A 56,425-nucleotide genomic window follows, 5' to 3' on the forward strand; every position below is an offset into this window, starting at 1 on the left:
TCGTTCGTCATGCTCACCTCTACTAACAGTATAAAGTCTGCTTCTAGAAGTGGCCGGGTTCATTAAACCATTTCACATCGATGCGAATGAAGGATTGAAATATTTGAAAGAGAAATATGCCGAATATACCAAGGGTGTGCTTGATCACATATCTTGAAAAGCTCTTGGGACTCGTGAATTTACTTGGTTGAAGTGATCACATCTGAAATTGTAGCAATTGCTGGCGCGCTTGCAGGGGTTTTACTCGGTGGTTTGATAAATTACTTTGCAAGCCGAAGTGTAAAAAATCACGAGTGGAAGCTCGCAATTGCGAAGGAACAAAGTGTGGTTCGACAAAAGCTATATTCCGAATTTCTTGTTGAGGCGCAAAGATTGGTTATCCAATCTCACGACGAAAAGGCTTCCACACTAAATGAATTAAATGTATTGGGAAATTTGCAGAAATAGCCGACCCAGGTCACCCAGTCAAAGAAAAAAAACATGAAACATACCAAGCAGACACTAAAACTGTTTTAGAAAACATCCAATGTGCATCTAAAGCTTCTGCTAATTTATAGCCCTAACACCACGGCATTTTGGAAACGCCGAACAGCCCCAGAAAGCGTTACCAGCATTGGCGCCTTGTTTGGCTATTCGCTTTACCATAGCACCACCGCATTTGGGACAAGAAGGATTAGTTGCAATGGCTTCGGGCTTAACGGTATCAAGAATCCTAGATGATATATCTGCTTGGGGTTGCATTGATCGAGCTGTTTTGGCTTTTTCAATCATTCGACTAAGCCCTGAACCATCAATCAATTCGATATTTCGTCCTTTGGCAAAGGACTTTGCATCTTCTGTAAAGGTGCCAGAAGTTACTACAAATCCTCCTGTTGCGCCTTGCGCCGCCATCACACCATAAAGTTCGCGCACAATGTTCACCGATACTTTAAATGCTCTCCATTGCTTGCATTGAACCAAAAAAATTTCGCCGCCCTTCTTTAACATCAAGTCGATGCCGCCGTCCGCACCTCCACCGCCTGTTTCACTCACTGAATAGCCTTTCATTCGGAATGCTTCACCAACTAGCAACTCAAACTCTTGCCAGCTCAGACTCCGCAGCGTGTTTCCAGAGCTATCGCGGCCCGTAACCAAAACCAATTCTTCCCGCTTACGCCGCCCCAAAAACGATGTAATTGCTCCAGCGATAAACACCAGTGGGAGAATATATTGCCCATATGCCGCCAGCATTTTTGTCATTTGGCCAACAACCATCTGGCCAATTTGCCCAGGCACTGCCGTCGTCTGTGCCTCAGCAATCGCATAACGATGCAAGATCACGTATGCAATGATGGCAAGTAGTGCTCCTACCCACCAAGGTAATACTGCTGTAATTTCGTACAAATCTTCAATTACACTACTTTTCTTTCTTCTTGCCATGATTCCCTTTATGCTAATGGAAACTACTTAAATATCGACTTTATCGAAGTCTGGAAATTTGACCTTCAAGCGTTCAATAGTTGAACGCTGTTTTGGTGTCGTAGGCTTGCAGACAGTATTTTGGTTTCCGACATTTAATCGGTACGAAGTAATCGCAACGTTCCGGATCAAAGACATACTCCTTGTGATAGTTACCACGCTTTGCAACACCAAGAATAGGGACTTCACCATTGGCAGTGGTTATCGTGAAAGTTACGGTGGGTTGCGAACGACCAGTTACGCGCCCGACACCACCGAAACCGGCTCCGGGTATTTTGACCCGTACGTTGGTTTTTCGAATTGTGTACGCCATAAGAAATCCCCAAATTTAGGGTTACAAAAACGGCATGGTGTACGTTTTGGTTTGCCCGTCGCGTTTTCTTCTAGCGTGTTAACCGATGGCATTTGAAAATAATCCTTTATTTTCAATAAACTGCGCTGGTCGGAGTGAGAGGATTCGAACCTCCGGCCCCTGCCTCCCGAAGGCAGTGCTCTACCAGGCTGAGCTACACTCCGAATTGGGTTTGCGAATTTTACAGGTTTTTTGGATCTTGCTCACTAATCTTATGGCGATAGAGAGAGTCTTCTCCCAGGCGCATGCATCCGTGCCGGCAATGAATCGAGGGGGCTACGTGTTCACGGGCACTTTCGATCGCGGAACAGTATAAACGAAATCAAAGCGTTTATTCCGATTCAGCTTCCTTGTCGTCATCCTGAGTCATTTCGGAAATTTCTTTTAAACGGGCGACGGCTTTGAAATTGATGCTATGTTCCGGATAATTTCCGTCGGCGTTGAGCGCGCCCGCTTCCTGTCCCATTAGCAATGTCAGGGTTTCGTCGACGTTCGATACGGTGTATATCGAGAACAGACCGCGTTCGACGGCGTCGATGACTTCCCGTTTTAGCATCAGATTGGGCTTGTTCGATGCCGGGATGATGACGCCCTGCCGGCCGGTAAGATCGCGCGCGGCACAGAGTGCGAAAAAGCCTTCGATTTTTTCGTTGACGCCGCCGATGGCTTGCACTTCGCCGTATTGGTTGATCGAGCCGGTCAGGGCAAAACCTTGTTTGATCGGAATCCGGGTTAAGGCGGAAATCAAGCAGCACAGTTCGGCCAACGCGGCGCTGTCGCCGTCGATGTGGCCGTAGGATTGCTCCATCGCGATGCTGGCGGAAATCGCCAGCGGAAATTGCTGGGCATAGCAGTGGCCGAGATAGCCGGTCAAGATCATCACGCCTTTGGAATGGATGGCCTGGCCCAGTTCGACCTCGCGCTCGATGTCGACGATGCCGCGCGAACCGGGATGCACGGTGGTGGTGATCCTGGCCGGAGCCCCGAAACTACTGCCGCCGATGTCCATGACGGTCAGGCCGTTGACCTTGCCAACGGCTTCCCCGTCGGTGTCGATCAAGATCGTGCCTTCCAGCATTTCTTCCAGCACCGCTTCGGCGATGCGGCCGTTCCGCTGCTCCCTGGCCGCTAGCGCCAATTCGATTTCGGCTTGATCGATTTGGGCGGCGCCGGTTTGATCGGCCAGCAAATTGGCTTCGGCAATAATTTCCAAACAATTGTTGACATGCGCCGAGAGCCGGCTTTGATGCTCGGCCAGTCTGCAACTGTGTTCGATCAAGCGCAGCAAGGCGGCATCGGTTAACGGTTTGGTGCCGGCGTCTTTGGCCTGCGAAATCATCAAATGGCTAAACTGGGCGATGTTTTCCGGCGTGCGTCTGATGTGATCGTCGAAATCCGCCAGCACGCGAAACATCTCGTTGAATTCGCTATCGAGCTCTTCCAGTAGATAATAGATGTCGCGGGAACCGACCAGGATGACTTTGACGTTTAACGGAATCACCTCGGGCTTCAGCGTAATCGTATTGATGCCGAGTTCCGAATACGGCGATTCGATTTCGATTTTACCGGCCTTCAGCGCCCGTTTTAGACCTTCCCATACGAAGGGATAGGTCAATATTTTTTCCGCATCCAGTATCAGGTAGCCGCCGTTGGCCCGGTGTAGGGAGCCCGGACAGATACGCCGGTAATTGGTGACCAGGGTGCCTTGGTCGCTGATGTATTCGATGCGTCCGAACAAGTTTTGAAAAGTCGGATGCGGTTCGTAAATGACCGGCGCGCCGTTGCTGTCGTGTTTGCAATCGACCAGAATATTGGGCAAATACTGTTCGATCAGTAACTGGCGCTTGACGGTGCTTTCGCGGGCTTCCTGGCTACGGCTAGGCATCAGGAAGTCGCTGATGGTATTGCTTAAATTTTTCTCGATTTCCGCCAAATAGGTGATCACGTCGTCGACGTTCTGATATTTGGCGTTGAGTTCGGCAAATAAGGGTTCCAGCGCCTGTTTGATCGTGTCGTTATCCAGTTGGCGCAACTCTTCCACCAAGGAGCGCCGCCATTGCGGTAACTCCAATAACACGGTGCCAAGGTACTCTTCCAGTTCTTCGGTGTGCTGATGAAACTGTTCGCGATCTTGTTGCGGGAGCAGGGTGAATTGCTCTTCGTCCAGGGCCTTGTTATCGCGAATCGGTAAAAACGTGATGGTTTCGCTATCGCGGTATAAGGCTACGTTCATGGCCCTGGCCTTGTTGTCCACCAAGTCGATCGCGGCGTTATAGCGCTGGTTGAAACGGCGCTCGATGACGCTTTTCTTTTGCTGGTAGCTGGGGCTTTCGAAGGCGGCCGGAAAAGTGGCCAGGATGTTGTCGATTAACTTTTCGATGTCCTTGGCGAATTCGTGGCCTTCACCGGAGGGTAGTTCTATGGAAACCGGTTCGCGCGGATTTTCGAAATTGTCGACATAGGCATACGATAACGGGGATTCTTGCTTTTCCGCATAGCTTGCCAAATATTGGCTGACCATGGACAGCCGCCCCGTGCCGGGCTCGCCCATCACGAAGATGTTGTAACCCGGCGACTTCATCGCCACGCCGAAAGTCAGCGCCGATTGCGCGCGGGATTGTCCGACGATGCTTTGTTGCCGTGGCGTTTGGCCAAGGCCGATCTGATTTAGATCGATAGTGACTTTTAATGCCGCTGGGGGCAGTTTCAAATGTTCTAGCATTGCGACAATTATTTCTTATCCGGCACCTTTAGCAGATGGCGCATGCGCTCCATTTTGGTTTTCAAATAACTGAGGTTGTCGTGATGAACATGGGTCTCGATTGGAATCCTGTCGTTGACCAGTATGCCGAGCTTGGTTAGTTCGTCGATTTTTTGCGGATTGTTGGTGATCAGCGAAATCGAGTGGACTTGAAGGCTATTCAGAATCAGCGCGGCGATGTCGTATTGGCGCTCGTCGGCCAGATGGCCCAACTTGATGTTGGCGTCGACGGTATCCAAGCCTTGGTCTTGCAGGTTATAGGCCTGGAGCTTTTTCAATAAGCCGATGCCCCGGCCTTCTTGACGCAGGTAAATCAGGATGCCGAAGCCGGCGTTATTGATGATATCCAGCGCCATGTCCAGTTGTTCGCCGCAGTCGCAGCGGCGCGAACCCAGCACGTCGCCGGTGAAACACTCCGAATGGATGCGGACCGGCACGTCGTCTTTGCCGCTTACCTCGCCTTTGACGAAGGCCACGTGTTCTTTATCGTCCAGGCTGTTGGTGTAGTAATGGAGAATGAATTCGCCGTATTTGGTTGGAATCCGGGTTTGTACTTTATCTTCTATCGTTGCTTTCACAGAGGCTGAAATCCTTAAAATCCGGCATGAACGGCATTGCCCGCGTCGAAGCCTTGCTCAAGCGCCTTGCCGAAAGCGGTTGAGAAAGGCTCCCGCGCGGGGTGCTTGGCCTTGCGTTGGTATTTACGTTTGTCGGAAAAAACTTGGCTTTTATTGTAGTGGTGGGCGAATTTAGCGACCGGGTTTTTAATCGGGATTTCGCGCAAGCCTTTGGCTTTATTTCGTTTTCTCATGCTTTTTTCTCCATAAGCTATTAAAATAGCGATTTCATTCGAACCGTTTATTTGAACATAGATTGCCTGTGAAATTCCAGAAAGACTTTGATGTGATCGTGGTGGGTGGTGGTCATGCCGGAACGGAAGCGGCATTGGCGGCGGCGCGCAGCGGGGTGCAAACGCTGTTGTTGACGCAAAACATCGAAACCTTGGGGCAAATGAGCTGCAATCCGGCGATCGGCGGCATAGGCAAAGGCCACTTGGTCAAGGAAGTCGACGCGCTAGGAGGCATCATGGCGCAGGCCATCGATAAAGGCGGTATCCAGTTTAGGATTCTGAACGCCAGCAAAGGTCCTGCCGTGCGAGCCACCCGGGCCCAAGCCGACCGGCAACTTTATAAACAAGCGGTGCGCAGCGCGTTGGAAAATCAGCCGAATCTGGCTTTGTTTCAGCAAACGGTGTCCGATTTGATCGTGCAAGGCGAACGGGTCGTCGGCGTCAAAACTCAAATGGGTTTGGAATTCAAAGCCAAAGCCGTGGTGTTGACCGCCGGCACGTTTTTGGCCGGGCGCATTCATATCGGTTTGGAAAATTATAGCGGAGGCCGCGCCGGCGACGCGGCTTCGGTGGCGCTGGCGGAGCGTTTGCGCGAGCTGCCGTTTCGTGTCGGCCGCTTGAAAACCGGCACGCCGCCGCGTATCGACGGCCGCACCATCGACTACGCCAAATTACAGGAACAACACGGCGATACGCCCTTGCCGGTGTTTTCGTTCATGGGTAGCCGCGATCAGCATCCTCGGCAGGTGTGCTGCCATATCACCCGCACCAATGCCGAAACTCACGACATCATACGCTCCGGCCTGGACCGGTCGCCGATGTATTCCGGCATCATCGAAGGCGTAGGCCCGCGTTATTGCCCGTCGATCGAAGATAAAGTCGTGCGCTTCGCCGAGCGCGATTCTCATCAGATTTTCGTCGAGCCGGAAGGCTTGAATACCAACGAAGTCTATCCCAACGGCATATCGACCAGTCTACCGTTCGACGTGCAATACCGTTTCATCCGGACGATGCCGGGCTTCGAAAATGCCGAAATCGTCAGGCCGGGTTACGCGATCGAATACGACTTCTTCGACCCGCGCGACTTGAAAACCTCGTTGGAAACCAAACACATGAACGCCCTCTTCTTCGCCGGTCAAATCAACGGCACCACCGGCTACGAGGAAGCGGCCGCGCAAGGCTTGATCGCCGGCCTGAATGCGGCGCGCTTGGCACAGGGTTTGGAAAGCTGGTGTCCGGGCCGGGAAGAAGCCTATATCGGCGTGATGATAGACGACCTGATCACGCGCGGTACTTCGGAGCCGTACCGGATGTTTACCAGCCGGGCCGAATACCGCTTGCAATTGCGCGAAGACAACGCCGATCTGCGCTTGACCGAAAAAGGCCGGGAATTGGGTTTGGTGGACGACGAACGTTGGCGCCGTTTCGAACAAAAACGCGAAGCGATTGCCAACTTACAGGGTAAGTTGGCCAAGAAGTGGATCAGAACCGAAACCGAGGAAGCGGATTTGGCCGAACAATTGTGGGGCAAAAAGCTGTTGAAAGAAGTCAGCTTGACCGATATGTTGCGGCGTCCGGAAGTGGATATCGATAATTTGTTGAGGCTTGCCGGGGAATCCGATGTCGATGAACAAGTGGCGGAACAGGTGGCCATTCAAGCCAAATACGCCGGCTACATTGACCGCCAGCAAACCGAAATCAGCCGCACTCAGCGTTACGAGCATTTGAAACTGCCGGACAATGTCGATTACAGTCTGGTGTCCGGCTTGTCGAACGAAGTCAGCGAAAAGCTGAAAAAACAGCGTCCGGAAACCTTGGGACAAGCCTCGCGGATTCCCGGCGTCACGCCGGCGGCGATTTCCTTGCTGCTAGTGCATCTGAAAAAGAAAAGCGCTTGATGCAGGATTGCCACGATAAACTGGTCCGGGGTCTTGCAGCCTTGGGTCTAGCTATTCCCGAACTTCAACAGGATCAGCTGCTGAGTTTTATCCAGCTCATCGTAAAATGGAACAAGGCTTATAATCTGACCGCAGTGCGCGACCCGTTGGAGATGGTCAGTTTGCATTTATTGGATAGCCTGGCCATATTGCCGCATGTCAAGCCGCCGCGTATCGCCGACATCGGCACCGGCGCCGGTTTGCCGGGTATTCCGTTGGCGGTTTGCATGCCGGACTGCCATTTTAGCTTGGTGGATTCCAATTCCAAGAAAACCCGTTTTGTACGGCAGGCGGTACTGGAATTGAAACTAAACAACGTCGAGGTGCTGCATAGTCGAGTAGAATTGCTGGAACCGGAAAAACTGTATTCGACGGTGATCAGTCGGGCATTCGCCGGTATGAGCGACATTGTGCAGTTGAGCCGGCATTTATTGGCCGATGGCGGTTTGCTGCTGGCCATGAAAGGGCAGGTTCCCGAGCAAGAATTAACGCAATTGGATTCGAATTATTTTGTCATTCCGTTAAAAGTGCCCGGTGTCGATGCCGAGCGCTGTTTAATTTGTCTGGAGAATCAAAAGCATGGCTAAGATTATCGCGGTGACCAATCAAAAAGGCGGAGTGGGTAAAACCACAACCAGCGTTAATCTGGCGGCCGCCTTTGCCGCAACCAAACGTAAAGTGTTGTTGATCGATCTGGATCCGCAAGGCAATGCCGCGATGGGTTGCGGCGTGAATAAAGACGAGCTTGAATATTCCAGCTGTGAATTGTTATTGGAAGAAGTGCCAGTCAGCGAAATCGTCATCAAGAATCAAGAGTTAGGCTTTGACCTGATTCCGGGCAATGCCGATCTGACCGCGGCGGAAGTGCAATTGATGAGCGCCCAGCATCGCGAACGCCGATTGGCCGATGCCTTGTTGCCGATCAAGGACGGATACGATTATATCCTGATCGATTGCCCGCCCTCGCTGAATATGTTGACCTTGAACGCGATGGTGGCCGCCAATAGTGTGCTGATTCCCATGCAGTGTGAGTATTATGCCTTGGAAGGGCTGTCGTCCTTGATGTCGACCTTGCGTAATATTCGTGATTCCGTGAATCCGGGATTAGTGCTCGAAGGCATTCTACGAACCATGGTCGACAACAGAAGTCGGCTGGGCAAGGATGTTTCCGATCAATTGGTGGAATATTTTGCGGACAAAGTGTTCCGGACCACGATTCCCAGAAACATCCGCTTGGCCGAGGCGCCCAGTCACGGCGTGCCCGTCTTGGCTTATGACAAATCCTCGCGAGGCGCGCTAGCCTATATTGCCTTGGCGGGCGAAATGATCAGAAAAGAGAAAGCAAGCAAACGATGATGCAGAAAAAACGTGGACTAGGACGAGGTTTAAGTGAATTACTCGGCGACGTCGCGCCTGCCTCGGCGGCCAAGGATAAGTCTCATGACGTGCTGAAGGTGCCGATCGAGTTCTTGCAGCGCGGCAGATATCAGCCGCGTAAGGATATCGACCCTGAAAAGCTTAAGGAATTGTCGGATTCGATTGCCGCGCAGGGCATTATTCAGCCGATCGTGGTTCGGAAAATCGGTGATAATCAATATGAAATCATTGCCGGCGAGCGGCGTTGGCGGGCTGCGCAACTGGCCGAACTTTCCGAAGTGCCGGTCGTGGTCAAGGACATTGACGATAGATCGGTGATGGCGGTGGCGTTGATCGAAAATATTCAGCGCGAAGACTTGAACGCGCTGGAAGAGGCCGAAGCTCTACATCGTTTATTGGATGAGTTCGAGTTGACCCACCAGCAAATCGCCGAGTCGATCGGCAAATCGCGTGCGACGGTGACCAATCTGTTGCGTTTATTGGATTTGGCGGGCGACGTAAAAAACATGCTGAGCCGCGGTCAGCTGGAAATGGGTCATGCACGTGCCCTAATCGGTTTGGATGAGTCCAAACAGATCGAAATAGCCAACAAGGCGGTCAAGCAAGGCTTGACCGTGCGTGTCGTCGAAAAGTTGGTGCGAGAGCTGCACCAGGACAAACCGGTCCAGGCGCCGAAGAAGATCGATCCTGATACTATGCGCTTGCAGCGTGAGCTTAGTGAAAGAATCGGGGCTAGGGTAGAGATTAATCATCAAAACGGCGGTAAGGGTAAATTGATTTTCTCTTATGCCAGTTTGGAAGAATTGGAAGGCATCATTAAAAGAATCAATTGACATAAAAACGACAATTATTAAAAGGTTTTAGTTGTTCTATGCCCTTTTGTCGCTTTTGCTACAAATAGTATGGTTTTTTATTTACCATAAAATCAGTAAGTTATGTTTTGGCATGGGTATTGCCTATTGTTGCGGAGGCTGCCGAGGGGGATTCGCTGAGGTGATTTTGGGCAGTCTTGATGAAGCGGGAAACAATCATCGAGCTTCTTTGCTTTAAGTCCGTGGATTGGTATAATCGGCGAGCTTAACGGTCGAGAGGATGGATATGGCAGTCGAAAATCATTTTTCTACTGTCGGTAAAATATTATATATGCAAGTCCTGATGGCCTTATTGGTAGCCTCGGGGTTTTTATTGCTAGGCGGATGGGGTAAGGCGGTTTCTCCGCTTATCGGAAGCGCTATCGCTTTGCTGCCGAACTTTTACTTTGCATATAAGGTTTACCTTGCCAGACATCAGTCAGCTCAAGGTGTCGTCAACGCGTTTTATGCCGGCGAAACCGTAAAGCTGGTCCTCACCGCGGCTCTTTTTACGATTGTTTTACAGATCCCGTCTGTTGATTTTTTAACGCTGCTGGTTGGTTATATCGCAGTGTTGTCAGTTTTTTGGTTCGCGCTCTTTTATTGGCGCGATTATTGATATTGCGAGGCAAAATGGCTAGTGAAGGTGGCGCTACAGGTTATATTGTCCATCACTTGACACCGTTATCGGCGGGTGAGGGATTTTGGACATTGCATCTGGATACCCTGTTTTTTTCTTGGGTATTGGGCGGATTGTTTATCTGGTTCTTTAAGACGGTTGCTGAGCGGGCGACTTCCGGCGTGCCGGGCCTAGCTCAGAATATTGCCGAGTCGATAGTCGAATTCGTCGACGCCCAAGTCAAAGACACTTTTCACGGCCGTAGCGAGCTGATTGCACCATTGGCATTGACTATTTTCTGCTGGGTGTTTCTATGGAACTCGATGGATTTGCTACCCGTGGATTTGTTGCCGCTGGTTGGTAGCTTGATGGGTATGGAATACATGCGCGTCGTACCGAGTACCGATTTGAATGGGACCTTTGCGCTATCTATTAGCGTATTCATCCTGATTTTCTTTTACAGCATTAAAGTCAAAGGTCTTTGGGGCTTTGCCAAAGAAATGACTTGTACGCCGTTCGGGCCGAAAATGTTGCCGTTCAACTTGTTGTTGAAAACCGTTGAAGAATTGGCCAAACCGATTTCATTAGGTCTGCGGTTATTTGGTAACCTATACGCGGGTGAGCTGGTATTCATCCTGATTGCTTTGTTGCCGCCAATTGTTCAGCCGTTGCTGGGTTTCCCTTGGGCCGTATTTCATATTCTGGTCATTACGCTACAAGCCTTCATATTCATGGTGTTGACCATCGTTTATTTGAGCTTGGCCTGTGAAGACCATTAATAGTTTTATTTTTTACATTCATATCAATACTTAGGAGACACTATGGAACTCGCATCATTAATTGCCAACGTTCAAGGCTTCACTGTAATTGCCGTAGGCATCATCTTGGGCCTGGGCGCAATCGGTACCGCTATCGGTTTCGGTTTGCTGGGTGGCAAATTCCTGGAAGGCGCGGCGCGTCAACCAGAGTTGGTTCCTATGTTGCAAGTCAAAATGTTCATCATCGCCGGTTTGCTTGACGCGGTAACCATGATCGGTGTTGGTTTGGCGCTGATGCTGACCTTCGCAAACCCATTCCTTTCAGCTGTTCAATCTGTTGCCGGTTAACCGAAAAGATTAATCTGTTCGGAGAAGACATCCGTCTTTATCTAACTACTGTCCGCCTAGTCGGCCGTAGTAGACAGATACACATGAAAACAGCATAACGAGGAAACCATCAATGAGTATCAATGTTACTCTGATCGGGCAGATGATTACCTTCACGCTTCTGGTATGGTTTACCATGAAGTATGTCTGGCCACCCATCATTGCCGCGTTGGAAGAGCGCAAAGCCAAGATCGCCGACGGTTTGGCCGCCGCCGAAAAGGGCCGGGAAGAGGTTAAACTGGCTGAAAAGAAAGCTGTTAGCGTCTTAAAAGAGGCTAAGGAGCAATCGGCGGAAATTATTGCATCCGCCCAAAAGCGCGCGAATGAATTGGTAGAGGAAGCCAAATTGCAAGCCCGGAAAGAAGGCGAACGCCTGCTGGAGGCGGCGAAAGCTCAAATCGAGCAGGAATCGCTGCAAGCCAGGGAAAATTTACGCAAAGAAGTTTCGGCCTTGGCTTTACGTGCTGCTGAACAGATTTTGAAAGAAGAAATCGACAAAGCCAAGCATCAGGATCTTCTGAACAAAGCGGCGGAACAATTGGGTTAAGCGATGACTGAATTAGTGACATTAGCACGACCCTATGCCGAGGCCGCGTTCAAACGTGCGAAAGAATCCGGCACTACGGGAACATGGGCGGAGGCTTTGCAATTCTTATCAACGGTTCTCCAGGATGCCGACATGACGGCCATCGTCAATAATCCGAAAGTCAGTAGCGACAGACTCTTGCAACTGCTGTTGGATATTAGTCAGGATCAAATCGATGATGAAGTTAAAAATCTTCTGAAATTGCTGGTGCAAAACGGCAAATTGAAATTGCTGCCTCACATCTCTGTCTTGTACGAAGAATACAAGGCCAATGACGAAGGCTATGTTAATGTCGATCTTTACAGTGCCTATGCATTAACCAAAGCCGAACAATCCAAATACGTCGCGATGCTGGAAAGGTACCTGAACAAAAAGGTCAATGCCAGCGTTTCGGTCGACAAATCGTTGATCGGCGGAATACGTGCCAAAGCAGGCGACAAAGTGATAGACGGTTCTGTCAGCGGCCAGCTTCATCAATTAGCAAAACGGCTCTAAGAGCGAGATCGGGAAAATAAAATGCAATTAAATCCATCTGAAATAAGTGATCTGATCAAGAAGAAGATCGAGAATTTCGACGCCCAAATCGAGGCGCACTCGGAAGGTACTGTTGTCTCGGTAACCGACGGTATCGTTCGTGTACATGGTTTGTCGGACGCGATGCAAGGCGAAATGCTGGAATTTCCTGGCGGCTCTTACGGTATGGCATTGAACCTGGAAAGGGATTCCGTCGGTGCGGTCGTTCTAGGTAATTATAAGCACATCTCCGAAGGCGACACCGTCAAATGTACCGGCAAGATTCTGGAGGTACCGGTCGGTGATGCGATGTTGGGCCGCGTAGTCGATGCCTTGGGCAATCCTATCGACGGGAAAGGCGCCATTGATACGGCTTTGACCTCGCCTATCGAAAAAATCGCTCCGGGCGTTATCGCACGGCAATCGGTCGACCAGCCGGTACAAACCGGTCTGAAATCCATCGATTCGATGATTCCGATCGGCCGCGGCCAACGCGAGCTGATCATCGGCGATCGCCAAACCGGTAAAACCGCGATTGCGATCGACGCCATCATCAATCAAAAAGGCACCGGCATCAAATGTATCTATGTCGCGATCGGCCAAAAACGTTCGTCGATAGCCAACGTGGTGCGCAAGCTGGAAGAACACGGTGCGATGGATCACACTATCGTCGTCTCCGCGTCGGCTTCCGAATCGGCCGCGCTGCAATTCATCGCGCCTTATGCCGGTTGCGCGATGGGCGAATACTTCCGCGACAAAGGCGAAGATGCGCTGATCATCTACGACGACTTGACCAAACAAGCTTGGGCCTATCGCCAAATTTCCTTGTTGTTGCGCCGTCCGCCGGGCCGCGAAGCGTATCCGGGCGATGTGTTCTACATCCATTCGCGTCTGTTGGAACGCGCCGCGCGTATCAACGCGGCCGAAGTCGAAAAACTGACCGGCGGCAAAGTCAAAGGTCAAACCGGTTCCTTGACCGCATTGCCTATCATCGAAACCCAAGGCGGCGACGTTTCCGCGTTCGTACCGACCAACGTGATTTCGATCACCGACGGCCAGATCTTTCTGGAAACCGGCTTGTTCAACTCGGGTATTCGTCCTGCGGTCAACGCCGGTTTGTCTGTATCCCGCGTGGGCGGCGCCGCGCAAACCAAGATCATTAAAAAGCTGGGCGGCGGTATTCGTCTGGACTTGGCCCAATATCGCGAGTTGGCGGCCTTTGCTCAGTTCGCATCCGACCTGGACGAAGCGACCCGCAAACAAATCGAACGCGGTCAACGTGTCACCGAGTTGATGAAACAAAATCAGTACGCGCCGATGCCGGTCGCCGATATGGCGGTTTCATTGTACGCGGCCAATGCCGGTTTCCTGGACCCGATCGACGTCAAAAAAGTACGCGATTTCGAAGCCGCTCTTTTGTCTTTCATGAAAGCCGAAGAGTCCGAGTTGATGGCGAAAATCAACGAAAAAGGCGACTATAACGACGACATTCAAAACGGCGTGCACGCTGCCATCGAACGTTTCGTCAAAACCCATAGCTGGTAAAGGATAGTCTCATGGCTGTTGGCAAAGAGGTACGCGGAAAGATCGCGAGCATCAAGAACACTCAGAAGATCACTCGCGCCATGGAAATGGTGGCCGCGAGCAAAATGCGTAAAACCAGAGATCGCATGCAGGCGACACGCCCCTACTCCAAAAAGATCAGTCAGATCATCAACCATCTGTCGCATGCCAATCCGGAGTATATACATCCGTTTATGGTCGAGCGTGAAGTCAAGCGAGTAGGGATCATCATTATCAGTTCCGATAGAGGTTTGTGCGGCGGATTGAACGCCAACTTGTTCAGAACGATTTTGACCGCGATGCAGAAATGGAACGGGCAGAACATCGAAATCGATCTGGCGACTATCGGCGGTAAAGCGGCTGCGTTTTTCAGCAATATTAATGCGCATATCATCGGCCAGGTCTCAAAGCTCGGAGACACCCCGCATCAAATGGACATCATCGGCGTGATCAAAATCATGCTGGATGCGTTCTTGGGCGGGAAGATCGACCAGTTGTACGTGTTCAATAACGAGTTCGTCAACACGATGACGCAAAAACCGGTCATGACCCAATTATTGCCGGTCATGGCCAGCAGTCTGGAAGAGGATTTGTCGGGGCATTGGGATTATATCTATGAACCCGGTGCGCAAGAAGTTCTGGATCAATTGCTGCAACGCTATGTCGAGTCCATCGTTTACCAGGGGCTGGTCGAGAACAATGCCTGCGAACAGGCGGCGCGTATGGTTGCGATGAAAAGCGCATCCGATAACGCCGGCAACATCATCAAAGAATTGCAACTTGTGTACAACAAGGCCAGACAAGCGGCAATCACGCAGGAAATCTCGGAAATTGTCGGCGGTGCCGCGGCGGTTTAACGCATTCACAAGTTTAGATAGATTTTAAAAGAGGACGACACAATGAGTTTGGGTAAAATCGTTCAGATTATCGGGGCGGTCGTAGACGTGGAATTTCCGCGGGAACAGATGCCGAAAGTATATGACGCGCTGAATGTCGAAGGCGGATTGGTACTGGAAGTTCAACAACAACTGGGCGACGGCGTGGTTCGTACCATCGCGATGGGTTCCACCGACGGCTTGAAACGCGGTGTCGACGTGACCAACACCGGCGAAGGCATCAAAGTGCCGGTCGGTCAGGAAACGCTGGGTCGTATCATGAACGTGTTGGGCGACGCCATCGACGAAAAAGGTCCGATCGGCGAAAAAGAAAAATGGGTCATCCATCGCGATGCGCCGGCTTACGACGAACAAGCGCCCGCCAATGAATTGCTGGAAACCGGCATCAAGGTGATCGACTTGGTTTGCCCGTTCGCGAAAGGCGGTAAAGTCGGCCTGTTCGGCGGCGCCGGTGTCGGTAAAACCGTCAACATGATGGAGCTGATCCGTAATATCGCGATCGAGCATAGCGGTTACTCGGTATTCGCCGGTGTAGGCGAACGTACCCGCGAAGGTAACGACTTCTACCACGAAATGACCGAATCCAACGTATTGGATAAAGTATCTCTGGTTTACGGCCAAATGAACGAGCCGCCCGGAAACCGTTTGCGCGTCGCGTTGACCGGTTTGACCATGGCGGAATTCTTCCGCGACGAAGGCCGCGACGTGTTGTTCTTCGTCGACAACATCTACCGTTACACTCTCGCCGGTACCGAAGTATCGGCGCTGTTGGGCCGTATGCCTTCCGCGGTAGGTTACCAACCGACGCTGGCCGAAGAGATGGGTGTATTGCAAGAGCGTATTACCTCGACCAAAACGGGATCCATTACCTCTATCCAAGCGGTTTACGTACCGGCCGACGACTTGACCGACCCGTCGCCTGCTACCACTTTCGCGCACTTGGATGCGACCGTAGTACTGTCCCGTCAGATCGCCGAGTTGGGTATCTATCCTGCGATCGATCCTTTGGATTCCACCAGCCGTCAGCTGGACCCTCTGGTCATCGGCCAAGAACATTACGACACCGCGCGAGCGGTACAAGGCGTGTTGCAACGCTACAAAGAATTGCGCGACATCATCGCCATCTTGGGTATGGACGAACTGTCGGAAGAAGACAAGCTGATCGTGTCTCGTGCTCGTAAGATTCAACGTTTCTTGTCGCAACCGTTCTTCGTGGCCGAAGTCTTTACCGGTTCGCCCGGCAAATACGTATCGTTGAAAGACACCATTGCCGGCTTTAAAGGCATTATTGCCGGGGATTACGACGATTTGCCGGAACAAGCGTTTTACATGGTGGGCAGCATCGAAGAAGCCGTCGAAAAAGCCAAAAGCAGCAAAAAATAATTTGGCTCACTAGAGGAGATTTGAATGGTCATGACCATACATGTAGACATCGTCAGTGCAGAGCAGGAGGTTTACTCCGGTCTGGCCGAGATGCTGTTCGCGCCGGCCGAAATGGGCGAAGTGGGCATAGCTCCTCGCCATGCGCCGCTGATCACCCGTTTGAAACCGGGTGAGGTTCGGGTCAAAATCTCGGATAAGGAAAGTCAGGAATATTACATTTCCGGCGGCTTGCTCGAAGTGCAGCCGCACGTCGTGACCGTGCTGGCCGATACCGCGATTCGGGCGAAAGATATCGACGAAGCGAAAGCACTCGAAGCAAAAGCCCGCGCAGAAGAAATGCTCCGAGACAAATCCGGCAAGATTGACTATGCTATTGCACAGGCACAGCTGGCTGAAGCCGTCATGCAGCTAAGAACGCTGGAACGATTGAGAAAACGCGGTCACTGATCCGTTAGCTTCGTATAAATAGATAAGCCCGATAACGCCTGCGTCATCGGGCTTTTTTAGTTTAAAGGATAAGACATGTCGATAAAAACCATCATTTTGGCAGCCGGACAGGGCACACGCATGCGTTCCGCTCTGCCGAAGGTTCTGCACGAACTCGCGAACAAGCCTTTGTTACAACACGTCTATGAAACCAGCTTATCCTTGCCTGATAACCGGGTATTCATAATCTATGGGCACGGCGGCGAAATCGTCAAACAAAGACTCCATGAATTCGATGTAACCTGGATAGAGCAACGCCGGCAGCTTGGAACCGGTCACGCGGTGCAGCAGGCGATAGACTATGTAGACGATAGCGATACGGTGTTGGTGCTGTACGGCGACGTGCCGCTGATCAAGGCCAAGACGCTCGAGACCCTGCTCAAGAAAGTCAGTCTCACCTCGTTGGCACTCTTGACGGTAGCGCTTGACGACCCGACCGGCTATGGCCGTATCGTCAGAGACAAGGATCATGCCGTGATCAAAATCGTCGAACAAAAAGATGCCAACGAAAGCGAGTTGCGAATCAACGAGGGCAATACCGGTATTCTGGCTTGTAAGGGTAGTCAGCTGAAAGGCTGGTTATCTCGCTTGAGCAATAACAATGCGCAAAACGAATATTATCTGACCGATATCATCGAAATGGCGGTGGACGACGGCTTAAGCATAGAAACCAGTCAAGCCGAAAGCCAGGATGAGGTGTTGGGAGTCAACAACCGCATCCAACTCGCACATTTGGAACGCGTTTATCAAGCCGAGCAGGCGCAGAATTTGATGGAGCGCGGGGTCACTTTACGCGATCCGGCCAGGCTCGACGTCCGCGGCGAATTTGCGGAACTGGGCCAGGACATCGACATCGATATCAACGTCATATTCGAAGGGGTCAACCGAATCGGCTCCAACGTCAAAATCGGACCGAATTGCTTGATCAAAAATTCCAGCATTGCGGAAGGCGTCGAGGTATTAGCGAACAGCGTCATCGAAGATGCGGTCGTCGGCGCGAACAGTCGGATAGGGCCGTTCGCTCGCTTAAGGCCTCAAGCCGAACTCGCCGACCACGTGCATATCGGCAATTTTGTCGAGATCAAAAAATCCAGCGTCGCCAGCGGCAGCAAAATCAATCACCTCAGCTATATCGGCGATAGCGAAATCGGCAGCAAGGTCAATATCGGCGCCGGGACGATCACCTGTAATTACGACGGCGTCAACAAGTTCAAAACCGTCATCGAAGACGGCGCATTCATCGGTTCGGACACCCAGTTGGTTGCGCCAGTCACTGTCGGCAAGAACGCTACCATCGGAGCGGGTTCGACCATCACCCGTGATACGCCGGAGGAGCAACTGACCTTGAGCCGCGTCAAGCAGATCAGTATTCCCGGATGGACGCGTCCGACCAAGCAGGCAGAGATCGTTCCTGACAATCGCCTGTACTCGGCATCTGCTCCCGGCGATGCCCTAACTTCTGCATCCTTGCAGTCGTCCCAACCTCTTTGTAAGTCGGCAGAAACTGTTACAGACAGTTCCCTGCACTCCTTACATCCCAGTAAGTCGGAGAATTAATATGTGTGGCATAGTCGCAGGCATCGCCCAACGCAATGTGGTGCCGATTTTAATCGAAGGCTTGAAACGGCTGGAATACCGCGGCTACGATTCAGCCGGATTGGCGGTGATAAGCGATGGCGAGATTTACCGTAAGCGCGAACTGGGTAAGGTGAAGGGTCTGGAAACATTGATCCAAAGCGACCCGATCAGCGGACACATAGGTATTGCACATACACGCTGGGCGACTCACGGCAAGCCGAGTACGCTTAACGCGCATCCGCATGTCAGCCGCGAAAAGGTAGCGGTAGTGCATAACGGCATCATCGAAAATCACGACCATCTTAGAAATACCCTACAACAGAACGGTTATCAATTTACTTCGGAAACCGATACCGAAGTGATCGTCCACAAAATAGACGAAGAATTGGTAAAGACGACCGATTTACTGGCCGCGGTAAAGTCGACTTTGTCGCATCTGGAAGGCGCCTATGCCTTGGGTGTGATCAGCAGTGATCAACCCGACACCTTGGTGGCCTGCCGCAAGGGCAGCCCGTTGGTGATCGGTATCGGTATCGGCGAATACTTCATCGCATCGGACATGGCCGCCCTGCTGCCGGTTACGCAACGCTTCATATTTCTGGAAGACGGTGACGTCGCCGAACTGAAAACCGATAGTCTGAAAATTTACGATAAAAACAATGCGCCGGTCGAACGGCCGATCATCGAAAGCCAGCTCAGACCCGACTCGGTGGACAAAGGCAAATATCGTCATTACATGCTCAAGGAAATTTACGAGCAAGCCTGGGCGGTTTCGGAAACCTTGGAAGGCCGCTTCGTCGGAAATCGCTTGCAAGACTCCGCCTTCGGGCACCAAGCGGCCGAAATTTTCAATCAAATCAAATCGGTACAAATCATTGCTTGCGGTACCAGTTATCACGCAGGCCTGGTTGCGCGCTATTGGTTCGAGAAACTGGCCCGGGTGCCTTGCGCGGTCGAAGTCGCCAGCGAATTCAGGTACCGCAATCCGGTGATTTCGCCGGATACCTTGGTCGTCACGATATCCCAATCCGGCGAAACCGCCGATACCCTGGCGGCGTTGCAGGAGGCGAAAAAACTGGGGGTCAAACATTCGCTGGTCATCTGCAACGCGCCGGAAAGTTCCTTGGTACGGGAATCCGAACTGGTCATGATGACGCGCGCGGGTCCGGAAATCGGCGTGGCATCGACCAAAGCCTTTACCACCCAATTGGTGGCTCTCCTGATGCTGGTCGTTGCGGTTGGACGGCGTTTTGCCTTGACCAAGGAATGGGAAGAGCTAATCGTTTCCGAGTTGTTTGCCCTGCCCGGCAATATCGAAAAAGTATTGCAGCTGGACGAGACGGTCGAGGAATTGTCCAAGCAATTTGCGGATAAAGAAAACGCCTTATTTTTGGGCCGCGGATCGCATTATCCGATCGCGATGGAAGGCGCGTTGAAATTGAAGGAAATTTCCTATATTCACGCCGAAGCCTATCCGGCCGGCGAGTTGAAGCATGGGCCTTTGGCCTTGATCGACGCCGAAATGCCGGTCGTTACCGTGGCCCCTAACAACACTCTGTTGGAAAAGCTGAAATCCAACATTCAGGAAGTCAGCGCCCGCGGCGGCCAATTGATCGTGTTCATGGACGAAACCTTGGGCGAAAGCGACGACGAAAACGTGCAAATCATCAAGATGCCGAGCGTAGCCAACATCGTCTCGCCGCTGATTTATACGATCCCGTTACAACTGCTGTCCTACCATGTCGCGGTATTGAAAGGCACGGATGTCGACCAGCCGCGCAACTTGGCTAAGTCTGTGACGGTGGAATAAGAAAATAGAACCCGGATTGGCCGCTTGTAGGAAGGCGATAAAGTATCATACTAGGTAATAAAGTTGCATACTGACGCCGTTAAGTCTAGACTCGTACCAAGAGCGAAGACTTAGCGGCTTTTTGTTTATGGCGAAAAAATGTTACCAAAATTCGGACTTAAAGCATCAGAAATGGATAAAAGAGGGGCGTGGCTCCGGTTATGGGCAAGACTATAAACCCTGGCTAACGATAAAGAACGTCCCCTCGGAAGGCCGTTCTCACCGGATATTTGGGCATAAGTGTCAACGTACCCGCCATTTATTATCCGATCTTGAATTGGCGGTATTTTTTATACTTGAATGGCATAAAGATACGATCGACATTCGAGAGCAATTCCCATTGCACATAGACGACACGCGCACGATCGCTGACGAGGCGCAAATTAAGTACCCAGGCATTCGCGGCATGTTGCATATCATGAGTTGCGATTTTTTAGTCGATACTCATGATTTCCAAAGGCCCGGATTTGCCCTATGTTGACGCCGGGCGAAAATTGGCCGAACTTCCGGATTTAACGCTAGAAGATATTCTGTTGTTGGATAGGGTGCAAAAGCGTAAACCTCTAACAAACGAACAGGCAAAGTATCTTAAAGGTCAATGCCTTATCGAAGGGCGAAAACCAAACTACCACATTTTAGCCCGAGTTGCCGATCACAGTGGCGATCGGGCTCAATATATCCGTCATCGCGCCTTTGATGACCAACATTATAAGCAGCTTATAGTCGAATATTTGGAGAAGTTTGGAATCGCCAAACGTGCAGACATTAATCGGCTGTTATTAGACAAGTTACCGGACGTTTTGGATGCCACCCAAAAAGACAATAAAATAAAAAACTTGCTACAGGCCTTGAAACAAGAGGGATTGATCGAGCCGGAGGGGAAATCCTGGCGAATGTCTAGACGGCAATGATTTAGACATTTCTAGATATTTTTAGATATTTTTATAACGCTTAGCTTCGGTATTTAGGGCTTTTATAACATCCGTCGAATGTTTGAAAATGCGATCATGGCCATCTCCTTCTAGGCGCCTGCTTTGAAGCGGAATAAATCTATTGACAAAATATATGACCAGTCGTATATTTCGTAACCACTATGAGCAACAAGCTATCTAAACGTACAAAATTACTAGACCAAGGCGTTTGTCTGCTGATGAACCAGGGTTATCATGCGACCGGCATTAACGAAATTGTAAATGCGGTACAGGTGCCCAAGGGGTCGTTTTATAGCTATTTTGGTAGCAAGGAAGAGTTTGCTGCCGAAAGCATCAAACACTATATAGAGCCCTTTATTAAACTATTAACCATACACCTGCAACACTCACAAGTCGGCGCGCTCACCGCCTTAAAAAATTACTATGCGGAACTCATCGGTGAAGTGGAAAAGAACGGTTACAAAGGTGGATGTTTATTGGGTAACTTGATGGGTGAAATCGGCGATACCAGCGAGTTGTGCAACAAGGCGCTAAAGTCTGCGGTTGAACGCTATAAATCGCTGCAATATAAGGCATTGCTGCAAGCCCAAAAGGAAGGTACTGTGCGTAGCGATAGAAGCGCCGAAGTCATGGCGAATTTGTTGGTAAATAACTGGCAAGGCGCATTGTTGCGGATGAAAATCGAGCAGTCCGTGCAACCTTTGCATGAGTTTTGCGATACCTTATTGAATGATTATTTTGTTGCCTAGTCGATTTTAGATCGGAAACAAGGCAAGTCGACACAACCGCCGGTTGTTTGGGTTTTTTTGCCCTGCTTCAAGACGACCGGTCAATTATTATTCATGGGATTTTGATATGAGCGAAGAAAAAACCTTAATGGCTTTTGTGAAACAAGCAAAATCGCAAATACAAGAGGTCGAGGTATCGAACGTTAAACCGCTATTGGATGCAGGCTATCAGGTACTGGACGTGCGCGAACCGGGCGAATTCATGGCGGGCACTATCGACGGCGCGTTGAATATTCCGCGCGGAATACTGGAAGCGGCGGCGGACCGTCAATATGCGGATCGACGTGAAGAGTTAATGGACCGCGAGAAAAAATGGCTGCTACTGTGCGCCAGTTCGGGACGCTCCGCGATGGCCGCAGCCGTCATGCAGCAGATGGGTTTCAAAAATATTAGGAATATCAATGGCGGCATCGCCGCCTGGAAAGCGGCCGGATTAGCCGTAACGATTCCGCCGCAGTGTTAATCATCCACTTGTTACAAACCGTTTAAACAATATTGTTCAAAACGATAAGGCCATCGCGGCTATTGTCGGTTTTTTTAGTCGTCAGATAAAGACGACTGGTCATATAAAAGCATGGGAGGCCATATGCCTAAATATATTATTGAACGAGAAACCCCTAACGCCGGCCAATTAAGCGCAGATCAGCTGCAGCAGATATCGCAAAAATCCTGCTGCATTTTGCACGATATGGCCCGCAAATTCAGTGGCTGGAAAGCTATGTGACAGACGACAAAATCTATTGCGTGTACATCGCGCCCGATAAGCAAAGCATTAAAACCCACGCGGAATCCGGTGAATTTCCAACCAATTCGATCGCCGAGGTAAAAACCGTGATCGATCCAACAACAGCCGAACAAAGAAGAGGTTAAGCGTCATGAAAATAGAATGGGATCAACAAAAATGTACTCACTCCGGCAACTGCGTTAAATCGCTGCCCGAAGTATTCAAAGTAGTCGACGGACAATTTGTGATCGAACCGGACAAAGCCAGCGACGATGAACTCGCCAAGGTAGTCGATCAGTGTCCTTCCGGCGCGCTCAAACGCGCCGACTGACTTAACAAATGGGTTTGCTTGTACTTGGCGTAATCTTTTGAATATCGATGCGCCCGACAAGTTGGCCTCTCACCGAACAATCAATTGAAGGAGTCATTATGACTAGCTCGACAAAACGCATCATCGTCGTTGGCGGCGGAATCGGCGGCACCATGACCGCCAACAACTTAGTCGCTAAGTTTTATCCGGAAATCCTAAAAGGCGAAATTGAGATCATGATGCTCTCAAATTCCCCCGACCATGTTTACAAGCCGGCCAATATGTATGTGGCTTTCAACGCTTTTCATCCGCACGAATTAGTCCGCAAGCAACGCTCGCTATTGCGCCCCGAGATAATCTTTCATGTCGATGGCGTGGAAAGCTTCGAATTTGAGCAAAATCGCGTCCTCTGTGAAAGCGGGAAGCGCTACCAATACGAGTATCTGGTGATTTCCACCGGCTGTGTTCCGGCGCCGGAACGAATTGAAGGCTTGAAGGAGGCGGGGGATCATTTTTATCAGACTAAAGCAGCGCAGCAACTCGCCCAAAAATTACGCACCATCGAAGAAGGGCGCATATTCATCACGGTCAATTTTCCCAAGACCCCGAACGTACCTCACCAATGCGGCATCGCTCCTGTCGAAACCACATTGATGCTTGACGAATACTTACGTAAACGCGGCGTGCGCGACCGGGTGGAAATCATCTACAGCTACCCGACCGTTTCGCAATTGTTGCGTAACTGTTTATTTCTGCAAAAACCGACCTGCGAAGTGTTGCCGAGCATATTCGACAGTAAAAACATCAAATATCAACGCGGTTTTACCTTAGATAAGGTGGATCCGGAAGCCAAAATAGCCTATTCCGAGGAAGGTAAATCTCAAGAATTCGATATTTTGATGGCGACGCCGCCGATCAGGGCGGTTGACGCCGTCATTAATTCCGGCAAGTCGCAAGCGCAAAACAATGAAGGCTGGTTACCGACCGACTTCGAAACCTTAAAGATGTACGGCACCGACAACGTCTATGTGATGGGCGACACCGTCGATCTGCCCGTCAGCAAAGCGGGCGGGACCTGTCACAACCAGTCGCCGGTCATCGTGGAAAACATCGCTTCGGAAATTCGCCGCGGTTACACCGCCGCGATCTATGACGGAAAAGTCCAAGCGATCGCGCAAATGGGGTTGGAAGCCGGGATGCCGCTCTGGTACGACTATAAACATGATGTACAGGTCGCCCCACCTACCAAACTCGGAGGTCTGATGCGCAAGACCTTTAATCGCGGCATTTATTGGGCCGTTGCGCGTGGCATCGTTTGATCAAAGAGGAATTATTTATGTCTGAACAAATGCAGTTAAATACGAATGTAAAAAAACTGGTGGCGGATACGGCTCTGAGCGATCCAGCCACCATCGATGGCATTAAGAACATAATCGATAAAACCGCCCCGTTGGTGCAAGCCGGACGCTTGAATAACATTATCGATTTATTATCGTTAATATCCGACAATATCGAGTTTCTTGACGAGGCGGCGCTGGAAAAAACCACGAAAGTCGGTGAGGAAATTTTAGTCCTGGGCTGGACGGTCGGTAACGCCGTTCGTATGGCGAATGCTCGAACTGCGGCATTGGAAAAACCACCCGGCTTGTTTCAATTGCTTAGCTCGCTAAACGACCCGGATGTCCGCCGTTCATTGCATTTTTTGATCGGCACCCTACGCATTATCGGTCGGCAGATGAAAAACGATTAATCGTTAATTCGGATAGCCGATTTAAAAAGCGACCGCTACCAACCTAGTCATTCGGACTAAAGACTCTCGCGCCACAACTTATTCCGGCACCTAAGTCTTTAGCCTGTTGACATTGTGTTCCCTCTCTTTGAATAGCTAACTTTTCGATAGGTCCGATACTGTTAGCAACGCGTAATCCTACGAAAATTGAGGCCTATCATGCCCCCGATTACGCTTCGCTAATCGGGGCTACGAGGTAGCGTTGAGTATTGACGCTATTAAAGCCCGAGCAAATTGAACAATGGAACGCGTTGCCCAAGCCGCGGTTTTATACCGAACTGTCGTTCGGCAATTTCGTGCTGGTGTCGGTGTTTCTAACATTCGTTTTTCAGCTGGATATGGTCGGGATTCACCGGTGTCCGCGAATTGGTCCCCGATTTGCCGGCCCGCCTCGCTTCCGGCATGTACCGCGAATCATTAGGGTCTGCCAAGCCTGCTCAGCGACGCTTGGCGATGGTTGCGCCGGCTGGAGATATTGCTCGGCGCATCAATTTATGCCGGTATTTGATTTGGTCTCAGCCCATGCCAATCGTGGTCGCCGTCGACCACCGGAGCCACGCCTAAATGAAATCGGCAAGTTCGGCGCATTTTTGCTTGGCCGTTGCGGGCGCATGGATAAAGCGCTTGAGTTCGTGTTCTTGACCGCTTGAACGGAGCTTTTCTTTTTCCATTTCCCAACGCTTCTTAAAGTAATCGAGAAATAGGCCGGGCATGTTCCAGTAGTCGGATTCGAAGGGTTCCTGGCTCCCGGGTTTTAACTCGCTTTCCCAATGCAGATAAGGCATTTTCCCTACCGGTTCCGCCAGGTAAAAGCTGTTAAACACTTCGATCTTTCTCGATTCCTTCCGAATGACGATAAACAGCGGCAGGCCGGGCAAGCCGTCGTAAATAAACACGCCCAACGAACCGGACTCGGCATCGTCGATGCGGGCGATCACGTCTTCCAGCGAGACTTTGAATAACTTGGAATATTCATTGAATTCTTGCGGGTTAAAGCCATTGGTTTCCTGCGCGCGCAATTCTCCGATTGTGCAATCGGATTTTAAAATCAGCATTCTAAAATTGACGCCGGTTTTTATCGCTTTTTCCAATTCTCGCGATTTGTTTTTGAATCGAGGATCGAAGGTGATTAGCCAGTAGACGTAATCGCCAGGTTTCAGCCCTTGCATGATTTGGCTAAAATCGAATTCTTTGTTGGTGATTCCCAAGAATCCCCTTTTAGCGGAATTCAATAATATGCCGTCGACATAATGCCCCAAGGTATGCTGTAAACGTTCTTCCGCCTCTTTATTTTCTTCGGCCGAGATAAACCAATGATGAAAATAACCGGCTGAAATGATCACCGATACGAACAAACCGAATTCCGAAACGACTTTGAACAGCCATTCATGTTCGTGGTTCGCCGGATTATGGCTGAAACCCTCGAATAATTTGTAAAGGGTGAAGCCGCCAAAAACCAGCACCAGGGCCAACAGCCATTTGAGTTTTCTTGTCGTGGTCATGGCCGCTCCCGATGCTGAAAAGAATTGCCAAGTATCCTACTCTGTTGAAGTTTTGCAATAAAATGATAGGCTCTCGTCAGATCGGCCGATCCGGCTCGAAAACGCCGATCAATGCCCTAGCTTCTAATCTTGTACCCCGACTTGAATACCCACCACACAAAAATCAGGCAGACGATCAGAAATCCGAAGGTCATCCCGATACTGAGGCCGACGTGTACGTCGGCGATGTCGAAGAAGCTCCAGCGGAAGCCGCTGATCAAATAAACCACGGGATTGAAAAGCGTGAGCTTTTGCCACAAAGGCGGCAGCATGTTGATGGAATAAAACGCGCCGCCCAGAAAGGTCAGCGGCGTGACGACCAGCATCGGCACGACTTGCAGTTTTTGGAAACTGTCGGCCCACAAACCGATAATGAAGCCGAACAGACTGAAGGTAACGGCGGTGAGCAACAGAAAAGCGATCATCCAAAAGGGATGCGAGATCTCGTAAGGTACGAATACACGCGCGGTACCCAGAATGAGCAGGCCCAGCAGGACCGACTTGGTCGCCGCCGCGCCGACATAACCGATCAGCACTTCGAGCCACGACACCGGCGCCGAAAGCAGCTCGTATATGGTGCCGGCCCATTTGGGCATGTAAATGCCGAAGGAGGCGTTGGAGATGCTTTCGTTCAGTAAATTCAACATGATCAGGCCCGGAATGATGAAGGCGCCGTAACTGACGTTGTCGATATCGCCCATCCGCGAACCGATGGCGTTGCCGAATACGATGAAATAGAGCGACGTGGTGAGTACCGGAGCCGCGACACTTTCCGCCAAGGTTCGAAAGGTGCGGGCCATTTCAAAGTGGTAAATCGCGCGTATGCCATAAATGTTCATTTCGGTGTCCTTGCTGATTGATGTACCAGACCGACGAAGATGTCTTCCAGCGAACTTTCGCTGGAACGCAAGTCTTTGAAGTCGATGCCATGCTCGTTTAACGCGCGCAACAAATCGGCAATGCCGGTTTCCTCTTCCTGCGCATCGAAACGATATTCCAATGTACGGCCGTCGTCGGAGAGTTCCAAAGGCCATGAGCTTAGCTCCGCCGGAATACCGGTCATGGGCCGGCGCAGGCTCAGAACCAGTTGTTTCTTGCCGAGTTTGCGCATCAGCACGTGTTTTTCTTCGACGAGGATCAATTCGCCTTTGTTGATCACCCCGATACGATCGGCCATGTCTTCCGCTTCTTCGATGTAGTGAGTGGTCAAAATGATGGTGGTGCCCTGAGCGCGTAGATTGCGCACCATGCGCCACATATCGTGCCGCAGTTCCACGTCGACGCCGGCGCTAGGCTCGTCCAGGAATAATATCTTGGGTTCGTGAGCCAAGGCTTTGGCGATTAGTAGCCGGCGTTTCATGCCGCCCGATAGCGCCATGATTTTCTGGTTGCGTTTGTCCCAGAGCGACAGGTCGCGTAACACCTTTTCCAGATACGCCGGATTTGGCGGTTTGCCGAACAAACCGCGGCTGAATTTGACCGTGGCCCAGACGGATTCGAAGGCGTCGGTATGCAGTTCTTGCGGCACCAAGCCGACGGTCGTGCGCGCTTTACGGTAGTCTTTTACAATATCGTGTCCGTCGGCGATGACGGTTCCGGCCGAGGCATTGACGATGCCGCAGATGATGCCGATCAAGGTGGTTTTACCTGCGCCGTTGGGGCCGAGCAAGGCGAATATCTCGCCGCGCTTTATGTTCAGATTGACGTTTTTCAGCGCTCGGAAGCCGCCGGCATAGGTTTTGTCGACCCCCCTTACCGATATGATCGGGTCGGAGTTGTCGGCAGATAGGGTTAGGGACGTGGACACGGTATACTGTCGATGAGTAAATTAAAGGCTAATTTAACAAAAATTCACGGTATTCCATATGACGAACGTTTAGGGTGGGGCGGAATTTTCTCCCCATCGCGCCCCACGCATTAATATGGTCATCGTTCATGTTCGATTGAAACGCGGGAATTGATATGCCCATTCGCAAGATCACTTTAATCATCATCGGCGCTGTTTTATTAGTCGCGCTTGCGCATGAATTCGAATTACATCTGGGCGCGCTCGAACAGGATTTGCAAAAATTGGGGGCCTGGGCGCCGGCGGGTTACATCGGCGTTTTCGTCCTACTCACGCCCTTGGGCCTATCCGTCGATGCCTTGTGTTTCGTCGCGGGAATTTTGTTTCCGCTGTTACCGGCGCAACTCTATATGGCGGTCGCAACCTATTCAGCGGCGGCGTTGATTTTTATCCAGGGCCGATATTTGTTCAGATCGAAAGTGAGCGCCTTGCTCCAGCGGGAACAAAGGCTCGCCGGCATAAGCGCCGCTTTGTCCGAAAACGCATTCAAGCTGATGTTTTTATTACGCTTGACGCCGTTGCCGTTTGCGCTACTCAGCTATGCGTTTGCCGTCTCCCAAGTCAGGTTTCTGTCCTACCTGGCCGCTACCAGCGGTATCTTGCTTTACAATTGCACCTTGGTTTATCTGGGTTTTACCACCAAACATCTGGCCGGCCTGGTTAGCGGAAAAGCAGGGCCTCCCCCCGTGCCGTATCCGTTATTAGCCGCCGGCCTTGTGCTTGCGATAGTTGTGATTCTTTACATCGGCAAAACCGTTAACGGTGTGATCAAGGATATGAATTCAAAGGTTTCGATACCTAAGCAATAGCATCGAGGAATCGTCCGATGTCTTCAATATGTGGCCGGGAGATTTCACTGCCGTAGTTCCGCCGAAAATGTCGAGCCGGTACTACATGTTTGGGCTGGAGTTTCCCGATTAATGACTTTGGACCATTTCTTGAACAAACCTTTACCGGTCTTTTCGCGGTATTGAATCTTGATCCTGGTTTTATCCCCTCCCACCTTTTGCAAGCGCAATTTTTTAGACCAGCTTTTACCGTTCGACAATGCTTGGTTTTTGATCGCCTTCGAACGCCAGCGTTTGTTGATATAGTCGTAAAAGTCGACGTCGATAATTTTGATTTCATTGCCGGTGCGATTGGTGATTTTCACGGACACGTCTTTGCAGGCGGCGCTGAAATCCGGCTTGGGCAAGCGAATCAGCTTGAAAGTCGTGGTGGCGCTGACCGAGCCGGCATTGGCTTCCGCACCGGCGCCGGCCGATGCGGAAAAGCTTTCGCAGCGCGGCGACGAGCCGGAACTCAGCCCTACCGCGCCGCCGGCGCCCCCCAGGGCTTTCAACGAAACCGCGAAGCTTTTCCCCTTGCCGCTCAGTTTGTCCGCACTATCGTAATAAGCCGTCACCACGCCGTTCAGGCTGCCGCCGATTTGAGAGCCGATACCGGCGCCCAACGAGCCGTAAATCGTCGGATGGCTCAAATCGAGGTTGGACGCGACGAAGGCTTCGCCGGAGCCGCCGATGATCGCGCCCAGTTCTCCGGAAACGCCCAGCGATACCGACTTGAAGCCCTTGCGGCGTACCGTGTCGACCATCTCGGTGAATTCGTGGTAACAGGCTTTGGCGGCCAATATGTCTTTGGCATCATCGACCCGTTTGGCCGACAGAGTTTGCTTCAAGGCGTTCACGTTACCCGATCCGGCCTGGCAAGCCAGGTACTTCAGCATCGATTTGCCCATGGGCTCGAAATCGCGGTAGCAGTTTTTGCCGATTTCGCCGACGGTCCGACCGATCGTAGGCAAAGGCGCGGGAATGGGCGGCACTTCGACGTATTCGGGCTCATCGTCGTCGGTCTCGCCTTCGTCGGGCAATATTTGTTCCGGCTCGTCGGGATAGACATCGTCGTCGAAACCGGGATCCTCCGATTCGACCGGCAGTAAGCGATATGAGGCCGGCCCCATCGCCCCGGCCACGAACACGTCCAAAGCGCCGTCCGCGGCGGGCTTGGCTTGCCATTTACCCATCAGCGGCAAATCTTCCCCGGTATATCCTCCCATTCCGTCCGATTGAATATTACGGATGACTACCATGTCCGGTTGCACATGCAGCGTGAATAAATGCAGCCAGTCGTCGACGGCGTAGGCCCGCCCGCCTTCGATGCGTATGCGTTTGTCTATGGTATTGACCCGCCACACCCCGTCGATGTCCAGGGCTTCGGTTTGCGGAACGCTTGCCGCCATCGGCAAAAAGGCCGGAATATGCTGTCCCGGTTGTACCGCGCAAGCCGAGGCCAGCACGGACAAAGAAAGCGCCGCAAGGCAATGCGCGATCGCGCGCCCGGCCGATCTCGTCCGCGCGCCGCTCCTTTCCGCGCTGTTGGGGGTATTGGGTGATATCAGGTTCATGATTTGCTCCTATGTCGCTCAGTCGAATCCGGCGTGCCGGACGATGTGTCGGTTAAAAAATTGCTTCGATACTCGATGCCTTATCGGTCCGGCCCGGTAGCCCGCGCCGTCGCCAAAGGAACTTCGACGCCAAAGTAGGACCCGCTACCGTATGTCGAGCGCATGCGGATTTCAACCCCGATTTCCGCGGCCAATTGCCGAACGATGGCCAGGCCCAGGCCTTCGCCGGCGGAATCGGCGCCTTTTTGATAAGCATGCTGGACTTCGGATAGGGTCTCGGCCGTCATGCCTGCGCCGTTGTCGACCACGCAGATGACCAGGCCATGGCTTTTGCGCCGGCAACCCAGCAGCACTTTGGCGTTCTCGCCGCCCGGGTGGTGTTTGACGGCGTTGGCGGTCAAATTCGACACGATGCGCATCAATACCAGCGGCGGAACCTGCAGCGACAGCCCGCAATCGACCGTACGCAGTTCGACCCCGCGGCTGGCGGCTTCCTCGGCGAACATGCGTTGTACGGTGCCGAGGATCAAGGAGACCGGGTAGGTTTCCATGGCTTCATCCGGTGCCTGCGCTTCCGGCGCAACCGAACGGGTTTCGCTCAGATAATGCCGGCACAGCTTTTCCAGATAATCGAAAGCCTCGTGCAATTGCCGGCGTGTGCCGGGGTCTTGCCGATTCGCCACCGCGTCGATGCCGGCACGCAGCGCGGCGATCGGTTGGCGTATGTCGTGCGATGCGCCGGCCAGTTGCCGCTGCCGCCGGCTGGCCAAATCGCGCGCCTTGGAATAGTTTTGTTCGGCCTTGAACAAGGCTTGGTTCAATTCCGCATCCCGCTTGGCGAAGTTCAGTTCCCGCGCTGCGGCGATTTCCTGATCCTTGCGTATGCCCATCAGTTGCGCGGTGATGACGATCATGATCATCGAGCCGACCAGCAGATAGGCCAGATGGTGCAGGTGTTCGGATAGTGTTGTCGGTAGTTCGAGGTCGACGAATACCGTCACCAGCAAGCCGCCGATCGCCGCGGCGACGACCAGCAGCGCCAACCAACTGACGCGGTTTCGGCGTCCCAGCTTTGTCCAAGCGGCAAATGCGACGGGTTGCAGAATGAAGACCAACAGGGTGAGGGCATTTTCGCTTTGCACCAGCGTCGAAAAAGGCAGCCACGGCAGCAAGGCCGGCAACAACAGGCTGAGCGCGGCAAACACCAAGGCTACGGGTTTCAGCCGGGCCAATGCTGCGGATTCGATGGCTTGCAACAACAGGTAGATGATCGCGAAACCGAGCGTGTTGAGCGCCGGCAACACCACCATAGGCGACCAACTGTTCCAACTCGGAGACTCGGGCCACAGCCAGCGAAAGGCATGGCCGTCTATGTCTGCCATCGCCAGCAGGCCGAGCAGAAACATCACGGCGTAAAGAATCGCGATGCGGTGTTTGATCGCGGAGGCGAACAACAGAAACAGCGTGCCCAGCGTCGCTTCGAACACGTAGAAAGCCGTGGCGAAGACCGCATCCTTCAGGCGCATGTGCTGAAATTGTTCGGGCGACAGCAGCGACAGGGGCAGATAGCTCGGCCCGCGAACGTCCGCTTGCACCAGGATGCGCACTGCTTGGCCGGGACCGATCCGGAAATCGTCGGAATTCAACAAGCGGTAGGCGTTATTGCGTCGGGCGTAAGGCTTGTTTCGATGTTCGTCGAGCAGGATTCGGCCGCGCGGCTCCGCGTCGCCCGGATCGAACAAGCTGGCCCGCAAGTAGCGGCTATGCGGAATGCCGGCGAGCAAGAGCCGCGACAATGTTTCGCTGGATTGATTCCTTGCGGCAAGCAATATCCAAATTCGGGTTTCCTGGGCGCCCAAGCGAAACACGCTCGATTGCAGCGCCAGGCCTTCGCCGCGCTCGAACGAGGCGAGGGCTTCGAGCGCAGTCAGCTTGGTTCCGGCATCTGCCAGCCAGTAACGCTCGATCGCCAAATGGCCATCATCGGCCGCAACCGCCGCGAAACCGGGCGCCAACACCGACAACAACAGGCCGAAAATCAAAAGATACGGTATATTGCAGGCCTTCATATCAAAGCCTTCCTACGATAGGCATCAGCTAACTCAAGGTTTCCGGCATGGCCAATCCGAACGACAGCCGACAAAAGACGGCGGTGATCGCCGACGATCACGTTATCGTGCGCCAGGGTTTGCGCGCGGCTTTGGAGACGCCGCACGTCGCGGTTGCGGAAGGCATTCGGGTCGTCGCCGAAGCCGGCAACGGCTTCGAGGCCATCGCCGAAGTCAAAATTCACCGGCCCGACCTGTTGCTGCTGGATGTTTCCATGCCGCTGGCGGGCGGGGCCGAAGTGGTGCTGGATATTCAACGCTGGAGTCCCGATACTAAAATCGTCGTTCTGACCGGCATCAACGCGCCCGGCCAAATCGCCCGATTGCTCGAGGCCGGCGTGTCCGGCCTGTTTTCCAAAGGCGGCGATCTCGAAGAGCTTTACCGCAATTTGCCGCTGATCCTGCGCGGCGGGCGTTGCGTCGCCGATTGTTTTCAGCAAATCCTGCATGCGGCGCAAAACACCCCGCCGCTGACCGGACGCGAAATGCAGATTCTCAACATGATCGTGGCCGGCAAGACCAACAAGGAGATCGCAGGCCAATTGCTGATCAGCCCGAAAACGGTGGATAAGCACCGTACCAGCCTGATGGAAAAGCTGGACGTGCATTCCGTCGCCGAACTGTTGGCCTATGCCTTTCGTGAAGGATTGATTGATCCCGAACATCTCAAATAATCTCGTTTTGTGCCGTATGGTTGCTCAGCATAAACCCAAGGCAATCCCCCGCCCATGGGGTCAATACCCCATATTTCCGGCAAACCGGCCGCCGATGCAATTGGGGTATAGACCCCATACCGCCCGCGTTCGCGGCTGGGTAAAGTAAAGCCACATCGAATTTCTCCCCGGCCGATGCCGGCAAATTAAGAACCGCGGAAATTCGTTGCGCGAAGGCCGAAAGCCAAACGACTTCGGCCGACTTACCCATCTCCACGAGGAAAATATCATGACTATGCTGGACATTCGAACCCTAAATTCAGGCCGCACCGGTCTCGTCGCTCGTTCATTTTTGCTGATCGGCGCTTTACTGCTGGCGATCGCGTCGTCACAAGTCCAAGCCAAAAATTGCCGGAAGGTACATTTGGAGGTCAGAAACCAAAGCGGCCATCCGATCAAATTCGTCGATTTGGATTACTGGGATTCCGAAAGCGAAATATGGCGCTCCGAGCCGGTACGGAACGTCGTCATCAAGAACAACCGCAGCTGGCAGGAAACGCGCACCCTCGAACGCGTGTACAAGCAAGACGTCAAAATACGGGCCGAGTACAAGACTGGAAAATGGAACAAGCTGCTGAAGCGCTGGGTCTGGAGTCTACGCAAAAGCCGGGCCGTGTCCGCCCCGCAACAATGCGTGAAAAATACGGATTTTCTGCTGACCTTGGACAACTGATAGACCGGGCAAACGGGGGCTTGCCTATATTGAATACGGCGAAATCAAAGCCCGTCGATTGAGAAGAAGCCCCCTTTGAAAAAGATTGAGGAGGATTTATCTCTAAACCTCCTCCGGCCACTCTTTTTCAAGGGGGGGTTAATTCAGGGAAGTGATTATCGGCCATGCCCTTAGTGGAAAATCTCGGTCCAAAGCGTCAGCGGCAAGAACAAGGTATCCAAGCCGAAACTCAGCGGCAGATCGATTAACGGATAATCCGGCGGCTCTACCGAGAATTTGCGCAGCGCGGCCTGGTTTTCGGTCAGCGCCGCCCAATCCAGCCGGCTACCGCTATAAATGAAAATCCGCTGGTTCAAGGGTAAGCGGGTGTCGTCCAATGTTTTCAGCGTGGCGCAACCGGACAGCGCTACGCCGCAAACCATCCAAAACATTAACGTCTTCAGAGTTCTCATCAGTAATTGTAGGGTGGGGATAATGGCCGCCGTAGGTTCCGCGTGGGCATATAAAGCCGTACCCAATCGCGATTAAACGAGAAATCGCGTGGCCAAGCCCAGAAAGCTCATGAAACCGACCACGTCGGTGACCGTGGTCAGAATCACTGCGCCGGACAGGGCCGGATCGATGCGCAGGCGCTGCAAGAGTAACGGAATGGCGATGCCGGCCTGCTGGCGACGATAGGCATCAGCACCGCCAACGCGACGATTTTTTCCAGGGTATCGGCATATAGCCCGATGACCCAGGCCGCCAGAAAAGCCGTGACCAGATTGATCGCCAGCCAAACCGTACGATGCCTGGCGCTGTTAATGACCGGTGCGAACAGGTCGGCTTCTTCGTTGAGACCGGCCCTCCCCAACAAAGCGTGATCGGCTTCGGCCTTAAGGATTGCGATAACGTAGTCCAGTGAGATACGGCCAAGCAGTCGATTGTCTTCGTCGACGACGACGGCCGAGACCAAATGGGATTGTTCGAAAAACAGGGCGATATCGTGTTCGCTTGCCGTTGCCGGGATAGGCGTGTGCTGGCTGCTCGTGGCGTCTTTGACCAGGGTCTCGTCGTCGCCGGTCAACACCTTGTTCAATAATAATTTGCCTTGATAGACGCCGTCCCGATCCGCAACCATCAAGCCGTCCGTGTAATCGGGCAAATCCTCGTGCAGGTGCAGATAGCGTTTCACCACACCCAGCGAGACGTCGCTGCGTACGCTGATGAAGTCCGTGCTCATCAATCGCCCTGCCGTTTCCAGGGTTTGTCTGACCGGCTCCGGCAAGTGTTCCATGATATAGGCCAGATCAATGACTTCCATTTGCTCGGCTGCCGCGGCCGGTTCTTCGGCCGGCATCTCCGCGATCAGGCTGTTACGTACCTCGTCATGCAGAAATGTCAGAGTGTCCGCGCTCAACGTTTCGGGAATCAGCCTACGTAGCTCCGATTAACGAAAGCGTAATCGGAGGAACGAAAATTAAACATTCGTGCGATTACGCAATGCTAATCGCATCTTGTCTTCCTTCAGCCGTGTTTTATGGTTATGGCCGGCAACTTTTGCCTTCATATTCGAAATGATGTTGCCTATATTCTTTGCCGTCCCAGCGAACGACAGGGAAGCAGAATCCGGGGCCGCCGATCAAAATGTCCGGCCAACCTCCAACTCCTTTAGTGCCTAAGAATTCTGGAATACCTTGACTGCTGGTGATTACTTTCCACCCGCCGTTGCTTTCTTTACTGACGAGGCTAAATCCAGTGCCGGTATTCCCGTAGCAAAAGGTACCGCCTTCAGTAATAATGGCTTCAGGATACCCATCAACATTGATGTCTCCAATATTTTCAATATTTCCGGGAACGTATGACGAAGATCCGGGGTCTTCAAGGCCGCATTCGCTGCGCCATTGCTCGCCTTTTAACTGATAACCCGCCGCCTTGAACGCGGCGGCCTGGTCAGAAGGAGAAAGCACGTTTGGCAACGCAAATCCTGTTGGACTTATCAATATAAATGACAAACTAATCAATAAATTATTTGCTTTCATATCACTATTTTTCCACGGTGAGTACGTATTGGCCTATCTATTGAATAGCCGGCAAATTTTTGCCTGCGTATTTAATTCGCAACCGATCATAGCCGGTAATAACGCCGTGTCAACGTCAAAATTATCGAATCTTCCGTTTGGCGTGCGGTGTTTGATGCATTATTCATCGCATACGGAAGGTAGCTATTCCGATTGGCTTTAGCGCCTAGGGCTCAATGCTTAATTGCAAGACCCGACCCTATACACATATGGGGGAATTGGCGTTTGGGTAGATAGGTGGATTCATTGCATATTGATTTTTTACGCCGCAATCGTGGATCAAACAGTCAGAGGAGACCGTTAAATATCGCTAAAACTAAACATCTAGTCTAAAATCACCCACTGATTTCAACCGCTAACAACCCATGCAGCCATGAAACCCGCGCAATTCCAAATCGTTTATGACGGTCCAGCGTTGGAACATCACGAAATGAACGTCAATGATCTGGCCCCTGCTTTACTGGCTATCGGTGTTTTAATGGAAGAAGTCGGTAACCTCATGCACGGGGATAAATTTAAAATCGGTGTGAGTGTAAAAGGTTCGTTCAAAACCGGCTGTTTTGGAATCGAAATTGTCGCATCCGCAAAAAGCCTAATATTGGACGCCATCGACATCTTCAACCACGGAAACACCACTGCCGTGCTTAACGTTGCTGGCATCGTCGGTTTAATAAAAGGTTCGCACGGCTCTTTAATTGCAGCTTTGCGCTGGCTTAAAAATCGAAAAATTACGAAAACTGAAGTGCTTAACGATGGCCGCATCCGGATCTTTATTGATGACGACCACTTAGACACCGAACAGCTCACTCTAAAACTGCTGCAAAACTACAAAATCCGCAAAGCTTTCGAAGACATGATTGCTAAACCGTTACAGCGTGACGGTATCGAATCTATAGCGGTCGTCGATCCGATGGAGCCGAAAACGCCGGTGGTATTTATCGAAAAAGCAGAAGCCGGCTACTTCATCGCCCCAGAACTCGGCGAAGAAAAAATCAACGACCAAACCACCGTCGTGAATCTGCAAATCGCTAGTGCTGCCTTTGTCGATGGTAACAAATGGCGCTTCTCCGACGGTACGCAATCCTTTTTTGCCGAAATTCTAGACGACGACTTCCTGAGCCGCGTTAATTCCAACGAAGAAGCGTTTGCTAAAAGCGATATTTTGAAAGTCAAAGTGCGCATTTGTCAGTGGCTTACCCCGAAGGGCATGCGGGCTGAATATTCGGTCTTAGAAGTGCTCGAACATCGGAGTGCTATGAAGCAGATTGATTTGTTTAAACATTGAGCGCGGGCTTGAATTCGGTCCTTAATTGATTTTGCGCGGCTGTTACGATAAACGTCGAAGCGGAACATATTAGATAGAACGCCATTCATTCAAAGGCAAACCATCTTGTTCGTGCGTTTGGGTTATACGCCGCAATGAACTTTGTATGGTCAGAACATTCGTGCGGTTACGCGATGCTAACAGGATCTACGGCCCTTTCCGTTTACTTGGATGCAGCCATTTCTCGTATTGCGATCATAGGCTTCACTTCAACAAGCGCTCTTTTATTGGATGGATCTACTGCAAGAAGGCCTACGTAGAAAAGATGACGACCGTCTGCACTACTAATAGTCATGTATTGGGACGGATGTAGCTCTATAAGTAGACTTTCTGGAAGCTCGTCGTCAGGCAATATATACCCTATACTCACCGTCGTTTTACCGTTGGGCTGCACTTCAGAAACTGATATGGTAAATGTGAAACGTGGGTAGAGTACCCGCGTTGTCTGAGTCCGATCCAAAGCGAACGTTGTTGTCTCATTCAAATCGGCTACATTCAGAGTTGCCAGGTTCTTAAACTCTGACAATTGCTTTCCGGAATGAGATGATCTAAGAATGTCGCCGATGATTGAATCTGGAATGTCGTATTGTGCTTTGACGAGCCCTAAGGTGGATTTAAGCGAATCCCTCTCTTCTCCTACCTGACGGAACTTGCTATTAGCGCTCTCAAGCTCTCGGTTGAGGCGGCCGTTTTCTTCGGTGAGTGCTGCCACACGGATTTCCAGATTGCGATTATCCAGAGTCTGGACAATCACACCGGCAGCTGCTATAGCCCCTGCAAGGCCGGACGCCCACGCAAACAACTTCGTGCCCGTGAAGACTCGTGTAAATATTCCGATGAGTTTCATTTTTAACTACGAAAAGCCATGCATTCGGAATGCCTAACGCCAGTCATAACCTGGCCTAAAATGCATATATTCACATATTCGAAGTCAGAGTAATATTTATGCTTCAACGTCGCTCTGACCACGGATATTCGTGATTATCGTTGCAGTTCCTAGAAAGGCTTCCATTATGCGCATCATACTTCAACGTCATGAGTGTTGCCCAGCTCGTAAGTTAGAATGTATTAATTGGCCAAGGACAGCCCGGCTTGGCGCGTATATTTTTGTCTGCGCAGCAAGGCGATCTTCAATTGCGATTGTTCCTGTTCATCCAGCGTTTCCAGCAAGTCCACCTTGCCTTTTACGCTGACGGCAACCGGAATACCGTCGCGGTAGACGATGCGTTTGTTGCTGAGGGCCGGTATCCGTTGCCCGGCGGTGATCAGCCCGGTCAGATTCAATGGATCGGCCGCGCTGATCGCGATCAAGTCGCCCGCTTTGGGTTTTTTACGGATGTCGCGCAAGCGGTCCAGCGCCTCGGGCAGGGCGAATTGTTCGCCGGAAAAGCCTTGCACGAAGCGGCCGCCGCGCAGCTCGCCCCTGGCTTCCATGCGCCGAAACACGTACAGCAAGTCGCGCCAGACGGGCACGATGCTTTCTTGTTCCAGCAGTTTCCGGAACACCACGCCGTAGCGGCGCAGCAATACCCGGGCGATGTGCTCGCAGTGTTGGTAGCGGTCTGCGTCCGGGGCGGCGGGAAGGGCTCGAAGCAGCGACCAGCGCCCGGCCGCGCTGAACGGGTCGTAACCGGGATAGCGTTTGCCGCGCCGGTGCAGAACGGTCTGCGGCGTGATCAGGGTGCGCAGGCCTTGAAAACTGTCGGCGCTGACCAAGCCCCAGGCGGCCAGCTCCGCCAGCGCTTCCTCCAACTGGGATTTCAGCAGGCCGGTTTCGACTTGCAGCTCGGCGAAAAAGCTGGCGCCCATGCTTTTGAGCGCGCCATGGGTTCTTTGGGCGATGCCGGACAAGTCGAGCGCATCCTGAGGCGGCAACGGCGCATAGGCGCGCCAGTGCGGCAGATGCTCGCGGCGGATCAAGCTGATCGAAGTGGCTTTGCCGGCGGGTTGTTTGCGCTTGCCCGGCGCCGGGCCGGCCGGCAGATTCAGGCGCAGCCAGGTGATTTTGCCGGTGCCGCACAAACGGTCGAGTTCGGCGGATTGGTAGGCGTAGATTCGGCTCGGCAGGATGTCGGCTTCCCAACTGGCCGCCGGCAAGCCCAGGCCTTCCAACTGCAGCAAGCGTTGCTCCAGGCTGGCGGCGCCTTCGCCGGGTTCCGCCAAGCCCTGCCAGGCGAACAGAAAGCGCATGAAATCGGCCGGCGTCACCGCTTCGATTTCGCTGCGCAATTGTTTCAGCGTGTAGCGGTGGATGCGCGCCAACAAACCGCGTTCGCACCATTCGACGGCTTCGCTTTGCTGGCTAAACCGGCCTTGAATGACGAAGCCCTCGTTTTGCAGCGCGAGCAACGCCCCATCGACGGCAGCCGGGGTCTGCCCCAGCGTTTCGGCCAGTTGTTGCGCGGTCACCGGCCCCAAACCCTCCAGCCGGCTGCGGACGATTTCGCGTAGGGCCGTTTCCTGATCGACGGCTTCCGATGTATCGACCGGCTGAATGGCGGGTTGCAAAACGGCATCGGGGAATAAGGTTTGCAGCGCTTGCAGACGCTCGGCAGCCACCCACAAAGCTCGGCCACCGGCTATCGTCATCGCGGCGGCGCGCCGTTCTTGTTGCAGATGGCGGAAAAAATCATGGTTGCTTGTGGTAGGCGGCAACGATTCCGGCGCGCCGCGCAGGCCTTCTTCTTCGGTCAGAAAACCCAGCACCGTCAGCGCGTCGTGCAATTCGTCCGGACTGCGCATGTCCGGCCAGGCTTCGCAGCGCACTTTGTCTATGGCGTCCGGATTCAAGCGGCCTATGTCGGCCGCGCTCTCCGGCGTCATAAAGCGCCGTTGCCGCACCGCCAGCGTGCGGCGTTCCTCGGCCGGCGCATCGTCCAGGAAAGCGTAGGGCCTGGCGTTGAGAATCTCCATCGCCAGCGGCGACGGGCCGGCCAAGTCACGGGTGACCACCTCTATCGCATGCTGCTCGATGCCGGCCAACAGGCTTTGCAATCCGTCGATGTCCATCAGTTCGTGCAGACAATCGTACAGCGTCTGCTCCACCAGCGGGTGGTCGGGCACTTCGCGGTCGCCGCTGATATTTTCGAAACAGGCCAGCTGGTCGGGAAAGATCAGCGCGATCAAGTCTTCGGCGTCGTTGCGCTGAAAATAGGCCGGCACCTTCTTGCCGGAGCGCATGCGCGGCACCGCCAGCGCGGTATTCGCCACCCAGCGCCAGCGGGTCGGAAACATCGGCGCGGCCAGCAGCGCCTGTATCAATACCTCTTTGACGTTGCTTGCCTTCAGATAATGCGCCGGTTCTTCCAGCGGAAAACTATGGGTCGGCCCCAGCGACAGGACGATGGCGTCTTCTCCCGCCGCGGCCTGCAATTCGAAATTGAAGCGCCGGCAGAAGCGCTTGCGCAAGGCCAAGCCCCACGCCCGGTTGATCCGGGAGCCGTAACTGGAATGGATCACGAAATGCATGTCGCCGGTTTCGTCGAAGAAGCGCTCGAACACGATGCGCTGCTGGGTCGGCAACACCGTCAGCGCGGCTTTGGCGGCCGCCAGGTATTGCGCCAGTTGTTCGGCCACCGCATCGGGCAGGGCCAGGTCTTCGCTCAGATAACGGCGGGCCGCATCCTGCCTCTGCTCCAATTTTTGGTCCATGGCGGCGCGCAGTTCCGATACGGCCTGAGACAGCTCGTCGCTGCGCCCGGGCGCTTCGCCGAACCAGAACGGGATATTCGGCGGCAGGCCGTGGGCGTCTTCCACGTAAACCCGGCCCTGTTCTATCTTCAGCATCCGATAGGAACTGTTGCCCAGTTGAAAAATGTCGCCCGCCAGGCTTTCGAAGGCGAAATCCTCGTTCAGCGTGCCGATGAACAGGCCTTCGGGCTGCATGATCACGTCGTAATCGAATTGATCGGGAATCGCGCCGCCATTCATCAGCGCGGTCAGGCGTGCGCCTTTGCGGGGCCGCAGTAAGCCGTGCACGGCGTCGCGGTGCAGATAAGCGCCGCGCCGGCCTCGGCGGGTATGGTAGCCTTCAGCCAGCATCTTGACGACTTGGCTAAACTGCTCGCGGCTCAAGTCGCGATAAGGCCAGGCGCCGGCGTAGAGCCGGAACAGCTCATCCTCGCGCCATTCCCGGCAGGCCACTTCGGCGACGATTTGCTGGGCCAGCACGTCCAGAGGATGCGCGGGTATGGTGATAAGGTCCAGTTCGTCTCGTTGTATCGCCGCCAGCATCGCCGCGCATTCCACCAGATCGTCGCGGGTCAGCGGGAACAGCCGGCCTTTCGGAATCGCGCCCAGGCGGTGGCCGGAGCGGCCCACCCTTTGCAATAAGGCCGAAATGGCGCGCGGCGAACCCAGTTGGCAGACCAGATCGACGTCGCCGATGTCTATGCCCAGTTCCAGCGATGCGGTGGCGACCAGCGCCTTCAGCGTACCGGCCTTCAGGCGCCGTTCGGCCGCCAGCCGGTGTTCCTTGGCCAGGCTGCCGTGGTGCGAAGTGACGTATTCGTCGCCTAGCCGCTCGGCCAAAGCCGCCGCGGCGCGTTCGGCCAGCCGGCGGGTGTTGACGAAAATCAACGTGGTGCGGTGCTGTGCTATCAGTTGTTCCAGGCGGTCGTAAATCTCCGTCCACACTTCAGCCGCCATGACGGCTTCCAGCGGCGATCCGGTAACCTCGATTTGCAAATCGCGGGCGCGGATGTGGCCGGTATCGATAATCGTGCACGGCGCCGAGCGAGTGCCGGTCAGAAAATCGGCCATCAGTGCTATCGGCCTTTGCGTGGCCGATAAACCGATGCGCACCGGTGGCGTCGGGCACAGCTGCTCCAGGCGTTGCATGGACAGGCTCAGGTGTGCGCCGCGTTTGTTGCCGGCCAGCGCGTGAATTTCGTCAACGATCACGCTGCGCACCGTCGCCAGCATGTCGCGCCCGGAATCGGAGGTCAGCAATATGTACAGCGATTCGGGCGTGGTGACCAGAATGTGCGGCGGATTGCGTTTCATCGCCGTCCGCTCGGCGGTCGAGGTGTCGCCGGTGCGGGTCTGCGCGCGTATCGCCACGTCCGGCAGCCCGGCTTCCAGCAAGGCGAAGCGGATGCCGTCGAGCGGGACTTCCAGGTTCTTGTGAATGTCGTTGGACAAGGCTTTCAGCGGCGACACGTACAGCACCTGGGTTTGGTCGGGTAGCACCGAGTCCAAACCCTGCCGCACCAGATCGTCTATCGCGGCCAGAAACGCCGCCAGCGTTTTACCGGAGCCGGTCGGCGCGGCGATCAGCGTCGGCTTGCCGGTGCGAATCGCCGGCCAGGCCTGCTGCTGCGCGGCGGACGGCGCATCGAACTGGCTGTCGAACCAGCTGGCGACGATGGGGTGAAAGGATGTCAGCGGCATGTTGGGGTTATTAAAATACTTATAAAAAAGAGGCCATGGGGAGACGTTCCGTCGCGACGAGGCGTCGCTCCTACTTGGCTTCGCTTTCAGATTCCGAAATGAGGCCGGCGGTTGCACGATCAATAGGTTTTTCTAACCGAATCATAAGCAAGTTTCCGCGAAAAAAGTCGATTGACGGAGCGCAAACAATTCGCGCCAAAACTCGACAAGCCGTTTCATTTTAATCGGCGCATTTCTAAGGTGGTAAAATGTTTCAGTTCGAACCGCGTGGTTCTTCGCCCGCGAAAGTCAATTCGCTTTTTTACCCGTCAACGGCAGCTTAATTGCCGTGCATCGTATCCGTCGGAGCGAAACGGGGTAAAGCTTAAAAATACGGTTATTCATGAATATTTCCTTCGAAATCGTACCCAGAAGCCTGGAGGCTTTTGAACAGCAATACGCCTTCGTCCAAGCGTTGGATAAAGGCGTCAACTTCATCAATATACCCGATATTCAACGCTTCGAAACCCGAAGCTGGGAGTTGGCGACGCGCATAGACCGCAGCAAATTCCGCTTCGTCCCGCACTTTCGCGCGATTGATTTTAAGATCGAAAGCGGCGAGCTATATCGCATTATCGAAGATTTCGAACTCGACAGCGTATTATTGGTGACCGGCGACCCGCCGGAAGGTTTGAAGCGGGCTTATTACAACACCGACGTGGTCGACCTGATCCGCGCGGTGCGCCAGCGCTTTCCGCAATTGAACATATACGCCGGTTTCGACCCGCACCGCCAAGGCTTGCAGGACGAATGCGATTACACCCAGCGCAAGGCCGAGGCCGGCGCCACCGGTTTCTTCTCCCAGCCATTTTACGATTACCGATTGATCGAAATCTACGCCGAGCACATGGAAGGCCTGGAAACCTACATCGGCATCAGCCCGATCACTACCATGGCCTCCAAAAATTACTGGGAAGTCAAAAACAAGGTCAAATTTCCGAAAAGTTTCCGGCCGGATTACGACTGGAATGTCGAATTCGCCAACAACGTCATCGCTTCGGCGGCGGCCAACGGCTGGAATGTCTATTTCATGCCGATCAGGATCGATTTGAATAAGTATTTTGAAAGGATCGAGTTGCTTGGCTCGGCTGATTGATCCTAAGTTAGAAGACGAAAAGAAAGGAAGGGGGCGACTTATTTCGGACTGAGTCCTGGTTTTGTTTAGCGTGACGGTATGCTTGGATTACGATGCTTGTTGCTAGAATTTGATACGATTTTTCGGCAAAAACTGAATCAAGAACGATGAATTTAGGAGAAACCCTATGCCTCTGAAACCGCTTTGCTTCGTCGTGATGCCTTTCGGACTCAAGCCGGACCCCGGCGGCCTTCCGGACATCGACTTCGACCGGATTTATAACAATGCACTTAAACCGGCGATTGAAGATGCCGGCATGGAGCCGATCCGCGCCGACGAGGAGCGCGCCGGCGGGATTATACATAAGCCCATGTTCGAGCGGCTTTTGTTATGCGACTATGTATTGGCGGATCTAACCACCGCGAACGCGAACGTCTTCTATGAGCTTGGCGTACGACACACGGCCCGTCCGGCCACCACGCTTACCGTTTTCGCTAAGCATCAAAAAATTCCGTTCGACGTTAACTTCCTGCGAGCCTTGCCTTACGATCTGGGCAAGGAGAACGCCTTCGGCGATGACGAGGCGTTGGCGCTGCGCAAAGCCGTTGCCGAGCGGCTCAAGCAACTCCGGAACTTGAGCCGTAGCCAGACTCCGGTCGATAGTCCCTTATTCCAGCTCCTCGGCGAATGGAAACCCGGAGACATTGCGCGGCTGAAGACCGACGTTTTCCGTGATCAAGTCATTTTGAACGAGGAGCTTAAACGGCGGTTATCCGCGATCAGGGCGAAAGGGAAAGTCAAAGAGCGGCGGGATGAAGCGAAACAGGAGCTTCTGTCCCTGCGCCAGTCTATCGGGGAACTCGACGCCACGGACGCCGGCACGATAGTCGATTTGTTTCTTTCCTTCCGTGCTCTGGAAGACTGGGACGGCATGATCTCGCTTTACGATCAGATGCCGGAGTTTATAAAGGGGCAGATTCTGGTCCGAGAACAACTCGGTTTCGCGTACAACCGCCGCGCCGGCCAAAAAAAGGATCCGGCCGATCGGGCTCAGGCCCTGCAAATCCTGGAAGCCGTGGAAGATCAACAGGGGCCGAGCTCTGAAACGTGCGGTCTTATCGGGCGGATTAACAAAGATCTTTGGAAAGAAGCATTGGACGCGGGCCGTGTCGTCGAAGCGCGCGGCTATTTCACCAAGAGTGTCGAGGCTTATCTGCGCGGGTTTATGGCTGACCAGCGGGACGCTTACCCCGGAGTCAATGCCGTGACCCTGCTCGATATCAAGGGCGACGAGGCATCGTTGAAGCGGAAGGCACAACTGCTTCCGGTCGTTCGTTTCGCGGTTGAGCGGCGGCTTGGCGATAACCCGGATTACTGGGACTACGCCACTATGCTGGAGCTTGGCGTGTTGAACGACGATATCGATGCCGCTTCGGAGCATCTTGCAAATGCGTTGGCTGCGGTCCGCGAATCGTGGGAGCCGGCAACAACGGCGAATAACCTGCGTATGATTGAGCAGGCGCGGAAGGCGCGTAATCCGGATACGTCATGGTTGCTCGGGATCATCAATGCGTTGGAAGCGTGGCAACGATAACACCTGCCGAAAGCTAGGCTTGCCCATCCATTCAACGGAAATTTAAACGACGGTTTTCGCAGCTACAACGGATGTCGTAAAAGCCCGCTATCCTCGGCGGGGCTGAGGTGAGGGGCTTAAGGGTATGGTTACTCGCCGCACAAGACGCCGTGAATAGGTCCATGCAGGCTCAACGGCGGCTTCCATGCTGTCGTCCCGAAGGCGGAAGGAGCTTTACGACTGCCCTCTTAACGGCCGGAGAGCTAACTTTTTCATGCGAAGGCCTGATTCCGGAGTGCTTTACGCTGTTTGAATCGGCCGAGCTTATTCTTTGCGAAACAAGTCCAGGATCATCCGCTTTTCAGCGTCATCCAAAATATCGTCCGAGCTGAGGAACTTAGTCTGGCGTAAGTATTTTGCCGTAGCTGATTTTCTTTCGGTGTTGCGCCGTTCCGATTTACGCCGCTCTCTGGATCGGCGTTCGTGTTTTCTGCGATCATATTTAGGCCAGAGCACGTAGTGCTCTTGCATCATGGCGATCCATTCCGGTGAATTAAACTCGAAGTTGTTTTTACGTCGTTCGTTTTGGCGCCGAACGAATTTGCGACGAACGTGGTTCAGATTTGAGTTCATATCGTAGTTTATCGTGTCTCGGATTACCGATTCGGCTGTCTAAATTTCGATGTCTTGAATACGATAACAAGTTGCAATTCATTTAGCTATGCGCTTAAGTTCATACGGTACATCGATCATGTTCGCCGCGCTCTTAGAATATAAAATAAAAAGACCCGGGGAAAACAAAAAAGTTGCATAAAATAGACTGGTCGTCTTTTTTTCATGTCATACGAATGTAGAAAAAGATATTGAAACTGCCGGTTTGCTTTGGATTTTTTGCCGACCGCTTTAGCAGTTAGCGGCACATCGTCGGCGCTTAATGGCGATTGAGCCGGTTTTACCGATAGGCTGGCGCTATCGATTTTGCAGGGTTTGCGACAATCTGTAGTCAATCGCACGAATGCCGGGCTTTCCCTTAACGGTTTGTCGACACACGAATTCCGCTGGCCGACCCGAAAAACTCGCCTATCTCCAGGAAATAAAGGGTTTTTTCCTTCGAATGTAGCCATAGGGCTTGCCGTTTGCGATTAATGAAAAAGTTGGCAAAAGCCTTGCTTTATTTTGTAAAACATTGGCGAACGAGAGGTTGCTATGACACTGTACATTGGTTCCATGATGCCGGACCGCTCTCTGGAAGAAAGCGAGTTGATCAAAAGCATCATCAAAATTGCGTCGAATTTATCGAAACTGCGTGACTATCATGCGCAAAAACGCGCGCCTATTCTGGATGTCGTCTTCTTGTTGCCGTCCGGCCGTGAAAAAGCCGATTTCAAAGGCTTGCGCTTGCATTCTTTCGATACCTCGGAGCAAATTCTGCGCATAGAAGCGGCCGTACCGGAAAACATGGTGGATTCGGCTAACGCCGAGCGTTACGCGGTTGCGATCGTATTAGACGCCATAGACGCGGCCAAAGAATTTTTTTACGAGCAAAACATTTTATTCGATGCCGACGCGCATATGGCATTGATGGATACGATGATTACCAAGGAAGCGCAGCCCTGTTTGAGTTGAGGCGTGGTGCGGCCTTTCAATTTTAGGTATCGGTTCGGGAGTTATTTCACCGCCCGTATCAGCTTGATCATGTCGCTGCTGATCGGGTCGACATAAATGCTGCGGAATGGGCAGGCCTGGACGTTCTTGACGGTTTGACGATTGATATTGGCGCCGAACAAGCGAACGATCAGAGGGTTGAGCAGATTCATGAATGCGGCCATTAGTTTGTTGGAGCTCAAGACGTGTTCCAGCAAAATCAATTGGCCGCCCGGTTTCAAGACCCGGTAGATTTCCTTTAGCCCTTTGCGTGGTTGCGGTACCGAGCAGAACACGAAACTGGCGACCACGGTATCGAAGCTGTTGTCGGCGTAGTGCAGGCGCTGCACGTCCATCAAATCCAAATGCACATCCAATTGCTTGCGTTCCTGCTTGCGGCGGGCTTGTTCCAGCATTTTCGGGCTGAAATCGATTGCAGTCATGCGAGCCTGGGCGGGATAAAACGAAAAGTTCTTGCCGGTGCCGACGCCCACTTCCAGGATATGCTCGCCTTGGGCTTGAGACCAAAGTTTTTTGCGTAAGCGGCGAAATATCAGCCCTTCCAGAAAGCCTTCCAGGCTGTCGAACCACGGCGCCAGTCTGTCGTAGCGCCGGCGGATATCATCGCCGCTGGCCGCCATGTTTAGATTTCCAGCTGTTGAATGCCGTCAAGAAACCATTTGCTTTGCTTGCTGCCGATCGGTTTGGTGAAATGCCAAACCTCGCGTACCTGTTCGGTTTCGCCGCCGTCTTCGCGCAGGATGCAATCGAATAACACGGTGGCTTCCAATTCGGCGCCTATCTCGCGGACTTCCAGCAACTCCGCGCTGACTTTCAAGACTTCGGTTTGGCTGTCGCCGCCGGTCGCGCGCAATTGATCCTGAATTTCCGCGAATACTTTGTCGGTGGTCAAGCCGCGGATAGCGGCCAAATCGCCTTTGTCCCAGGCACTCTGTAAATAACGATAGGCATTTTCAGCGCCCGCAAGAAAACCGGCGCTATCGAAATCGGAGGGTACTTCCAAAGCACCGGCAGGCGCTGATTGTCCGTTTTTGCCGAACATCAAATCGGTGTTAAAACCCGCTGAAACTGATTCGGGCGGCGTTGAAGAGCCGTAATCAGGCTGATCGTTCTGATCGTAAGCCGACCGGTTATAGGCGGAACCTGGTGATGCTTGCCTTTGTCCGGCTTTGGCAGCAAACAAACGCATCAACAGGTAAGCGATACCGGCGAACACCAATATGTCCATTAAATTGATATGCTCAAAAGCGCCGCCGAAAAACAAAGAGCCCAACAAGCCGCCTAATGCCAATCCGCCGAGCAAGCCCATCAACCCGCCACGATTTGCCCAACTTTGGCGTGCCGTCTGATTTTGTGCGGCGGCTTTTTGTTGGCTGGCTGAACGTGTCGCTTGGCCAGCGGAATTTGGAGTCGTAGAGCGCTGATATGGCGCGCTGTAACTCGGTCTGCTGCCGAAGGATCTGCCGCCCCCGAAGCGTTTGGCTTGCGCTTCTTGGATGCCGGCCATCGTCAAGGTCAGCGCCAAGAAAAGCGTTGCGAGGATTCCGATTTTTTTATTCATGGTGTTATTAGCCTTGTTTAAATGCAAAGGATTCACTAAATTTTAGGGTGCTGGCGTAATTTTCAAGTAGAATAGCGGTTCGCTGGCGTATCTACAACTACTGTCCGGCGTTAATAGCGATATAAAAGACAAATATACAACTCGATGGTTGCATTTTCGCGTCAATTTTTGGTGATGTTATTGGTGTTGCTGCAATTTGCGGCGCCGCTGGTACATGCCCATGTCCACGACTTGGAGACGTCGCGGGGCTTCCATTTGCACGAGTTTGAGGCATTGCAGTTTAAGTCCGATACGGCGTTTCTGTCGACGCTGGATTATGCGGGGCCTATACAGTCAGCCGTCGTCGAAATGGGTTCGGCCATTAAGGCTCCGCAAAATTGCCAAGCGCTGCCGCCTATTTATTCGGGTTATGACGACGCTTGGCTGCCTAAACAATACCTAGTTGATATCATCAACTTTTCACCGCACGAAACGGTTCCAATTGCAGACCCTTTCCTCGATCATCCTTCCTCGCGCGCCCCACCTCGTCAAATTTAAATCGGCCGGACCGTCAATAGACGGTTTGTCGCTCGCCTGATACGCGATTTTGCGTTTTTGACCGTTTTTGACGGGATTCTGATTTACGATAATTTTGGAGCTCACAATATGACAGTATTGCGTCATATTACGTATGGCCTGGCCGTATTATGCTGGCCGTTCAATCCTTGTTTTGCCGAAAAACCGGAACTACCGCCGGTAGAGCAGCGGATGCTGACGCCGGTCGACGCCGGGCAATTGATGGTCGAACATTTGGATCCTATACAAATCGACCCGCAGTTGACTTTGCCTCAGTTGCTCGAGCAAACGCTCCAAGCCTATCCCGACCGCTTGATTAATGAGGCCCTGAACCGGGAAGCGGATGCTTTGGCGGAACGCGGCGATAGCTGGTTTGCCGGATCGCATGCCTTGGCGTTGAACTATTCCGACGATACGGTCGGTAGCAACAAAGGCGCGCGCGAAGCTGTTGCCGAATTAGAGTTTACGGTGTGGAATTGGGGGCAGCGTAGCGCGGCGCAAGACGTAGCAGAACAAGCGTACTTGGCGGCCGATAAGCAATCGAAAGCAGTAAAACTCGAAGTTGCGCGGCTGCTCAGGGAAGCCTTATGGAACATCGCATTGGCCGAAAATCGCTTATTGCTCATGCGAAATCAACTGAAAATATCGGAACGCTTATTGGCTAAGGTGAGACAACGCGTTGAACTCGGCGATCTACCGCGGGCCGATTTGTTGCTGGCCGAAAGCGATCATTTACAAAACCAAACCTTGTTAACTCAAGCAGAAGCGGAACTGATGCATACACGCAAGAGTTACGCCAATCTGACTCGCACGACGAGGATACCCGCCAATTATCAGGAGCCGCTCAGCGAGATCGAGGTCGTACAACCGAGTCATCCGATGCTGGAAGCCATTAACGCTATCATTGCGAGAAAGCAAGCCATGACGGAATGGGCTAAATCCACCGACACCGTCAATCAGCCCAAGATTATCGTTGGCGCTAGAACGGGTCGTGACCAGCGCGATAGCGAAGACCTGCAAAGCGCCAACATCGGAGTCTTTATTCCGTTTGGACATAGTACTTACGATGCACCGGAAATCGCCGCGGCTTACTTGGAGTTGAATACGGCATTGGCGCAACGGGAACACTTGCAACGCCAGTTGGAGAAAAACCTGCACGAAGCGGAGCATACTTTGGATATCAACCGCAAGGAACTCGAAATTGCAAGGAAAATGAAAGACATCGCCGAACAGCATTTGGCAATGATGCAATTTAGCTTCGAATCGGGCGAAATCAATTTACTCGACCTTCTAAAAATTCAAGCTCGTAGCCTGGAAGCCATTCGGAATGCCAAGGAGCAGGAAGTCAAACTGCAACGCAATATCGCGCTCTATAACCAGGCGGTTGGAGTATTACCATGAGAAAAATTCTATTCGGTTTCTTATTAGCCGGCTCGCTGAACGCGAGCGCCGAGAATCCGCAAATTCAAATCACGCCGGAACAAATCGATAATCTGGCGGTAAAAATCGGTCCGGTTCAGGTCAGTCAAGAAATTCCCATACTATCGGCGCCGGCCGAAGTGGTGGTGCCCGCCGACCGGGAGATGCTGATCAGTTCCCCGCAACCCGGTTTTTTACGGCAATTGCACGCCAATATCGGCGATAGAGTCAAACAAGGCCAGGTCTTGGCACAAATCAACAGTCCGGAGTTGGTGGTCTTGCAGCAGCAGTTTCTGACGGCGCGTAGTGCATTGAATTTGGCCGGTTTTCAACACCGCCGCGATCAAAAGCTGCTGCAGGAAGGCGTCATCGCCGAACGGCGTTGGCAGGAAACTCAAGCGCTTTATAACAACAAAGTAGCGATCGCCAACGAAAGCCGGGATTTGCTGAGCATAGCCGGCATGTCCGATACGGAAATTGCCAAGTTGGAAAAAACCCACAAGCTGAACATGTCCCTGCTGGTACGCGCGCCTATGGACGGGGTGATATTGGACCGCTTGGTCAAGTTGGGTTCGCGTTTGGACACGCAAGCCCCGCTGTATCGCATTGCCGATCTTTCCAAGCTGTGGCTGCAAATCAATATCCCGCAGGAACGCATCAGTGATGTCGAAATCGGCGATCGGGTAAAAATACCGGATTACGCGGGATCGGCAAAAATCAGCTTGCTCGGGCAAAGCGTCGATCCGGCCAATCAAACGGTGTTGGCCCGCGCCGTCATTACGGACAAGGCCGAAAAGCTCAGAGTGGGGCAGCATTTGAACGTGCAAATCATGCAAGCCGGCGGCGAAACGGGGTTTCGCGTGCCTAACTCCGCTATCGCCCAAAATGCCGGGCGCAGCTACATATTCGTGCGCAATGCCGGCGGTTTTGCGGTAACCGAGGTCAAGGTGATCGGCAGGCAAGACCAGGGCGCCTTGATTACGGGGCCGTTAACACCGGGTCAGAGTATCGCGGTGGAAGGTTCCGTTGCGCTGAAGGCCAATTGGCTGGGCATGGGCGAGGACAAATGATGGGTGGATTGATTCGTTTTGCGCTGTCCCAGCGTTTGTTGACTTGTCTGCTGGTGCTGTTATTGGCGGCCGGCGGTTATCACGCGTTCAGGAACATCCCGATCGACGCGTTTCCGGAGGTTTCGCCGACGCAGGTCAAAATCATCGTCAAAGCCAACGGCATGACACCGGAGGAAGTGGAAACCCGGATTACCGCGCCGATCGAGCTCGAATTGCTAGGCATACCGCATCAAACCATGCTGCGATCCTTGGCCAAATATGCGATTACCGACATTACCCTGGATTTCGAGGAGGGCACCGACATCTATTGGGCGCGGCAACAAGTGGCCGAACGCCTGAACGGTATCTGGGGCAGTCTGCCGATGGGAACCGAGGGCGGCATCGCGCCGATGACGACGCCGTTGGGTGAAATGTTTATGTTCTCGATCGAAGGCGGCGATTTGAGTTTGATGGAACGGCGGACCTTGCTGGACTGGGTGATACGCCCGGCCTTGCGCACGGTGGCCGGCGTGGCCGACGTCAACGCATTGGGGGGCGTGGTCCGCAGTTTCGAAGTCGTTCCGGACAACATACGCCTGGCGGCGCGTAACATCGGCATAGACCAATTGATCAAGGCTTTGCAGAGCAACAACCGCAACGACGGCGCCGGCCGTTTGACGGAAGGCGAGGAAGCGCTGATCGTGCGCGCGGAAGGCCGAATCAAGGACGAGCAAGATGTCCGCAGCATCGTCGTTAGCCAACACGGGGGCAGGCCGATACGGGTAGAGGATGTTGCGGAAGTCAGAATCGGTGCATTGACTCGTTACGGCGCGGTCAGCAAAGACGGCGACGGCGAAGTGGTAACCGGCGTGATCCTAAGCCTGCGCGGCGCCAACGCCCGGCAAACCGTTGAATCCATCGAAGCAAAGCTGGCCGAACTGGAAAAAACTTTGCCGCAAGGGGTTAAGGTCAGCGTGTTCTACAACCGCGGCGATTTGGTCAGCAAGGCGGTCAATACCGTCAGCAAGGCGCTGATAGAGGCTATCGTATTGGTCGTCATTCTGTTGATCCTGTTTTTAGGCGACTTGCGCGCGGCTTTGACCGTCGCTCTGGCCTTGCCGATGGCGGCTTTGATTACCTTTATCATGATGAGCGCCTTCGGCATGTCGGCCAATTTGATGAGCCTGGGCGGCCTGGCCATAGCGATAGGCATGCTGGTGGACGGCGCCGTGGTCGTGGTCGAGAATATCATTACGCAGTTGGCGGACCATGAAAAGGCCGGGCGCATGCCGCGATTGCACATGATATACAGGGCCACGCGTGATGTCGCGGTGCCGGTGACGTCGGGCATTTTGATCATCATCATCGTGTTCTTGCCGCTGTTGGCCCTGGAAGGCTTGGAAGGAAAGTTGTTCGGGCCGGTGGCGATGACCATCGTGTTCGCCTTGAGCGGGTCGCTGGTGTTGTCGCTGAGCGTGATTCCGGTGTTGGCGTCCTTTTTGTTGAAGCAGGTATCGCATGAAGAACCCTGGTTGCCTCGGTTGTTATTGCGGCTCTACGAACCGCTATTGGTCTGGTGTCTGAATAACAGCAAAACGGTCTTCGTCACCGCAGGCTGTTTATTGGCCGCGACCGTGCTGGCGTTTACCCGGATAGGCAGCACCTTCATGCCGACCATGGACGAAGGGGAGATCGTCGTGCAGTTGGAAAAGCTGCCGTCGATCACGCTGGAGGATTCGGTGCGCCTGGATCAACGGGTGCAGAAGAATATTCTGGAGCATATGCCCGAAGTGCGGACCGTCGTATCGCGCACCGGCAGCGACGAGTTGGGCTTGGATCCGATGGGCTTGAACGAAACCGACAGCTTCTTGATCTTGAAACCGAAAGATGAGTGGCGTTTCGATAGCAAAGAAGAATTGATCGATGCGATACGCGGCATCATGGCTCATACGCCCGGCATCGCCTTCGGCTTTACCCAGCCGATCGAAATGCGGGTGTCTGAGATGCTGACCGGTACCCGCGGCGACGTGGCGATCAAGTTGTTCGGCAACGATATCGACGAGCTGAACCAAAAAGGTGCTGAAATCGAAGCCTTGTTAAGGACAATACAAGGCTCCAGCGACGTGTTCATGCGCAAGAACGAAGGCATGCAATTCCTGCAGCTCAGCATAGACCGGCGTGCGGCGGGCCGCTTCGGTCTGGACGCGGATACTATCGAAAACATGCTGAAGGCGCAGATCGAGGGCCTGCGTTTGGGGATCGTGCAGGAAGGTATCAAGCGCACGCCCCTGTTGTTGCGGGGACGCAGCAATCCCGCCGATTTTGCTAATCTGCAAATAGCCCTGCCCGAAGGCGGGTTCGCGCCGATTACCGCGTTGGCAAAAATAGAACGGGTGGAAGGCGTGGTGTCGATTCAGCGCGAAAAAGGCCAGCGCTTCGTCGTGGTGCGCAGCAACGTCGAAGGCCGGGATTTGGTCGGCTTCGTCGACGAAGCGCGCCGCCTGGTGGCGGAGAAAATCGAACTGCCGACCGGTTATCGGGTGGAATTCGGCGGTCAATTCGAAAATCAACAGCGGGCGGCCGCGCGTTTGTCTTTGGTCATACCGGTGTCCTTGGGGCTGATTTTCTTATTATTGTTTTCCACTTTCGGCTCAGTGCGGCAGGCGGTGCTGGTATTGTCCAATATCCCTCTTGCAATGATAGGCGGCGTGTTCGCTTTGTGGCTGTCCGGCGAATACTTGTCCGTGCCGGCGTCGGTGGGTTTTATTGCCTTATTGGGTATCGCGGTATTGAACGGCGTCGTCATGGTCAGCTACTTTAACCAACTGTGCGCGACCGGCATGGAGTTGGCCAGAGTCATTATCGTCGGCTCGACCAGGCGTTTACGGCCGGTGCTGATGACCGCGACGATCGCCGCGTTCGGCTTGATTCCGTTGTTGTTCGCGACCGGGCCGGGCTCCGAAATCCAACGCCCTCTGGCCATCGTGGTCACCGGCGGTTTGGTTTCCTCGACCTGCTTGACCCTGATTTTGTTACCGATTCTTTACCAATTGTTCGGCCGGCCTCGGGAGGAAGTTTCATGATACACGATACATTTTTGGTGACGATCAATGTCGCATCGGTTCTGGAAGAGTCCATGGTCGACTGTCTGTTGACCTTCGAAACCGCCCAGGGATTCTCCAGTTTTCCGGTGAATGCCCACGACCATAAGCATCGCGATTTGTCGGTGACGGAGCAGGTTACCGGGCGGCAACGAAAAATGCGTTTTCAGATGTATATCGATCAACAGCATCTGCCGGATCTATTGACTAAAATAAAAACCGAATTTGCGGGGACCGGTTTACATTATTGGGTCGTGCCGGTACTCGAACATGGTGAAATTTAAACAATTTTTAGCGTGAATTAATGATGGGTGCTACTATTTCAGCAACTCGTAATGTAGTTGCCATCATTGCAGTGGGTTCACCTAGAGAGACGGTCACATGCATATTTTCTTAAGAAGGATTCCCGCCAATACCAGTCATATCGACATTACCGAATTTGTTAGCCCGGTGCTTAATAACGGTATTTTTAAAAAGCCGAGTAAAATCGTTAGCGTAGAGATTTTAGCCTTACGAGATGTGCGGGTCGATTCGATCGAATATCACGGCTTGGTAACGCTTGACTCGGAAGCGGCGGTCAAACAGGCTGTAAACGGACTGAGAAACCGAAGGCTGCAAGGGCGTTATGTCGTAGTCAGGCCTTATTTTCATCGTAACCCGAACAATGATCTGCGCAAACTTTCCTTTAATCGGGAAAGCGAAAAAGGTTTTATCGAAAGACGCCGTGGAGAACGTCGCCGAGGAAAGTATTTAGAGATCGTAAGAAATGTGTCGGATCAATTCAATACGGAAGAAGATATTTCCAATCATGCCACTCATCAGCAAATTCAGGTTACCTTTATTGTGCCGGCGCGGATTGAACTGGCGGTTGCGGAGTGTTTCGTCAATTTTGAAATAGAAAATGCGGGTTCCGTAAATAATCTGGATGAAGCCGTTGACTATCGTATTACTCAATTTTTGACGGAGTTGGAAGGTCCGGAAAACAAATCCAGACGCTTCCAAATTTTTACTAGTAGAAGGGTTCTTTCCGAATTATTGTATAAATTGCAAGCGGAGTTTTCTCACGGGGATATTTATTACTGGGTTGCGCCGGTAATCGAATTCGGTAATTTCTAGATGGCGAATGATTATTTTTATTCGAAAGATTCCTGCTGATACCAAGTTAAGTGAAATAATCACTTTTGTCGAACCGGCGGTAAGCGGCGGACTATTCCGAAAAGGCGGAATGGTCAAAGGCGCCAAGATACTTGCATTAAGGGATGCGCGATCAAAAACCACAGAATTTCATGGGCTTGTAACGGTTGAGCCTGAAGAAGAAGCATTACGTGCTATAAAAATGCTTAAAGGAAAACGCTTCAAAGGTAAATTCGTTGCGATTAGGCAATATTGTCAACGTAACTGGCATAACGATCCCAGAAAAAATCCACTAGCGGTTGAGTATCTCCATATTATGGACAGACGCGTCATGGACAGGCGCCGCGGCAAACATCTTGAAATAATTGAAAATATTTCGGCTAGACCCCGGCAGCGCGGGTGATTTTTCTCGCAAAGACATTTGGTTTTTAAAGCGACGGCCCAAAT

Annotated in this window: 56 protein-coding genes, 1 tRNA gene and 1 pseudogene; 38 read left to right on the forward strand and 20 right to left on the reverse strand. The window is 52.7% G+C overall.

The window, feature by feature from the left end; genetic code table 11:
- Positions 1 to 183: 183 nt before the first annotated feature.
- Positions 184 to 447, forward strand: coding sequence for a hypothetical protein (locus tag ACW73I_RS14370; RefSeq protein WP_458030083.1), 264 nt, complete (start codon positions 184 to 186; stop codon positions 445 to 447).
- A 99-nt stretch (positions 448 to 546) separates the two neighbouring features.
- On the opposite strand, the gene ACW73I_RS14375 is transcribed toward ACW73I_RS14370, so the two are convergent.
- The 6 genes from ACW73I_RS14375 to ACW73I_RS14400 form a co-directional block, all read right to left on the reverse strand.
- On the reverse strand, positions 547 to 1,419 hold the full coding sequence (locus ACW73I_RS14375; protein WP_458030084.1) for a restriction endonuclease: 873 nt from the start codon (positions 1,417 to 1,419) through the stop codon (positions 547 to 549).
- A 73-nt stretch (positions 1,420 to 1,492) separates the two neighbouring features.
- Positions 1,493 to 1,771 (reverse strand): hypothetical protein, encoded by a 279-nt coding sequence (locus ACW73I_RS14380; RefSeq protein WP_458030085.1) that lies wholly within the window; start codon positions 1,769 to 1,771, stop codon positions 1,493 to 1,495.
- A gap of 126 nt (positions 1,772 to 1,897) precedes the next feature.
- A tRNA-Pro gene (locus tag ACW73I_RS14385) sits at positions 1,898 to 1,974 on the reverse strand.
- A 167-nt stretch (positions 1,975 to 2,141) separates the two neighbouring features.
- Positions 2,142 to 4,532: a Lon protease family protein gene (locus tag ACW73I_RS14390; RefSeq protein WP_458030086.1), complete on the reverse strand. Its 2,391-nt coding sequence runs from the start codon at positions 4,530 to 4,532 to the stop codon at positions 2,142 to 2,144.
- 8 nt (positions 4,533 to 4,540) lie between these two features.
- Entirely contained in the window at positions 4,541 to 5,149 is a 609-nt protein-coding gene (ribA, locus tag ACW73I_RS14395; protein WP_458030087.1) for a GTP cyclohydrolase II, read from the reverse strand.
- A gap of 14 nt (positions 5,150 to 5,163) precedes the next feature.
- Positions 5,164 to 5,382: a DUF7230 family protein gene (locus ACW73I_RS14400; protein WP_458030088.1), complete on the reverse strand. Its 219-nt coding sequence runs from the start codon at positions 5,380 to 5,382 to the stop codon at positions 5,164 to 5,166.
- Between the two features lie 68 nt (positions 5,383 to 5,450).
- Here ACW73I_RS14400 and mnmG point away from each other — a divergent pair, with 68 nt between their 5' ends.
- The 23 genes and pseudogenes from mnmG to ACW73I_RS14515 all read left to right on the forward strand — a co-directional run bounded on the left by mnmG (position 5,451) and on the right by ACW73I_RS14515 (position 24,708).
- Entirely contained in the window at positions 5,451 to 7,319 is a 1,869-nt protein-coding gene (mnmG, locus tag ACW73I_RS14405) for a tRNA uridine-5-carboxymethylaminomethyl(34) synthesis enzyme MnmG (RefSeq protein ID WP_458030089.1), read from the forward strand.
- Entirely contained in the window at positions 7,319 to 7,945 is a 627-nt protein-coding gene (gene rsmG / locus ACW73I_RS14410) for a 16S rRNA (guanine(527)-N(7))-methyltransferase RsmG (RefSeq protein WP_458030090.1), read from the forward strand. The genes mnmG and rsmG overlap by 1 nt, the downstream gene beginning before the upstream one ends.
- The gene (locus ACW73I_RS14415; RefSeq protein WP_458030091.1) at positions 7,938 to 8,714 is read left to right on the forward strand and encodes a ParA family protein; all 777 of its coding nucleotides are present in this window, start codon (positions 7,938 to 7,940) and stop codon (positions 8,712 to 8,714) included. The genes rsmG and ACW73I_RS14415 overlap by 8 nt, the downstream gene beginning before the upstream one ends.
- Positions 8,711 to 9,568, forward strand: a complete 858-nt coding sequence (locus tag ACW73I_RS14420) for a ParB/RepB/Spo0J family partition protein (protein WP_458030092.1) — start codon at positions 8,711 to 8,713, stop codon at positions 9,566 to 9,568. Before ACW73I_RS14415 ends, ACW73I_RS14420 begins: the two co-directional genes overlap by 4 nt.
- Positions 9,569 to 9,833: 265 nt before the next feature.
- Positions 9,834 to 10,205 carry an ATP synthase subunit I gene (locus ACW73I_RS14425; RefSeq protein ID WP_458030093.1) on the forward strand — a complete coding sequence of 124 codons (372 nt, stop codon included), beginning with the start codon at positions 9,834 to 9,836 and terminating at the stop codon, positions 10,203 to 10,205.
- A 14-nt stretch (positions 10,206 to 10,219) separates the two neighbouring features.
- Positions 10,220 to 10,984: a F0F1 ATP synthase subunit A gene (gene atpB, locus ACW73I_RS14430; protein WP_458030094.1), complete on the forward strand. Its 765-nt coding sequence runs from the start codon at positions 10,220 to 10,222 to the stop codon at positions 10,982 to 10,984.
- A gap of 42 nt (positions 10,985 to 11,026) precedes the next feature.
- Positions 11,027 to 11,311, forward strand: a complete 285-nt coding sequence (atpE, locus tag ACW73I_RS14435; protein WP_020484117.1) for a F0F1 ATP synthase subunit C — start codon at positions 11,027 to 11,029, stop codon at positions 11,309 to 11,311.
- A gap of 112 nt (positions 11,312 to 11,423) precedes the next feature.
- Entirely contained in the window at positions 11,424 to 11,897 is a 474-nt protein-coding gene (locus ACW73I_RS14440; RefSeq protein ID WP_458030095.1) for a F0F1 ATP synthase subunit B, read from the forward strand.
- Positions 11,898 to 11,900: 3 nt separating this feature from the next.
- Positions 11,901 to 12,431: a F0F1 ATP synthase subunit delta gene (locus ACW73I_RS14445; RefSeq protein WP_458030096.1), complete on the forward strand. Its 531-nt coding sequence runs from the start codon at positions 11,901 to 11,903 to the stop codon at positions 12,429 to 12,431.
- Between the two features lie 21 nt (positions 12,432 to 12,452).
- Positions 12,453 to 13,994, forward strand: coding sequence for a F0F1 ATP synthase subunit alpha (gene atpA, locus ACW73I_RS14450; RefSeq protein ID WP_458030097.1), 1,542 nt, complete (start codon positions 12,453 to 12,455; stop codon positions 13,992 to 13,994).
- Between the two features lie 11 nt (positions 13,995 to 14,005).
- The gene (gene atpG, locus ACW73I_RS14455; protein ID WP_458030098.1) at positions 14,006 to 14,869 is read left to right on the forward strand and encodes a F0F1 ATP synthase subunit gamma; all 864 of its coding nucleotides are present in this window, start codon (positions 14,006 to 14,008) and stop codon (positions 14,867 to 14,869) included.
- 42 nt (positions 14,870 to 14,911) lie between these two features.
- The gene (gene atpD / locus ACW73I_RS14460) at positions 14,912 to 16,291 is read left to right on the forward strand and encodes a F0F1 ATP synthase subunit beta (protein ID WP_458030099.1); all 1,380 of its coding nucleotides are present in this window, start codon (positions 14,912 to 14,914) and stop codon (positions 16,289 to 16,291) included.
- Between the two features lie 24 nt (positions 16,292 to 16,315).
- Complete coding sequence (locus tag ACW73I_RS14465; RefSeq protein WP_458030100.1) at positions 16,316 to 16,738, forward strand: F0F1 ATP synthase subunit epsilon; 423 nt, start codon at positions 16,316 to 16,318, stop codon at positions 16,736 to 16,738.
- Between the two features lie 75 nt (positions 16,739 to 16,813).
- Positions 16,814 to 18,334, forward strand: a complete 1,521-nt coding sequence (gene glmU, locus ACW73I_RS14470) for a bifunctional UDP-N-acetylglucosamine diphosphorylase/glucosamine-1-phosphate N-acetyltransferase GlmU (protein WP_458030101.1) — start codon at positions 16,814 to 16,816, stop codon at positions 18,332 to 18,334.
- A 1-nt stretch (position 18,335) separates the two neighbouring features.
- Complete coding sequence (gene glmS, locus ACW73I_RS14475) at positions 18,336 to 20,165, forward strand: glutamine--fructose-6-phosphate transaminase (isomerizing) (RefSeq protein ID WP_458030102.1); 1,830 nt, start codon at positions 18,336 to 18,338, stop codon at positions 20,163 to 20,165.
- Positions 20,166 to 20,292: 127 nt separating this feature from the next.
- The gene (locus ACW73I_RS14480) at positions 20,293 to 20,685 is read left to right on the forward strand and encodes a hypothetical protein (protein ID WP_458030103.1); all 393 of its coding nucleotides are present in this window, start codon (positions 20,293 to 20,295) and stop codon (positions 20,683 to 20,685) included.
- A 13-nt stretch (positions 20,686 to 20,698) separates the two neighbouring features.
- Positions 20,699 to 21,115 carry a hypothetical protein gene (locus ACW73I_RS14485; protein WP_458030104.1) on the forward strand — a complete coding sequence of 139 codons (417 nt, stop codon included), beginning with the start codon at positions 20,699 to 20,701 and terminating at the stop codon, positions 21,113 to 21,115.
- Between the two features lie 182 nt (positions 21,116 to 21,297).
- Positions 21,298 to 21,885: a TetR family transcriptional regulator C-terminal domain-containing protein gene (locus ACW73I_RS14490; RefSeq protein ID WP_458030105.1), complete on the forward strand. Its 588-nt coding sequence runs from the start codon at positions 21,298 to 21,300 to the stop codon at positions 21,883 to 21,885.
- 106 nt (positions 21,886 to 21,991) lie between these two features.
- Complete coding sequence (locus ACW73I_RS14495) at positions 21,992 to 22,387, forward strand: rhodanese-like domain-containing protein (protein ID WP_458030106.1); 396 nt, start codon at positions 21,992 to 21,994, stop codon at positions 22,385 to 22,387.
- Between the two features lie 123 nt (positions 22,388 to 22,510).
- Positions 22,511 to 22,794, forward strand: a pseudogene (locus ACW73I_RS14500) (DUF4242 domain-containing protein).
- Between the two features lie 5 nt (positions 22,795 to 22,799).
- A complete protein-coding gene (locus ACW73I_RS14505) occupies positions 22,800 to 22,979 on the forward strand; it encodes a (4Fe-4S)-binding protein (protein WP_458030107.1) in 180 nt (59 codons plus the stop codon).
- 98 nt (positions 22,980 to 23,077) lie between these two features.
- A complete protein-coding gene (locus ACW73I_RS14510) occupies positions 23,078 to 24,277 on the forward strand; it encodes an NAD(P)/FAD-dependent oxidoreductase (protein ID WP_458030108.1) in 1,200 nt (399 codons plus the stop codon).
- Between the two features lie 17 nt (positions 24,278 to 24,294).
- Positions 24,295 to 24,708 carry a DUF1641 domain-containing protein gene (locus ACW73I_RS14515; protein ID WP_458030109.1) on the forward strand — a complete coding sequence of 138 codons (414 nt, stop codon included), beginning with the start codon at positions 24,295 to 24,297 and terminating at the stop codon, positions 24,706 to 24,708.
- A 599-nt stretch (positions 24,709 to 25,307) separates the two neighbouring features.
- Here ACW73I_RS14515 and ACW73I_RS14520 read toward each other — a convergent pair.
- The 3 genes from ACW73I_RS14520 to ACW73I_RS14530 all read right to left on the reverse strand — a co-directional run bounded on the left by ACW73I_RS14520 (position 25,308) and on the right by ACW73I_RS14530 (position 28,095).
- Complete coding sequence (locus ACW73I_RS14520) at positions 25,308 to 26,249, reverse strand: hypothetical protein (RefSeq protein WP_458030110.1); 942 nt, start codon at positions 26,247 to 26,249, stop codon at positions 25,308 to 25,310.
- A gap of 116 nt (positions 26,250 to 26,365) precedes the next feature.
- Positions 26,366 to 27,127 carry an ABC transporter permease gene (locus ACW73I_RS14525; RefSeq protein ID WP_458030111.1) on the reverse strand — a complete coding sequence of 254 codons (762 nt, stop codon included), beginning with the start codon at positions 27,125 to 27,127 and terminating at the stop codon, positions 26,366 to 26,368.
- Positions 27,124 to 28,095, reverse strand: coding sequence for an ABC transporter ATP-binding protein (locus tag ACW73I_RS14530; RefSeq protein WP_458030112.1), 972 nt, complete (start codon positions 28,093 to 28,095; stop codon positions 27,124 to 27,126). The genes ACW73I_RS14525 and ACW73I_RS14530 overlap by 4 nt, the downstream gene beginning before the upstream one ends.
- 155 nt (positions 28,096 to 28,250) lie before the next feature.
- Between ACW73I_RS14530 and ACW73I_RS14535 the strand changes: the two genes are divergently transcribed.
- On the forward strand, positions 28,251 to 28,943 hold the full coding sequence (locus ACW73I_RS14535; RefSeq protein WP_458030113.1) for a TVP38/TMEM64 family protein: 693 nt from the start codon (positions 28,251 to 28,253) through the stop codon (positions 28,941 to 28,943).
- A 44-nt stretch (positions 28,944 to 28,987) separates the two neighbouring features.
- Here the strand turns inward: ACW73I_RS14535 and ACW73I_RS14540 are convergent, their stop codons facing one another.
- Both ACW73I_RS14540 and ACW73I_RS14545 read right to left on the reverse strand, forming a co-directional pair.
- The gene (locus ACW73I_RS14540; protein ID WP_458030114.1) at positions 28,988 to 30,538 is read right to left on the reverse strand and encodes a hypothetical protein; all 1,551 of its coding nucleotides are present in this window, start codon (positions 30,536 to 30,538) and stop codon (positions 28,988 to 28,990) included.
- An 80-nt stretch (positions 30,539 to 30,618) separates the two neighbouring features.
- Positions 30,619 to 32,607: an ATP-binding protein gene (locus ACW73I_RS14545; protein WP_458030115.1), complete on the reverse strand. Its 1,989-nt coding sequence runs from the start codon at positions 32,605 to 32,607 to the stop codon at positions 30,619 to 30,621.
- Between the two features lie 47 nt (positions 32,608 to 32,654).
- Here ACW73I_RS14545 and ACW73I_RS14550 point away from each other — a divergent pair, with 47 nt between their 5' ends.
- Both ACW73I_RS14550 and ACW73I_RS14555 read left to right on the forward strand, forming a co-directional pair.
- Positions 32,655 to 33,320: a LuxR C-terminal-related transcriptional regulator gene (locus tag ACW73I_RS14550; RefSeq protein ID WP_458030116.1), complete on the forward strand. Its 666-nt coding sequence runs from the start codon at positions 32,655 to 32,657 to the stop codon at positions 33,318 to 33,320.
- A 268-nt stretch (positions 33,321 to 33,588) separates the two neighbouring features.
- Positions 33,589 to 34,032 carry a hypothetical protein gene (locus ACW73I_RS14555; protein ID WP_458030117.1) on the forward strand — a complete coding sequence of 148 codons (444 nt, stop codon included), beginning with the start codon at positions 33,589 to 33,591 and terminating at the stop codon, positions 34,030 to 34,032.
- A gap of 170 nt (positions 34,033 to 34,202) precedes the next feature.
- On the opposite strand, the gene ACW73I_RS14560 is transcribed toward ACW73I_RS14555, so the two are convergent.
- The 4 genes from ACW73I_RS14560 to ACW73I_RS14575 form a co-directional block, all read right to left on the reverse strand.
- The gene (locus tag ACW73I_RS14560) at positions 34,203 to 34,463 is read right to left on the reverse strand and encodes a YceK/YidQ family lipoprotein (RefSeq protein ID WP_458030118.1); all 261 of its coding nucleotides are present in this window, start codon (positions 34,461 to 34,463) and stop codon (positions 34,203 to 34,205) included.
- A gap of 93 nt (positions 34,464 to 34,556) precedes the next feature.
- Positions 34,557 to 34,670 carry a magnesium transporter gene (locus ACW73I_RS14565; protein ID WP_458030119.1) on the reverse strand — a complete coding sequence of 38 codons (114 nt, stop codon included), beginning with the start codon at positions 34,668 to 34,670 and terminating at the stop codon, positions 34,557 to 34,559.
- Complete coding sequence (locus ACW73I_RS14570; protein WP_458030120.1) at positions 34,628 to 35,431, reverse strand: CBS domain-containing protein; 804 nt, start codon at positions 35,429 to 35,431, stop codon at positions 34,628 to 34,630. The genes ACW73I_RS14565 and ACW73I_RS14570 overlap by 43 nt, the downstream gene beginning before the upstream one ends.
- A gap of 124 nt (positions 35,432 to 35,555) precedes the next feature.
- Positions 35,556 to 36,053 carry a hypothetical protein gene (locus ACW73I_RS14575; RefSeq protein WP_458030121.1) on the reverse strand — a complete coding sequence of 166 codons (498 nt, stop codon included), beginning with the start codon at positions 36,051 to 36,053 and terminating at the stop codon, positions 35,556 to 35,558.
- 412 nt (positions 36,054 to 36,465) lie between these two features.
- Between ACW73I_RS14575 and ACW73I_RS14580 the strand changes: the two genes are divergently transcribed.
- Positions 36,466 to 37,377, forward strand: a complete 912-nt coding sequence (locus ACW73I_RS14580; RefSeq protein ID WP_458030122.1) for a hypothetical protein — start codon at positions 36,466 to 36,468, stop codon at positions 37,375 to 37,377.
- Between the two features lie 202 nt (positions 37,378 to 37,579).
- Here ACW73I_RS14580 and ACW73I_RS14585 read toward each other — a convergent pair whose 3' ends face one another.
- Positions 37,580 to 38,263 (reverse strand): hypothetical protein, encoded by a 684-nt coding sequence (locus tag ACW73I_RS14585; RefSeq protein ID WP_458030123.1) that lies wholly within the window; start codon positions 38,261 to 38,263, stop codon positions 37,580 to 37,582.
- Between the two features lie 221 nt (positions 38,264 to 38,484).
- Positions 38,485 to 42,807, reverse strand: a complete 4,323-nt coding sequence (locus ACW73I_RS14590) for a DEAD/DEAH box helicase (protein WP_458030124.1) — start codon at positions 42,805 to 42,807, stop codon at positions 38,485 to 38,487.
- Positions 42,808 to 43,189: 382 nt separating this feature from the next.
- On the opposite strand from ACW73I_RS14590, the gene ACW73I_RS14595 reads away from it, so the two are divergent.
- Entirely contained in the window at positions 43,190 to 43,942 is a 753-nt protein-coding gene (locus ACW73I_RS14595; RefSeq protein ID WP_458030125.1) for a methylenetetrahydrofolate reductase, read from the forward strand.
- A gap of 166 nt (positions 43,943 to 44,108) precedes the next feature.
- The gene (locus ACW73I_RS14600) at positions 44,109 to 45,515 is read left to right on the forward strand and encodes a TRAFs-binding domain-containing protein (protein ID WP_458030126.1); all 1,407 of its coding nucleotides are present in this window, start codon (positions 44,109 to 44,111) and stop codon (positions 45,513 to 45,515) included.
- A gap of 303 nt (positions 45,516 to 45,818) precedes the next feature.
- On the opposite strand, the gene ACW73I_RS14605 is transcribed toward ACW73I_RS14600, so the two are convergent.
- Entirely contained in the window at positions 45,819 to 46,127 is a 309-nt protein-coding gene (locus ACW73I_RS14605; RefSeq protein WP_458030127.1) for a hypothetical protein, read from the reverse strand.
- A 573-nt stretch (positions 46,128 to 46,700) separates the two neighbouring features.
- Between ACW73I_RS14605 and ACW73I_RS14610 the strand changes: the two genes are divergently transcribed.
- Complete coding sequence (locus ACW73I_RS14610; protein WP_458030128.1) at positions 46,701 to 47,120, forward strand: hypothetical protein; 420 nt, start codon at positions 46,701 to 46,703, stop codon at positions 47,118 to 47,120.
- A 41-nt stretch (positions 47,121 to 47,161) separates the two neighbouring features.
- On the opposite strand, the gene ACW73I_RS14615 is transcribed toward ACW73I_RS14610, so the two are convergent.
- Both ACW73I_RS14615 and ACW73I_RS14620 read right to left on the reverse strand, forming a co-directional pair.
- Positions 47,162 to 47,779: a class I SAM-dependent methyltransferase gene (locus ACW73I_RS14615; protein ID WP_458030129.1), complete on the reverse strand. Its 618-nt coding sequence runs from the start codon at positions 47,777 to 47,779 to the stop codon at positions 47,162 to 47,164.
- Positions 47,780 to 47,781: 2 nt separating this feature from the next.
- The gene (locus ACW73I_RS14620) at positions 47,782 to 48,720 is read right to left on the reverse strand and encodes a Tim44 domain-containing protein (RefSeq protein ID WP_458030130.1); all 939 of its coding nucleotides are present in this window, start codon (positions 48,718 to 48,720) and stop codon (positions 47,782 to 47,784) included.
- 144 nt (positions 48,721 to 48,864) lie between these two features.
- On the opposite strand from ACW73I_RS14620, the gene ACW73I_RS14625 reads away from it, so the two are divergent.
- The 7 genes from ACW73I_RS14625 to ACW73I_RS14655 all read left to right on the forward strand — a co-directional run bounded on the left by ACW73I_RS14625 (position 48,865) and on the right by ACW73I_RS14655 (position 56,381).
- Positions 48,865 to 49,257 carry a hypothetical protein gene (locus ACW73I_RS14625; RefSeq protein WP_458030131.1) on the forward strand — a complete coding sequence of 131 codons (393 nt, stop codon included), beginning with the start codon at positions 48,865 to 48,867 and terminating at the stop codon, positions 49,255 to 49,257.
- A gap of 108 nt (positions 49,258 to 49,365) precedes the next feature.
- On the forward strand, positions 49,366 to 50,676 hold the full coding sequence (locus tag ACW73I_RS14630) for a TolC family protein (protein ID WP_458030132.1): 1,311 nt from the start codon (positions 49,366 to 49,368) through the stop codon (positions 50,674 to 50,676).
- On the forward strand, positions 50,673 to 51,764 hold the full coding sequence (locus tag ACW73I_RS14635) for an efflux RND transporter periplasmic adaptor subunit (protein WP_458030133.1): 1,092 nt from the start codon (positions 50,673 to 50,675) through the stop codon (positions 51,762 to 51,764). The genes ACW73I_RS14630 and ACW73I_RS14635 overlap by 4 nt, the downstream gene beginning before the upstream one ends.
- Positions 51,764 to 54,826 carry an efflux RND transporter permease subunit gene (locus tag ACW73I_RS14640; RefSeq protein ID WP_458030183.1) on the forward strand — a complete coding sequence of 1,021 codons (3,063 nt, stop codon included), beginning with the start codon at positions 51,764 to 51,766 and terminating at the stop codon, positions 54,824 to 54,826. Before ACW73I_RS14635 ends, ACW73I_RS14640 begins: the two co-directional genes overlap by 1 nt.
- On the forward strand, positions 54,823 to 55,128 hold the full coding sequence (locus ACW73I_RS14645) for a DUF3240 family protein (RefSeq protein WP_458030134.1): 306 nt from the start codon (positions 54,823 to 54,825) through the stop codon (positions 55,126 to 55,128). Before ACW73I_RS14640 ends, ACW73I_RS14645 begins: the two co-directional genes overlap by 4 nt.
- Before the next feature lie 97 nt (positions 55,129 to 55,225).
- On the forward strand, positions 55,226 to 55,960 hold the full coding sequence (locus ACW73I_RS14650; RefSeq protein ID WP_458030135.1) for a DUF3240 family protein: 735 nt from the start codon (positions 55,226 to 55,228) through the stop codon (positions 55,958 to 55,960).
- A gap of 7 nt (positions 55,961 to 55,967) precedes the next feature.
- On the forward strand, positions 55,968 to 56,381 hold the full coding sequence (locus tag ACW73I_RS14655; protein ID WP_458030136.1) for a hypothetical protein: 414 nt from the start codon (positions 55,968 to 55,970) through the stop codon (positions 56,379 to 56,381).
- The last annotated feature ends 44 nt before the right edge of the window (positions 56,382 to 56,425 follow it).

The organism is Methylomonas sp. MgM2, assembly GCF_054172045.1.

Excerpts from the sequence above, each read along its gene's own strand:
- ACW73I_RS14375 (WP_458030084.1), bottom strand. The coding sequence starts at position 1,419 with ATGGCAAGAAGAAAGAAAAGTAGTGTAATTGAAGATTTGTACGAAATT.
- ACW73I_RS14380 (WP_458030085.1), bottom strand. The coding sequence starts at position 1,771 with ATGGCGTACACAATTCGAAAAACCAACGTACGGGTCAAAATACCCGGA.
- ACW73I_RS14390 (WP_458030086.1), bottom strand. The coding sequence starts at position 4,532 with ATGCTAGAACATTTGAAACTGCCCCCAGCGGCATTAAAAGTCACTATC.
- ACW73I_RS14400 (WP_458030088.1), bottom strand. The coding sequence starts at position 5,382 with ATGAGAAAACGAAATAAAGCCAAAGGCTTGCGCGAAATCCCGATTAAA.
- rsmG (WP_458030090.1), top strand. The coding sequence starts at position 7,319 with ATGCAGGATTGCCACGATAAACTGGTCCGGGGTCTTGCAGCCTTGGGT.
- ACW73I_RS14415 (WP_458030091.1), top strand. The coding sequence starts at position 7,938 with ATGGCTAAGATTATCGCGGTGACCAATCAAAAAGGCGGAGTGGGTAAA.
- ACW73I_RS14420 (WP_458030092.1), top strand. The coding sequence starts at position 8,711 with ATGATGCAGAAAAAACGTGGACTAGGACGAGGTTTAAGTGAATTACTC.
- ACW73I_RS14425 (WP_458030093.1), top strand. The coding sequence starts at position 9,834 with ATGGCAGTCGAAAATCATTTTTCTACTGTCGGTAAAATATTATATATG.
- atpB (WP_458030094.1), top strand. The coding sequence starts at position 10,220 with ATGGCTAGTGAAGGTGGCGCTACAGGTTATATTGTCCATCACTTGACA.
- atpE (WP_020484117.1), top strand. The coding sequence starts at position 11,027 with ATGGAACTCGCATCATTAATTGCCAACGTTCAAGGCTTCACTGTAATT.
- ACW73I_RS14440 (WP_458030095.1), top strand. The coding sequence starts at position 11,424 with ATGAGTATCAATGTTACTCTGATCGGGCAGATGATTACCTTCACGCTT.
- ACW73I_RS14445 (WP_458030096.1), top strand. The coding sequence starts at position 11,901 with ATGACTGAATTAGTGACATTAGCACGACCCTATGCCGAGGCCGCGTTC.
- atpA (WP_458030097.1), top strand. The coding sequence starts at position 12,453 with ATGCAATTAAATCCATCTGAAATAAGTGATCTGATCAAGAAGAAGATC.
- atpG (WP_458030098.1), top strand. The coding sequence starts at position 14,006 with ATGGCTGTTGGCAAAGAGGTACGCGGAAAGATCGCGAGCATCAAGAAC.
- atpD (WP_458030099.1), top strand. The coding sequence starts at position 14,912 with ATGAGTTTGGGTAAAATCGTTCAGATTATCGGGGCGGTCGTAGACGTG.
- ACW73I_RS14465 (WP_458030100.1), top strand. The coding sequence starts at position 16,316 with ATGGTCATGACCATACATGTAGACATCGTCAGTGCAGAGCAGGAGGTT.
- glmU (WP_458030101.1), top strand. The coding sequence starts at position 16,814 with ATGTCGATAAAAACCATCATTTTGGCAGCCGGACAGGGCACACGCATG.
- glmS (WP_458030102.1), top strand. The coding sequence starts at position 18,336 with ATGTGTGGCATAGTCGCAGGCATCGCCCAACGCAATGTGGTGCCGATT.
- ACW73I_RS14480 (WP_458030103.1), top strand. The coding sequence starts at position 20,293 with ATGGCGAAAAAATGTTACCAAAATTCGGACTTAAAGCATCAGAAATGG.
- ACW73I_RS14490 (WP_458030105.1), top strand. The coding sequence starts at position 21,298 with ATGAGCAACAAGCTATCTAAACGTACAAAATTACTAGACCAAGGCGTT.
- ACW73I_RS14495 (WP_458030106.1), top strand. The coding sequence starts at position 21,992 with ATGAGCGAAGAAAAAACCTTAATGGCTTTTGTGAAACAAGCAAAATCG.
- ACW73I_RS14505 (WP_458030107.1), top strand. The coding sequence starts at position 22,800 with ATGAAAATAGAATGGGATCAACAAAAATGTACTCACTCCGGCAACTGC.
- ACW73I_RS14510 (WP_458030108.1), top strand. The coding sequence starts at position 23,078 with ATGACTAGCTCGACAAAACGCATCATCGTCGTTGGCGGCGGAATCGGC.
- ACW73I_RS14515 (WP_458030109.1), top strand. The coding sequence starts at position 24,295 with ATGTCTGAACAAATGCAGTTAAATACGAATGTAAAAAAACTGGTGGCG.
- ACW73I_RS14520 (WP_458030110.1), bottom strand. The coding sequence starts at position 26,249 with ATGACCACGACAAGAAAACTCAAATGGCTGTTGGCCCTGGTGCTGGTT.
- ACW73I_RS14525 (WP_458030111.1), bottom strand. The coding sequence starts at position 27,127 with ATGAACATTTATGGCATACGCGCGATTTACCACTTTGAAATGGCCCGC.
- ACW73I_RS14535 (WP_458030113.1), top strand. The coding sequence starts at position 28,251 with ATGCCCATTCGCAAGATCACTTTAATCATCATCGGCGCTGTTTTATTA.
- ACW73I_RS14540 (WP_458030114.1), bottom strand. The coding sequence starts at position 30,538 with ATGAACCTGATATCACCCAATACCCCCAACAGCGCGGAAAGGAGCGGC.
- ACW73I_RS14545 (WP_458030115.1), bottom strand. The coding sequence starts at position 32,607 with ATGAAGGCCTGCAATATACCGTATCTTTTGATTTTCGGCCTGTTGTTG.
- ACW73I_RS14550 (WP_458030116.1), top strand. The coding sequence starts at position 32,655 with ATGGCCAATCCGAACGACAGCCGACAAAAGACGGCGGTGATCGCCGAC.
- ACW73I_RS14555 (WP_458030117.1), top strand. The coding sequence starts at position 33,589 with ATGACTATGCTGGACATTCGAACCCTAAATTCAGGCCGCACCGGTCTC.
- ACW73I_RS14560 (WP_458030118.1), bottom strand. The coding sequence starts at position 34,463 with ATGTTTTGGATGGTTTGCGGCGTAGCGCTGTCCGGTTGCGCCACGCTG.
- ACW73I_RS14575 (WP_458030121.1), bottom strand. The coding sequence starts at position 36,053 with ATGAAAGCAAATAATTTATTGATTAGTTTGTCATTTATATTGATAAGT.
- ACW73I_RS14580 (WP_458030122.1), top strand. The coding sequence starts at position 36,466 with ATGAAACCCGCGCAATTCCAAATCGTTTATGACGGTCCAGCGTTGGAA.
- ACW73I_RS14585 (WP_458030123.1), bottom strand. The coding sequence starts at position 38,263 with ATGAAACTCATCGGAATATTTACACGAGTCTTCACGGGCACGAAGTTG.
- ACW73I_RS14590 (WP_458030124.1), bottom strand. The coding sequence starts at position 42,807 with ATGCCGCTGACATCCTTTCACCCCATCGTCGCCAGCTGGTTCGACAGC.
- ACW73I_RS14595 (WP_458030125.1), top strand. The coding sequence starts at position 43,190 with ATGAATATTTCCTTCGAAATCGTACCCAGAAGCCTGGAGGCTTTTGAA.
- ACW73I_RS14600 (WP_458030126.1), top strand. The coding sequence starts at position 44,109 with ATGCCTCTGAAACCGCTTTGCTTCGTCGTGATGCCTTTCGGACTCAAG.
- ACW73I_RS14605 (WP_458030127.1), bottom strand. The coding sequence starts at position 46,127 with ATGAACTCAAATCTGAACCACGTTCGTCGCAAATTCGTTCGGCGCCAA.
- ACW73I_RS14610 (WP_458030128.1), top strand. The coding sequence starts at position 46,701 with ATGACACTGTACATTGGTTCCATGATGCCGGACCGCTCTCTGGAAGAA.
- ACW73I_RS14615 (WP_458030129.1), bottom strand. The coding sequence starts at position 47,779 with ATGGCGGCCAGCGGCGATGATATCCGCCGGCGCTACGACAGACTGGCG.
- ACW73I_RS14620 (WP_458030130.1), bottom strand. The coding sequence starts at position 48,720 with ATGAATAAAAAAATCGGAATCCTCGCAACGCTTTTCTTGGCGCTGACC.
- ACW73I_RS14625 (WP_458030131.1), top strand. The coding sequence starts at position 48,865 with ATGGTTGCATTTTCGCGTCAATTTTTGGTGATGTTATTGGTGTTGCTG.
- ACW73I_RS14630 (WP_458030132.1), top strand. The coding sequence starts at position 49,366 with ATGACAGTATTGCGTCATATTACGTATGGCCTGGCCGTATTATGCTGG.
- ACW73I_RS14635 (WP_458030133.1), top strand. The coding sequence starts at position 50,673 with ATGAGAAAAATTCTATTCGGTTTCTTATTAGCCGGCTCGCTGAACGCG.
- ACW73I_RS14640 (WP_458030183.1), top strand. The coding sequence starts at position 51,764 with ATGGGTGGATTGATTCGTTTTGCGCTGTCCCAGCGTTTGTTGACTTGT.
- ACW73I_RS14645 (WP_458030134.1), top strand. The coding sequence starts at position 54,823 with ATGATACACGATACATTTTTGGTGACGATCAATGTCGCATCGGTTCTG.
- ACW73I_RS14650 (WP_458030135.1), top strand. The coding sequence starts at position 55,226 with ATGCATATTTTCTTAAGAAGGATTCCCGCCAATACCAGTCATATCGAC.
- ACW73I_RS14655 (WP_458030136.1), top strand. The coding sequence starts at position 55,968 with ATGATTATTTTTATTCGAAAGATTCCTGCTGATACCAAGTTAAGTGAA.